At 39.3% G+C, this 57,671-nt stretch carries 57 protein-coding genes and 3 riboswitches (1 of these 60 running past the window's edge); of the genes, 50 read left to right on the plus strand and 7 right to left on the minus strand.

Annotation, left to right across the window (positions count from 1 at the left end; translation table 11 throughout):
- Positions 1 to 131 precede the first annotated feature (131 nt).
- The 13 genes from WMZ97_RS16560 to WMZ97_RS16620 all read left to right on the plus strand — a co-directional run bounded on the left by WMZ97_RS16560 (position 132) and on the right by WMZ97_RS16620 (position 12,533).
- Positions 132 to 332, plus strand: coding sequence for a hypothetical protein (locus WMZ97_RS16560; protein WP_343273206.1), 201 nt, complete (start codon positions 132 to 134; stop codon positions 330 to 332).
- Positions 333 to 1,340, plus strand: coding sequence for a DDE-type integrase/transposase/recombinase (locus WMZ97_RS16565; protein ID WP_343273207.1), 1,008 nt, complete (start codon positions 333 to 335; stop codon positions 1,338 to 1,340). It begins immediately after the preceding gene.
- A gap of 157 nt (positions 1,341 to 1,497) precedes the next feature.
- Positions 1,498 to 2,655 (plus strand): TniB family NTP-binding protein, encoded by a 1,158-nt coding sequence (locus WMZ97_RS16570; RefSeq protein WP_343273208.1) that lies wholly within the window; start codon positions 1,498 to 1,500, stop codon positions 2,653 to 2,655.
- A 104-nt stretch (positions 2,656 to 2,759) separates the two neighbouring features.
- A complete protein-coding gene (locus WMZ97_RS16575) occupies positions 2,760 to 4,280 on the plus strand; it encodes a TniQ family protein (protein WP_343273209.1) in 1,521 nt (506 codons plus the stop codon).
- A 433-nt stretch (positions 4,281 to 4,713) separates the two neighbouring features.
- Positions 4,714 to 4,875: a hypothetical protein gene (locus tag WMZ97_RS16580; RefSeq protein ID WP_343273210.1), complete on the plus strand. Its 162-nt coding sequence runs from the start codon at positions 4,714 to 4,716 to the stop codon at positions 4,873 to 4,875.
- A gap of 892 nt (positions 4,876 to 5,767) precedes the next feature.
- Entirely contained in the window at positions 5,768 to 6,427 is a 660-nt protein-coding gene (locus WMZ97_RS16585) for a carboxymuconolactone decarboxylase family protein (RefSeq protein WP_343273211.1), read from the plus strand.
- A gap of 179 nt (positions 6,428 to 6,606) precedes the next feature.
- On the plus strand, positions 6,607 to 7,200 hold the full coding sequence (locus WMZ97_RS16590) for a TetR/AcrR family transcriptional regulator (protein ID WP_343273212.1): 594 nt from the start codon (positions 6,607 to 6,609) through the stop codon (positions 7,198 to 7,200).
- 106 nt (positions 7,201 to 7,306) lie between these two features.
- Positions 7,307 to 7,438 (plus strand): anti-repressor SinI family protein, encoded by a 132-nt coding sequence (locus WMZ97_RS16595; protein ID WP_343273213.1) that lies wholly within the window; start codon positions 7,307 to 7,309, stop codon positions 7,436 to 7,438.
- A gap of 104 nt (positions 7,439 to 7,542) precedes the next feature.
- Positions 7,543 to 8,598, plus strand: a complete 1,056-nt coding sequence (locus WMZ97_RS16600) for a M42 family metallopeptidase (RefSeq protein WP_343273214.1) — start codon at positions 7,543 to 7,545, stop codon at positions 8,596 to 8,598.
- Positions 8,599 to 8,765: 167 nt separating this feature from the next.
- The gene (locus tag WMZ97_RS16605) at positions 8,766 to 9,110 is read left to right on the plus strand and encodes a nucleotidyltransferase family protein (RefSeq protein WP_343273215.1); all 345 of its coding nucleotides are present in this window, start codon (positions 8,766 to 8,768) and stop codon (positions 9,108 to 9,110) included.
- Entirely contained in the window at positions 9,065 to 9,481 is a 417-nt protein-coding gene (locus tag WMZ97_RS16610; RefSeq protein WP_343273216.1) for an HI0074 family nucleotidyltransferase substrate-binding subunit, read from the plus strand. The genes WMZ97_RS16605 and WMZ97_RS16610 overlap by 46 nt, the downstream gene beginning before the upstream one ends.
- Positions 9,482 to 9,785: 304 nt before the next feature.
- Positions 9,786 to 10,784 carry an LLM class flavin-dependent oxidoreductase gene (locus WMZ97_RS16615; RefSeq protein ID WP_343273217.1) on the plus strand — a complete coding sequence of 333 codons (999 nt, stop codon included), beginning with the start codon at positions 9,786 to 9,788 and terminating at the stop codon, positions 10,782 to 10,784.
- 492 nt (positions 10,785 to 11,276) lie between these two features.
- Positions 11,277 to 12,533, plus strand: coding sequence for a C40 family peptidase (locus WMZ97_RS16620; RefSeq protein WP_343273218.1), 1,257 nt, complete (start codon positions 11,277 to 11,279; stop codon positions 12,531 to 12,533).
- A gap of 124 nt (positions 12,534 to 12,657) precedes the next feature.
- Here the strand turns inward: WMZ97_RS16620 and WMZ97_RS16625 are convergent, their stop codons facing one another.
- Entirely contained in the window at positions 12,658 to 13,680 is a 1,023-nt protein-coding gene (locus WMZ97_RS16625; RefSeq protein ID WP_343273219.1) for an aromatic acid exporter family protein, read from the minus strand.
- A 387-nt stretch (positions 13,681 to 14,067) separates the two neighbouring features.
- On the opposite strand from WMZ97_RS16625, the gene WMZ97_RS16630 reads away from it, so the two are divergent.
- The 7 genes from WMZ97_RS16630 (at position 14,068) to WMZ97_RS16660 (ending at position 19,599) form a co-directional block, all read left to right on the plus strand.
- On the plus strand, positions 14,068 to 14,175 hold the full coding sequence (locus WMZ97_RS16630; RefSeq protein WP_343273220.1) for a YhfH family protein: 108 nt from the start codon (positions 14,068 to 14,070) through the stop codon (positions 14,173 to 14,175).
- Between the two features lie 188 nt (positions 14,176 to 14,363).
- On the plus strand, positions 14,364 to 15,641 hold the full coding sequence (gene aceA / locus WMZ97_RS16635; protein ID WP_343273221.1) for an isocitrate lyase: 1,278 nt from the start codon (positions 14,364 to 14,366) through the stop codon (positions 15,639 to 15,641).
- A 162-nt stretch (positions 15,642 to 15,803) separates the two neighbouring features.
- Positions 15,804 to 16,391 (plus strand): nitroreductase family protein, encoded by a 588-nt coding sequence (locus WMZ97_RS16640; RefSeq protein WP_343273222.1) that lies wholly within the window; start codon positions 15,804 to 15,806, stop codon positions 16,389 to 16,391.
- 129 nt (positions 16,392 to 16,520) lie between these two features.
- A complete protein-coding gene (locus WMZ97_RS16645; protein ID WP_343273280.1) occupies positions 16,521 to 17,807 on the plus strand; it encodes a hemolysin family protein in 1,287 nt (428 codons plus the stop codon).
- 72 nt (positions 17,808 to 17,879) lie between these two features.
- Positions 17,880 to 17,972: riboswitch (guanidine-I (ykkC/yxkD leader) on the plus strand.
- Positions 17,973 to 17,981: 9 nt separating this feature from the next.
- The gene (locus WMZ97_RS16650) at positions 17,982 to 18,413 is read left to right on the plus strand and encodes a DMT family transporter (protein WP_343273223.1); all 432 of its coding nucleotides are present in this window, start codon (positions 17,982 to 17,984) and stop codon (positions 18,411 to 18,413) included.
- On the plus strand, positions 18,413 to 18,727 hold the full coding sequence (locus WMZ97_RS16655; RefSeq protein WP_343273224.1) for a DMT family transporter: 315 nt from the start codon (positions 18,413 to 18,415) through the stop codon (positions 18,725 to 18,727). Before WMZ97_RS16650 ends, WMZ97_RS16655 begins: the two co-directional genes overlap by 1 nt.
- Before the next feature lie 68 nt (positions 18,728 to 18,795).
- Positions 18,796 to 19,599, plus strand: a complete 804-nt coding sequence (locus WMZ97_RS16660; RefSeq protein ID WP_343273225.1) for a VLRF1 family aeRF1-type release factor — start codon at positions 18,796 to 18,798, stop codon at positions 19,597 to 19,599.
- A 124-nt stretch (positions 19,600 to 19,723) separates the two neighbouring features.
- On the opposite strand, the gene WMZ97_RS16665 is transcribed toward WMZ97_RS16660, so the two are convergent.
- The 4 genes from WMZ97_RS16665 to WMZ97_RS16680 are packed head-to-tail and all read right to left on the minus strand — an operon-like array spanning position 19,724 to position 22,717.
- Positions 19,724 to 20,140, minus strand: a complete 417-nt coding sequence (locus tag WMZ97_RS16665; RefSeq protein ID WP_343273226.1) for a Fur family transcriptional regulator — start codon at positions 20,138 to 20,140, stop codon at positions 19,724 to 19,726.
- Positions 20,130 to 20,990, minus strand: a complete 861-nt coding sequence (locus WMZ97_RS16670; RefSeq protein ID WP_343273227.1) for a metal ABC transporter permease — start codon at positions 20,988 to 20,990, stop codon at positions 20,130 to 20,132. The genes WMZ97_RS16665 and WMZ97_RS16670 overlap by 11 nt, the downstream gene beginning before the upstream one ends.
- A 13-nt stretch (positions 20,991 to 21,003) precedes the next feature.
- Entirely contained in the window at positions 21,004 to 21,762 is a 759-nt protein-coding gene (locus WMZ97_RS16675) for a metal ABC transporter ATP-binding protein (RefSeq protein WP_343273228.1), read from the minus strand.
- Positions 21,763 to 21,778: 16 nt separating this feature from the next.
- Positions 21,779 to 22,717 carry a metal ABC transporter substrate-binding protein gene (locus WMZ97_RS16680; RefSeq protein ID WP_343273229.1) on the minus strand — a complete coding sequence of 313 codons (939 nt, stop codon included), beginning with the start codon at positions 22,715 to 22,717 and terminating at the stop codon, positions 21,779 to 21,781.
- Between the two features lie 539 nt (positions 22,718 to 23,256).
- Here WMZ97_RS16680 and WMZ97_RS16685 point away from each other — a divergent pair.
- The 11 genes from WMZ97_RS16685 to WMZ97_RS16735 all read left to right on the plus strand — a co-directional run bounded on the left by WMZ97_RS16685 (position 23,257) and on the right by WMZ97_RS16735 (position 36,997).
- Positions 23,257 to 24,465, plus strand: coding sequence for an N-acetylglucosaminidase (locus WMZ97_RS16685; RefSeq protein ID WP_343273230.1), 1,209 nt, complete (start codon positions 23,257 to 23,259; stop codon positions 24,463 to 24,465).
- 228 nt (positions 24,466 to 24,693) lie between these two features.
- Positions 24,694 to 25,413 carry a HoxN/HupN/NixA family nickel/cobalt transporter gene (locus tag WMZ97_RS16690; protein ID WP_343273231.1) on the plus strand — a complete coding sequence of 240 codons (720 nt, stop codon included), beginning with the start codon at positions 24,694 to 24,696 and terminating at the stop codon, positions 25,411 to 25,413.
- Positions 25,414 to 25,760: 347 nt separating this feature from the next.
- Positions 25,761 to 26,030 (plus strand): 30S ribosomal protein S14, encoded by a 270-nt coding sequence (gene rpsN / locus WMZ97_RS16695; protein ID WP_343273232.1) that lies wholly within the window; start codon positions 25,761 to 25,763, stop codon positions 26,028 to 26,030.
- Positions 26,031 to 26,200: 170 nt separating this feature from the next.
- Entirely contained in the window at positions 26,201 to 27,241 is a 1,041-nt protein-coding gene (locus tag WMZ97_RS16700; RefSeq protein ID WP_343273233.1) for a metal ABC transporter substrate-binding protein, read from the plus strand.
- Positions 27,242 to 27,325: 84 nt separating this feature from the next.
- Entirely contained in the window at positions 27,326 to 28,045 is a 720-nt protein-coding gene (locus WMZ97_RS16705; protein WP_343273234.1) for a metal ABC transporter ATP-binding protein, read from the plus strand.
- Positions 27,979 to 28,824, plus strand: coding sequence for a metal ABC transporter permease (locus WMZ97_RS16710; RefSeq protein WP_343273235.1), 846 nt, complete (start codon positions 27,979 to 27,981; stop codon positions 28,822 to 28,824). Before WMZ97_RS16705 ends, WMZ97_RS16710 begins: the two co-directional genes overlap by 67 nt.
- Before the next feature lie 334 nt (positions 28,825 to 29,158).
- The gene (locus tag WMZ97_RS16715) at positions 29,159 to 29,572 is read left to right on the plus strand and encodes a Fur family transcriptional regulator (RefSeq protein ID WP_343273236.1); all 414 of its coding nucleotides are present in this window, start codon (positions 29,159 to 29,161) and stop codon (positions 29,570 to 29,572) included.
- Positions 29,573 to 29,873: 301 nt separating this feature from the next.
- Positions 29,874 to 31,205, plus strand: coding sequence for an N-acetylmuramoyl-L-alanine amidase (locus WMZ97_RS16720; protein ID WP_343273237.1), 1,332 nt, complete (start codon positions 29,874 to 29,876; stop codon positions 31,203 to 31,205).
- A gap of 259 nt (positions 31,206 to 31,464) precedes the next feature.
- On the plus strand, positions 31,465 to 33,864 hold the full coding sequence (locus WMZ97_RS16725) for a 3-hydroxyacyl-CoA dehydrogenase/enoyl-CoA hydratase family protein (RefSeq protein WP_343273238.1): 2,400 nt from the start codon (positions 31,465 to 31,467) through the stop codon (positions 33,862 to 33,864).
- Positions 33,865 to 33,930: 66 nt separating this feature from the next.
- On the plus strand, positions 33,931 to 35,106 hold the full coding sequence (locus WMZ97_RS16730; protein ID WP_343273239.1) for an acetyl-CoA C-acetyltransferase: 1,176 nt from the start codon (positions 33,931 to 33,933) through the stop codon (positions 35,104 to 35,106).
- 106 nt (positions 35,107 to 35,212) lie between these two features.
- Entirely contained in the window at positions 35,213 to 36,997 is a 1,785-nt protein-coding gene (locus tag WMZ97_RS16735; protein ID WP_343273240.1) for an acyl-CoA dehydrogenase family protein, read from the plus strand.
- 192 nt (positions 36,998 to 37,189) lie between these two features.
- Here WMZ97_RS16735 and WMZ97_RS16740 read toward each other — a convergent pair whose 3' ends face one another.
- The gene (locus WMZ97_RS16740) at positions 37,190 to 37,360 is read right to left on the minus strand and encodes a hypothetical protein (RefSeq protein ID WP_343273241.1); all 171 of its coding nucleotides are present in this window, start codon (positions 37,358 to 37,360) and stop codon (positions 37,190 to 37,192) included.
- 44 nt (positions 37,361 to 37,404) lie between these two features.
- Positions 37,405 to 37,962, minus strand: a complete 558-nt coding sequence (locus WMZ97_RS16745) for a hypothetical protein (RefSeq protein ID WP_343273242.1) — start codon at positions 37,960 to 37,962, stop codon at positions 37,405 to 37,407.
- Between the two features lie 204 nt (positions 37,963 to 38,166).
- Here WMZ97_RS16745 and WMZ97_RS16750 point away from each other — a divergent pair, with 204 nt between their 5' ends.
- From WMZ97_RS16750 to WMZ97_RS16840, 19 genes are all read left to right on the plus strand, one after another.
- The gene (locus WMZ97_RS16750) at positions 38,167 to 38,523 is read left to right on the plus strand and encodes an arsenate reductase family protein (protein WP_343273243.1); all 357 of its coding nucleotides are present in this window, start codon (positions 38,167 to 38,169) and stop codon (positions 38,521 to 38,523) included.
- Between the two features lie 82 nt (positions 38,524 to 38,605).
- Positions 38,606 to 38,989, plus strand: a complete 384-nt coding sequence (gcvH, locus tag WMZ97_RS16755) for a glycine cleavage system protein GcvH (protein ID WP_343273244.1) — start codon at positions 38,606 to 38,608, stop codon at positions 38,987 to 38,989.
- Between the two features lie 136 nt (positions 38,990 to 39,125).
- Complete coding sequence (locus WMZ97_RS16760; RefSeq protein ID WP_343273245.1) at positions 39,126 to 39,479, plus strand: toprim domain-containing protein; 354 nt, start codon at positions 39,126 to 39,128, stop codon at positions 39,477 to 39,479.
- A gap of 8 nt (positions 39,480 to 39,487) precedes the next feature.
- Entirely contained in the window at positions 39,488 to 39,808 is a 321-nt protein-coding gene (locus WMZ97_RS16765; RefSeq protein ID WP_343273246.1) for a thioredoxin family protein, read from the plus strand.
- A 93-nt stretch (positions 39,809 to 39,901) separates the two neighbouring features.
- Positions 39,902 to 40,010, plus strand: a riboswitch (SAM riboswitch).
- A 149-nt stretch (positions 40,011 to 40,159) separates the two neighbouring features.
- On the plus strand, positions 40,160 to 41,188 hold the full coding sequence (locus WMZ97_RS16770; protein ID WP_343273247.1) for a methionine ABC transporter ATP-binding protein: 1,029 nt from the start codon (positions 40,160 to 40,162) through the stop codon (positions 41,186 to 41,188).
- Positions 41,178 to 41,846, plus strand: coding sequence for a methionine ABC transporter permease (locus tag WMZ97_RS16775; protein ID WP_343273281.1), 669 nt, complete (start codon positions 41,178 to 41,180; stop codon positions 41,844 to 41,846). The genes WMZ97_RS16770 and WMZ97_RS16775 overlap by 11 nt, the downstream gene beginning before the upstream one ends.
- A 284-nt stretch (positions 41,847 to 42,130) precedes the next feature.
- On the plus strand, positions 42,131 to 42,964 hold the full coding sequence (locus WMZ97_RS16780) for a MetQ/NlpA family ABC transporter substrate-binding protein (RefSeq protein ID WP_343273248.1): 834 nt from the start codon (positions 42,131 to 42,133) through the stop codon (positions 42,962 to 42,964).
- Between the two features lie 222 nt (positions 42,965 to 43,186).
- Entirely contained in the window at positions 43,187 to 43,357 is a 171-nt protein-coding gene (locus WMZ97_RS16785) for a hypothetical protein (RefSeq protein ID WP_343273249.1), read from the plus strand.
- A 399-nt stretch (positions 43,358 to 43,756) separates the two neighbouring features.
- Entirely contained in the window at positions 43,757 to 44,548 is a 792-nt protein-coding gene (gene sufC / locus WMZ97_RS16790) for a Fe-S cluster assembly ATPase SufC (RefSeq protein ID WP_343273250.1), read from the plus strand.
- Positions 44,549 to 44,565: 17 nt separating this feature from the next.
- Positions 44,566 to 45,873 (plus strand): Fe-S cluster assembly protein SufD, encoded by a 1,308-nt coding sequence (gene sufD / locus WMZ97_RS16795; RefSeq protein WP_343273251.1) that lies wholly within the window; start codon positions 44,566 to 44,568, stop codon positions 45,871 to 45,873.
- Complete coding sequence (locus tag WMZ97_RS16800; protein ID WP_343273252.1) at positions 45,873 to 47,093, plus strand: cysteine desulfurase; 1,221 nt, start codon at positions 45,873 to 45,875, stop codon at positions 47,091 to 47,093. The genes sufD and WMZ97_RS16800 overlap by 1 nt, the downstream gene beginning before the upstream one ends.
- Positions 47,083 to 47,523 (plus strand): Fe-S cluster assembly sulfur transfer protein SufU, encoded by a 441-nt coding sequence (sufU, locus tag WMZ97_RS16805; RefSeq protein ID WP_343273253.1) that lies wholly within the window; start codon positions 47,083 to 47,085, stop codon positions 47,521 to 47,523. The genes WMZ97_RS16800 and sufU overlap by 11 nt, the downstream gene beginning before the upstream one ends.
- 82 nt (positions 47,524 to 47,605) lie before the next feature.
- Positions 47,606 to 49,003 carry a Fe-S cluster assembly protein SufB gene (sufB, locus tag WMZ97_RS16810; protein ID WP_343273254.1) on the plus strand — a complete coding sequence of 466 codons (1,398 nt, stop codon included), beginning with the start codon at positions 47,606 to 47,608 and terminating at the stop codon, positions 49,001 to 49,003.
- Between the two features lie 318 nt (positions 49,004 to 49,321).
- Positions 49,322 to 50,503, plus strand: a complete 1,182-nt coding sequence (locus WMZ97_RS16815; protein ID WP_343273255.1) for a hypothetical protein — start codon at positions 49,322 to 49,324, stop codon at positions 50,501 to 50,503.
- 514 nt (positions 50,504 to 51,017) lie between these two features.
- The gene (locus WMZ97_RS16820) at positions 51,018 to 52,418 is read left to right on the plus strand and encodes a bifunctional metallophosphatase/5'-nucleotidase (RefSeq protein WP_343273256.1); all 1,401 of its coding nucleotides are present in this window, start codon (positions 51,018 to 51,020) and stop codon (positions 52,416 to 52,418) included.
- A gap of 96 nt (positions 52,419 to 52,514) precedes the next feature.
- Positions 52,515 to 52,817, plus strand: coding sequence for a YunC family protein (locus WMZ97_RS16825; protein ID WP_343273257.1), 303 nt, complete (start codon positions 52,515 to 52,517; stop codon positions 52,815 to 52,817).
- Between the two features lie 126 nt (positions 52,818 to 52,943).
- A complete protein-coding gene (gene yunB / locus WMZ97_RS16830) occupies positions 52,944 to 53,723 on the plus strand; it encodes a sporulation protein YunB (RefSeq protein ID WP_343273258.1) in 780 nt (259 codons plus the stop codon).
- Positions 53,724 to 53,781: 58 nt separating this feature from the next.
- Positions 53,782 to 53,961, plus strand: a riboswitch (Lysine riboswitch).
- A gap of 120 nt (positions 53,962 to 54,081) precedes the next feature.
- Positions 54,082 to 55,632, plus strand: coding sequence for a Na+/H+ antiporter NhaC family protein (locus WMZ97_RS16835; protein ID WP_343273259.1), 1,551 nt, complete (start codon positions 54,082 to 54,084; stop codon positions 55,630 to 55,632).
- A 652-nt stretch (positions 55,633 to 56,284) separates the two neighbouring features.
- On the plus strand, positions 56,285 to 57,671 hold the 5' portion of the coding sequence (locus WMZ97_RS16840) for a sodium-dependent transporter (protein ID WP_343273260.1). Its footprint extends 143 nt past the window's final position; the window shows 1,387 of its 1,530 coding nt (coding positions 1–1,387); its start codon is at positions 56,285 to 56,287; its stop codon lies beyond the right edge, outside the window.

Genomic DNA, 57,671 nt, shown 5'->3' on the forward strand with positions numbered 1-57,671 from the left:
TGAATATTGTTTTCTTTTCCCCATAAATCTACTTTAACATCTCCTTATTTCGTGTCTAGATTTATGGGTCCATTATAGAAATTAGGCAAAAGAATAAATTATATTCACAAAACAATACAGTGACAGCAAAAATGATTGCACAATATATTATCGAATCTGAATTAAAAGAAGAAGAATTAATAAACGAAAATTTATCTTCCACTAAACCAGATTTAGAGGTTTTTGATAGCAAAAATGGTTCAAATGATAAAAATATGGATGATGAAAATTCTAGTGAAACTGATGATATTTATGATGATGACGATCTTGAGATATTTGGGGAGTTGATATAGGTGACAAAAGGAAAAAGATTACTTGAACAATACCCTTCATCAAAATCTAAGAATAAACGAGAAGATTCATTAAATGGAATTACAAATGAGCAAGAGTATGGGCTTGGAAAGGAAAGAAGAACCTTATATAAATATGAGGGATTTTATAAAGAACTAGAATTTACTAATTCGAAACATGCTGAAGGTATTTTCGAATTAGTATACATTGACCATACTAAATTAGATATAGAAGTAGATATTGATGGTAGGCATTCTAAGCAACTTTGGTTAACACTAATGATTGATGATTATTCAAGAAGGGTTCTTGCTTTTTATCTAACCTTTGAAGAACCCTCTTACAATAGTTGTATGATGGTTATTAGGAAGTGTGTAAAAAAATATAACCGACTTCCAAAAACTTTAGTATTAGATGGTGGAAAGGAATTTAATAGTGTTGATTTTGAAGTTTTTCTTGAAACTTATGGAATTCATATGCAACAAAGACCACCTGCAAAGGCGGGGTCTAATAATGTGGTTGAAAGATTATTTGGATTAACAAATAAATTCCTTATCCATAACCTTATGGGAAACACAAGAAATGTACAGCAGGTTAATAAATCTGTGAACCCCAAAAACCATGTAGTATGGACACTCGATTCCTTAAATAAACGACTTGAAAATTGGATAAATAATGTATATGACAATTATATAAATCTATCACTTCAACAAAGTCCCAAAGAAGTATTTCTTAATTCCTTTGAGGTATCTGGACATCCGAATATCTATATTCCTTATGACGAAACGTTTATTTTGATGACACTACCTTATCCAAAAGGTAAAACCAGAAAAGTTCAGCCAAGACGGGGGATTAAATTAAACTATTTATATTATTGGTGCAAACAATTTAACGATCCAATGATTGAGTATACTAAGGTTGAGGTTAAATTTGATCCGCTAAATACTGGAATATTATATGCGTATGTTAATAATCAATGGATTCGATGCCAACTTAGTGTTACAAGTATTTAAATGGTAAGACGGAGAATGGATAAAATTATAAGTTGTAAGGGCTGACTTAAAGATAATTAATAATGAAGAAACCTGATTAAATAAAGTGAAACTATGGGGGATACAATTGTTCAGAGACCGTATATGATGATTGTGGGATTGTGAGGAGTTGGTTTAGGTGGCAAAAAAACAAAGGTTATTTGAAGAAGATCTTTTATCAAAGTCTAAAAAAGAGCGCGAAAAGTTTTTTAATGATTTTACTGTTAGTCATACAAAAATGAAACAAGTTTCAGACGAATTAAAAAATGAAATTTATAAAGGCTCACAAAACATCATTATGGTCGTTGGCCCATCAGGAGTTGGAAAATCCAGACTCTTTTCTGCAACAATGTTATCTGTTCTCAGAGATATGGAAGAAGAAACTGAGAAAGATAGAAGCATTATCCCTATCTCTGGTATTGAGCTTCCAAATCCAGATTTAGGGAAATTCAATTGGAAAGATTTTTATTATAGAGTACTTTCATCATTAAGGGATCCTTTAATTGATTATAAGATTGATGTTTCTGATATTGAAAAGAAAAATAAAAAAAATAAGAAAACTGACAGTAACAACCCCCTTAATGCAAATACTGCGCCAGAGCTACGTAGATCAATAGAGAGTGCATTTTTTAACAGGAAAACAAAAGCACTTCTAATTGATGAAGCACAGCACTTTTTTAAAATTAATTCAGAAAAAAGGGGTAGCAGTGAACAGAACCAGAGGCAATTTAATTCTATTAAATCATTAGCAAACATGAGTACCACAAAAATTGTTTTATTTGGAACTTATGATTTAAATGCTGTTTTCAATTTAGATGGTCAGTTATCTAGAAGGGTTAAGGAAATTCACTTTCCGAGGTATGATTATACTAATGCTGAAGATAGAAGGTACTTCCAAGCTTTATTATTCACCTTTCAGAAATTGTTACCTGTGGAGAAGGAACCTGATTTAAAGAAGTACTCGGAATATATATATGAGAATTCCATTGGGTGTGCTGGTATTCTGAAGAATTGGTTACAAAGATGCCTTTCAGATGCCTTAGAAAGAGAGGAAAAAACTATTACCTATCAAAATTTGAAAAGAAATGTTTTACAAACGAAAAAGCTTTTAACACTAGCAAATGAAGCAATTACTGGAGAATCCTATTTCAGTGATAATAAAAAAGACAAAAAAGAGCTTCAAACTTTGCTGGGAACTAAAAATGAGAAAGATAATGAAAAACCAAAAAGAAAAAATAATCCTAAGCCAGGAATAAGAAAACCAGAAAGGGATACTGTAGGGTTGGCCCAAGCTTAGGTCCTATAATATATTAGAAAAAATTGAGTGGGTACTTCCTACTCAATTTTTTATTTCTTAAATTTACTTGTTAACGTATTATCATACATCAGGGGGAATCAGTAATGAATTTACATTTAAGTAGTTTAGTAGATGAACAAAGGATAGTAGATAATTTTTTATCCACCAGAACAGAGTTATATAATATTGAACCGGTTGGTATTGGTACACCTTATGTAGAAAGTCTATTAAGTTATATTGCTAGATTAGCAGAAAAACATAATATTAGTGAAACAGTTATGCTAAAAGAGGTCTTTGCACCAGTTATGGAAAATGAAAATATCAAAATCGATGTATCTCAACGAGGTAATACCTATAGAGAACATCTTGCAAATGGTATATCTACCTTTAGCTTAGAGCTTATTAGTAGCATTGAGAAACTAACTGGGCGAAAGGATATACAATATACCACAATGATTAACTGGGGTGGTTTATTTAATGAAAATATAGTCAATAGAAACAGAAGGTGGTGTCCTTTATGTTTGGAAATGTTTCAACAGGAATTAGGTATAGTTTATGAGCCACTTCTTTGGGCGATTTCAGAAATTAAGGTGTGTGATAGGCATCAAATAAGTCTAAAGGAATTATGCCCTCACTGCGGAAAAAAAATGTCTTATATTCATAGAAATTTAATAGTTGGTCACTGTCAGTATTGTTTAAAGTGGTTGGGAGAAAGTAATTCAAATGAAAATAAGATACTTTCAGAAGATCAAAAAAATGTTTTGAAAAATTATAAGCAATTATTTGAAGTCTCTCCTAGTTTGAGGTCATTCCCAAATAAAAACTGTATTAGTAATGTTCTACAAAAACTAGAAAAGCAATTGGAGTTTGAAAGTTTGTTGCAGTTTTCGAAATTTCTAGGAGTTAATTATTCAGGAATGTTTTATTGGGTGAAGAATAAAAGGAATCCATCTCCAGAAAAGTTACTTCATATAGCAAATAAATTAAGTTGTACCATTTACGAAATGATTTCGGATGAAAATTTGTATTTAAAGGTGAAAGTAGATGACTTTGATAAGAGTAGAAAAGTCAGTAAGATTACAATAGTAGAAATGGAAAGCTATTTAAGAGATGCCGCTTATACAAAATCTACTCCTAAAAGTCTTGCTGAGGTTTGTAGAGTAGGAGGTTTTAGTAGAACGGCAGCTAAAAATAATTTCCCTCATTTAAGTCAATTGATTTTAGATAATTTCGCTTTACATCGTAAGAATTCCGTTATCCAGCGACAAAAAGATATTGAAATTATTTTAAAAGAAATATTGACCCATGAAAGACCAAAGAGCTTAAAGAAAAGTCTAAAGGATTATGGATTATCCATAAGAACAGCACAAAAATATCACCCTGAATTATGTAAAAAGATTATTGAAAGACATCAGCAGTTTATTAAAATTGGGAAAGAAAAAAGAATCAAAGTTATAGAAAAGGAAATAAAAACTATTATGTTAGGTTTGCATCAAAAAGGTATATATCCAAGTTTTAGTCAGATTAATAAAGTGATTTCAGATCCAAACATATTTATGGAAAGACATTTTAGAACCTTTAGAAATGAAATGTTAGAATCGTTAGGTATAAAATTTGAAGGCTAAAGCTAATTTATTTTGGAGTTATTATATTTATTCATAGTCGATTTAAAATGTATTATAAAAATAAAAAAGTTTGTTGAAAATAAATACTGAGAATGCGCAAGCAACATTCTCGGATAACATGATAAAGATGTTCAGACGGCGTTCCTTCTGAATAAAGAAAATGTATTTTGCTTTGTACAGTATCGAACCCTCACTCTTATTTTGATTTTAGCGGATTAAAGGGTGGGGGTTCACTTTTTTTAAACTAACCTTTAACAATTAATGTGTGAATAGTAATATAGACACTAAGAAAGTGTTAATCCCTAATGATGTACGGATTAAGAAAAGACTACTTATTAACTAATGTTTATAGCTTGGTATGAATTATCTGGTTCTATGGCCCTGTTAACTTAATTGTTTAAATTCTATATTATTAGATAGAGGTGATGTATATATGAATGGAAAAGAGGAGAAATATGAATATAGTGATGATGAAATCTTGGAAGAAGCAATTGAACTAGTTAAAAAAGGAAGCACATATGAAGAGGTACAAAGGAAGTTTAATCTGTCAGATGATGACATTAATTTGATCGATTTTGTTATTAACGAGTTCTAATTCTTGTACAAAATTAGGAACTTGGCTGTTAGGAATTAAGGCAATGAATTAAAGGACAGGTTAGATTAAAGTGGAGCTAAATCTAACAAGCTAAAGGCAGCAATTTTTCCCAGACTTTCAGTAATAGGATCGCAATTGTTTAAAATCATTTGTCTAATTCCTCGGTACGGATGTATTAAACTTTTTTATCTTTCAAGTTCCTCAAAGTTGCATTTCTTGTTTTCTTGAAAATACCCAATGGTAAATGTGTTGGCAACGAGTGGTACATACTTATAGCCATAATCAAATAACAATAAACCATAAAATTTCCTAAAATAAAAATGTAAAGCATAAAGCTTCCTAAAAATCTAAATATGTAGTAAAACACGACTTTATTCGAAAAGTAATTTAATTTATTGGAGATAAAACCTTAATGAAATGGTGAAAAGCCTTGTGGCTCTAGGGTTGGAAACTATATGCTTTATTGCTAGGAAATTATATGCTTTACGTCACATATTCAAAATTGGAAAACATTTAAATTGCAAAATAGACTTCGTTACAGTGCAAAAAACTTCTCTCCAAAGTTTTTTTATTTAATGATTCTTTATTATATTTCCCATTTCTCGGTGTTACTGAGTTGTATTTTGTTAAGATCCATTTTCGGCTCTTTTTTTCTTTACTGTGCACTCTAGTTAAAGTTATTGTTCTCTCTCCGTTAATTATTCCGGCTAAATAGGCGGCACCCCATTTTTTAATTCGTTAACACCTCTTTTCTCTTTGGAACTCATATTTTATTAATATTAAATCATTCTAATGTATTCAATAATATTTGTTGTTTTGAACTTGATTAAAAAGGGGAAAGTTTAAGATAGTTCCTATTAGGTAAAAAAAGATTATGAAAGGGATGTTTTACATGGCAATAAATCTCTATCAACGTGGAAATATGGAAAATTTAAATCAACTAAAGGATTTCGTACCGGATCAAATGCAAGCTTTTTCAACATTTAATGAAGCGGTGTTCAAAGAAGGAGCGTTGACGAATAAGCAAAAAGAAATCATTGCCGTATCCGTCGCCCATGTAACTGAGTGCCCATATTGTATTGATTCTCATACCCGAAAAGCAAAGGCGGCTGGGGCTTCGTTAAAAGAATTGGTTGAGGCGGTGTTTGTTGTTTCGGCAGTAGAAGCAGGCGGTGCAGTTACACATAGTACGAATATGCATAGTGCTAAGGATACGGAAGCGCCGGATACATTGTATCAACGATCTAATTTAAAAAAACTCGGTCAGCTGAGTAAGAGCGCTCCTAATGGCTTTAAAGGTTATTCCAACTTCAGTGCCACGGTAATGAAAGATGGAGAATTGAGTGCCGAATTCAAGGAAATTATTGCGGTCGCGGTCGCACATGCGACATTATGTCCGTATTGTATTGATGTTCACACGAAAAATGCCGATAAAGCGGGTGCGACCGAAGAAGAGCTTTCAGAGGCAGTACTGGTAGCATCGGCATTGCTTGCGGGTGGATCGTACGCCCATATGGCGAATATGATTCAAAGCTTTAACGACGAGGTATAAACCGATTTGTTTCAGAAAAAGGACTTCCTTTATGCAGGAGGTCTTTTTGTTTGCAACAAACATCATTGTTTTCAAGAATTTAAAAAATATTTTATATTTATACCTTGACTATAGGGAAAAAGTATCAGATAATACTCGTGAGTAATATAATGAATGTCAATAGTTGGAGTTGTCATAAAATGAGTAAACGAGGGAGAAAAAAAGGGGCAAGCGGGGAGCAAAGCCGGAAACGGTTACTGGAGATTGCCGCTGAAGAGTTTGCGGAGAATGGCTATTATGCAACAAAGATTAGCACGATTGTGGCGCGGGCAGGATTAAGCCAGCCAACCTTCTATCTATATTTTGAAGGAAAAGAGGAGGTATTTACGGAGTTGGTTCGTTGGTTTCGGACAGAATTGGAAAATTTAATTGCAAATAGCAGGCTGGAATCTGGATTGACGCACACGCTCTTTCCTGACCGTATAAAAGAGAAGTTAACCACTATTTTCTGGTTTTTTAGGGAAAATCCGCACTTAACCAAGATTGGATTATTTGTCACTGCAGAGGCAGATGAATTAAAGCAACAATTATCCAAGCAAATAGCCACCAATCTTATTGCTGAACAACAAGATGGTTATTTTCGTTCGGATATCGATATGGAGGTTGTTGCTGAAAGTATCATGGGAATTATGGAACGACTGACGATGACAAAATTGCTGCATGGGCTAAACACTCCTGAAGAGCTTACCGAGACAATCGTGAATCTTTTGGTTTATGGACTGCACTGTCATTAATCGAACCTTCAGGAGGGTTGTCTGTTGCATAATGACCGAATGAATGCCTGATGTTTGGCGGTTTTATGTGTTCTGGTGTAAAAAATCAGGGGAGATGATGGGGCTAATGAAAGTGATCGAGGGAACAAAAGAAGGGCGGGTTAGCGACGAGTGGGTTACATTGATCCTGCTAGCGAAAAAATTAGGATTCACGCCAGATGATATTAGAAAGTTCCTGCAAGCGAACACAAAAAAGTAGACAGGAAATGATTGGAGAAAGACGCTCCATCACATAATGCTTTTGTTTCCTTAAAATTAACGATACAATAATTGGTGGATAGTTGTTTTTGAAAGGAGATTACCATGTCTACATACCCAAACGTCAAGGAAACAAAAGACCAAATTAAGCAATTGGTTTCAATACCGAGTCCTTCAGGTAAGACGGAAAATGTCATTTCACATGTGGAAGATATTTTTAAAAATTTGCAGGTGGAAACAAGACGTAATCGAAAAGGTGGATTAATCGCCACATTGCCTGGTGCAAATGATCAGGAACACCGCATGCTAACAGCCCATGTCGATACACTTGGTGCGATGGTGAAGGAAATAAAGGACAATGGCCGGCTTCGTCTCGATCTCATTGGCGGGTTTAAATACAACGCCATTGAAGGAGAATATTGTGAAATCGAGACATCGAGTGGTAAGACGTATACAGGTACGATCCTGATGCATCAAACATCGGTCCATGTGTATAAAAATGCTGGGGAAGCCAAACGCAACCAGGAAAACATGGAAGTACGGATCGATGCGAAGGTGAAAAATGCAGAAGATATTCGCAACCTTGGCATTGAAGTGGGGGATTTTGTTTCGTTCGATCCACGTGTTCAGTTTACGGATAATGGATTCATTAAATCGCGTCATTTGGACGATAAAGCAAGTGTTGGTATTTTATTGCAGTTGATTAAACGCCTAAAAGAGGAGAACACAACCCTGCCATATACGACCCATTTCTTGATCTCTAATAATGAAGAAATTGGCTATGGAGGAAACTCGAATATCCCGCCTGAGACGGTTGAATATTTAGCGGTTGATATGGGTGCCATGGGTGACGGCCAATCAACGGATGAATATACCGTTTCGATTTGTGTAAAAGATGCTAGCGGACCATATCATTACGCATTGCGTAAACATTTGGTCGAATTAGCAAAAACAAATAACATCGAATATAAATTGGATATTTATCCATATTATGGTTCAGATGCCTCAGCAGCAATCAAAGCGGGTAATGATATTGTTCACGGTCTAATCGGCCCTGGCATTGATTCATCACATGCATACGAACGAACCCATGAGAGCTCGTTAGATTATACGGAGCAATTGTTGTATCATTATGTGCTTTCGGAGATGGTTACGTGTTAAATTGCTATAAATGTAGCGGACTTACTTGTATAGGTGGGTCTGCTTTTTTCTTTTCTACAAATTCCCTGAATATCACTTGAGTTGAATAAACATTCACATATAATGAAGAACTCAAGATGAATCGACTGAATATGTTATAATAATGAAAATGATGAAAGGTGATTCTCGTGAGCTATAATATGCAAAATAGAGACCAAGTATTGAACTATTTAAAAAATATTATTATTTCTACATTAAATGATACCCCAGCTAATATATATTTGTTTGGTTCATGGGCTCGTATGGAGGAAAAGAGAACCTCAGATATAGATATTGCACTACAATCTCCAGAAGAAATACCAAATCTTAAATGGGTGGAACTTCGGGAACGCATTGAGGAATCAACGCTGCCATATCGTGTTGATTTAGTCGATTTATCAAAAGCTGACCAAGAATTTGCAAAAAAGGTTGAAAGGGAGGGAATAAAATGGAAAGATTATTCGAACGCATTCAAGTCGCAAATCGAGCATTGAATACATTAGCCGAGTTGATCAATATAAAGGATCTGACAGATATTGAACGTGATGCAGCGATTCAGCGTTTCGAGTATAGTTTTGAAGCATGCTGGAAAGCAGGTAAAAACTATTTGTACGATGTAGAAGGTCTTGATATTGGTTCGCCTAAGGGTGTGATCCGTTCGTTTCGGGAAGTCGGAGTCTTTACGGAGGAGGAAACTGTTTTGGGCTTAAAGATGGTGGATCATCGCAATATGACAGTACATACATACAACGAATCGCTATCCACTGAAATAGCAAGCGTTCTTCCACAATATTATCAATTACTGCAACGTTGGATTGAACGGATCAAAAGCCGATGTGAAGAAGATAATCAGGAGGAGGATTAGGATTCTATTCTTTAATTTAATTGCTATTATATTAATTTTAATGGGAATCACAACATTGTATCGCTCGCTCAACTATCGTTTTCCACAAGCATATTTTACATTAGGGCAGTGTAAAGTCCCTTTTTGGCTTTGTAAATTCGCTGCTTCTATATTTGTTATTGTACTGGGGATTTACGTTTTGGCTATCAATGAACTGTAAATAAAAATGACTTAATCGTACGCAGCGGTTAAGTCATTTTACTTAAACCTAGCGAAAGACATATACTATGGACAGATGAATTCGTACAGAAAGCAGGGATACGTCGTGAAACTTAGTATTCTCGATCAAGCACCAATTCCAGCCGGAAAAACGGCACAGGAGACATTACAGGATTCGATCAGACTTGCACAGGTTGGTGATCGGCTTGGCTATACACGCTATTGGATTGCTGAACATCATGATTTGACCGGATTGGCGTGTCCTGTTCCGGATATGATGATTGGTATCATCGCCTCACAAACAAAAAACATTCGAATAGGTGCTGGTGCCGTGTTATTACCGCATTATAAACCGTTTCGGGTAGCGGAAATTTATAATATGTTAGCAACCTTATATCCAGATCGTATCGATTTGGGCATTGGCAGGGCACCGGGCGGCTCGGCGGAAGTTACGATGGCATTGTCGGATAATTTTTTGGAACAAGTACGAAAGGTACCGGAAAAGATTGATGACTTATTGCGCTTTTTACATCATGGTTTTCCGAAAGATCATATGTATGCCAAAATAAAGCCGACACCGGTACCATCCATTGCTCCGGAGACATGGATGCTCGGGACAAGCGGGAAAAGTGCGGTATTAGCCGCGGAAAAAGGGATGGCTTATACATTTGGTCATTTTATGAGTGATGCGGATGGTCCAGCAATTGTTGAAAACTATCAGCGGTTGATGGCAGAAAAACATCCGGAACAGCCGGCAAGCGTTATTGTGACGATTACCGTCGTTTGTGCGGAAACAACGGAAAAAGCGGAACAACTAGCTATGAGCAGTTTATTATGGAATGTATTACGTGCGAAAGGGGAGGGAGAAGAAGGAGTACCAACCGTGGATGAGGCACTTAGTTATCCCTTTTCGGAGGAAGAGCAGGAAATGGTACGTAAAGCCAAAGAGAAAATGGTGATTGGAAACCCGCAAGAAGTGGAGGAACAGCTTAGAATTTTGCAGCAAGCCTATCAGGTGGATGAGCTGATGATTGTGACAATTGTCCATGACCATGAGGCAAGAATCAAATCGTATGAATGGATTGCTAACGAACTTCTTCGGTAAGTCTGACCCCATTCTGAAGGAAAAACAGTAATAGCTGGCCCCATCGCTAGGTTGGTAGAGCAACTCGGCTATATTGGGCGAGCACATAAACAATCTCACGCTTTGTTGTATATTTCGAAAAGGACCAGGACGGATTCATCAAACGATGGGTTCGTCCTTTTTAAAACTTGTAACAAAAATTAGGTCAAAAGAAACATGTAAATATTGGAATGGAAAAATTAGCATAATCGATTGAAGTCCTATTATGACGGTTTTTTTGTAAAAAGAACGCGAAATTAACATCGAAAAAAGCAAGTTTACGTCAAAAATGAAATATAATTGTAATATTAGTATTACACGTTTGTCATTTTTAGATGATATACTACGAATTACCTAAGGAAATAAATACATACATAGATTTAAAAAACTAATAACATAACTGTAAAAAAGCTTATACGAGCTATCATACATAGAGAAACACGGTTATGTATAAGGGAAGCGGGGAAATTAAAGTTGAAAAAAACAATTGTTACACTATCCACTGTTGCTGTGGTTGGTTTTTCGAGTGCATTTTTTGCGGAGACAGCGCATGCGGAAAAATCCGTCTCCCAAATTCAAACGGAGCGTACAGAGGTTAAAGCCAATCTTTCAGATGCAGAGGCGAAAATTGCTGATGTTTTACTAGATTTAGAGGCTTTGAATAAAAAAGTTGCCAGGGTTGATCAAGCATTAGCCGATAATAAAAAACAAGTGAATAAAACAGAAGATAAGATTAAAAGCGAGAAGAAAAAAGTAGATAAGCTGGAAGATGAAATACAAGTATTGCAGGATAAAATTGAAGAACGTTTTGGAATTATGAAAGAACGAATTAAATCCTATCAAAAAAATGGTGGGGACGTTCAATATTTAGATGTCTTGTTTGGAGCAAAGAGCTTCGGTGATTTTATCAGCCGTGCTTCCGCAGTTTCGACCATTTCTGAAGCTGATTCCGATTTAATGAAGCAACAGGAAGCAGATAAAAAAGAAGTGGAAAAGAAACAAGATGCAGTAAAGGACAAGCTTAGCGATTTAAAAGATATGAAAGCAGAACAAGAAGCAATGCAAGAGACAATATTGGAACAAAAGAAGCAAAATGATAAAGCAAAACAAAAATTACAGGATAAAGAAGCAAAACTAAAAGATATGAAAGCAAATTTGGAAACTAAAGACAGTGATCTTGCTGACCTGGAAGCAGAAGTCCGCCAAAACATGGCAGAAGTAAATAATGACTCTCCTGCACAAAGTGCTCAAAGCAGTACAACATCACAAGCGACGGCAAGTACAATAGCAAGTTCAGCAAGCAAGCCAAAAGCAAAGACTGCTTCAAAACCTGTATCGAGCAGTAGTACGGGATCAGCGATAACGGCAGGTAATAAATATATCGGAAACTCTGTTTATGTATGGGGCGGCGGCCGTAATTCCTATGATGTGGAACATGGCAGATTTGATTGTTCTGGTTTTGTTTCCTGGGCCTATTCACAAGAAGGAATCTCCCTTCCTGCTACTACATCAGCATTAGTGAACAGTGGAGCCAAAGTCTCATCCGGCAACATGCAACCTGGTGATCTACTATTTTTTGATACGGATGGAAGAAAAAATGGTCATGTTGGAATTTATGTAGGCGGTAATAAATTTATTGGATCACAAAGTTCTACTGGAGTGGCAATTGTTAGTTTGTCTAATCCTTACTGGTCAAAAGCATTTAATGGTAATGTACGACGCGTTAAATAAATAGAAATAATAAAAGAGGATGATCTCATGTGGGAGATCATCCTCTTTTATTTATCTTAACTTTTAACAGGAGTAAACTCCCACTTCAAGATTTTAGGATAGCATAAAAAATCATAAGTGGGAGTTAATTGCTTGTTAAGGTGGGATAAAATTGGGCCACAAGGCTATAGATCGTAACAAATTCATACATGATAATTAATTTGGGAGGAAAATTGGCTGGGTGTGCTTGTTCATTGATGATTTCCTCATTGTTTACCCAGTAAATTTCCATTAACTGCTCCAACTGTTTCTGGTGTCGGACTGGATCATAATATCTCTGATCCTCCAAGCTCTGTGTTAATTCATTGGCGGCTTGTAACATAATAGCGCGGTCTCTTTCCCTCCATGTTTTCGTGGTGGGTGGCGTATTCATTAAATTATTCAAGTGATAATGCATTAGTTTTAATTGGTTTATTTGCTTAATGCCATGATGAAACAGCTCTTTTTCATTTCCTACTAATGGATGGTACTTTGATTCATCCTGTTGAAATTTAATTAATAATTCGGTATGATGCAGTTTTTTAGCTAGTTCATTCAGCTTAGAAGCTGTATCGGATCCTATCTGATTACGTTGCTCGACTATCTGTGTTAACGATTGATGAATGACACGACCCGTTTGTTTGCTGATTTGTTGAATATTCTTCGTGATTTCCTTTGTATAATCTGGCGGGAGAACAAACATATTAACGAGCGTTGATACAAGTAGCCCTGTTGTCGTTGTTCCAAGCCGTATTAAAAATGCAATAAAGTAATTACTATGAATTACCTCAACCATGGCAACTGCAGTTAATGTCGCAACCAGCAGTCCGGCATGTAACCGTAATTTAAAGCAGGTAGCTATGGTAAACACAGCAGCAAGCGTATATGTAAGTGGTGAATTGCCAAATAAAGAGATGAATAACACCGCATATGCCGAACCGATAGCGGAGGCCGGAAAACGTACAATTCCTTTTCGAATGGAATCAGCCACGGTTGGTTCAATTGTAACGATTGCCGTTATGACAGCAAAAACAGGTGGCCAATCCAAGAGGACACATACCCAAGCTGTTATGAAAATGGCTATACCGGTTTTGACTGTGCGTGTTCCCGCAAGTCGAAAGTATCTCAAATCCCTCTCCTCCTCAGGCTATAGATAACGTTAGCATTATATCATATTTGGCTAACTTAATTACAAAAAATGGCGGGATAATGAATCTGTTCCATAAAACTAAAAAACAAATGAATAGCAACAAATTCAAAAGACGATATTTCCATATTCAGTTCAGTTAATAAGGTATGTTTTTGGTAAACCTAACTTGTTCTGTCATCCTCCCATAAAAAACAACGACCACCATTTTTGTTATGTAGACTGTGGCCTTCCATATTTCGCAGTATGTCTCGGATAATTTAAATTTTTTTGAAAAAAGGGTTGCATTTTTAAAATGGAATCTATATACTGTGTTATAACAAAGGAACAATAAACAAATCTGTTATATAAAAAGGGAGGGCTTAAAGGATGAAAAATACCACACATGTTCATTGTCAGCAATGTGGAAAGCCAATGAAAGCGAAAGGTTATTTGTTGGAATGTGATTATTGTTTATCCAAGAAAAGAGAAGACTAAATTTTTTTGCATATTATGTTATATAACAATTAGATTGTATGAACATTGTATTACAACAAAAGGATTGGGAAACGCGAATAAGGTCTCGATGAAATGCTTTATGCAGTTGATCAGTCACCAACGTGGCGTAATGAATTTTAACGATACCTGTATATAACTAATTAATTAATGGAGAGGGGAAATGTTAAATGCGACAAAAACGAGTGGAAACATTGCAAAATGAGTGGGAAACAGATTTACGCTGGGTAGGGGTGGAACGACCTTATTCAGCAGAAGATGTGGTTCGTTTAAGAGGATCAATCGATATTGAGCACACCTTAGCAATGACAGGGGCAAAGAAATTGTGGAATCTTATTCATGAAAAAGATTACATTCATGCCCTGGGAGCATTAACTGGAAACCAAGCAGTACAGCAGGTTAAGGCGGGTTTGAAAGCTATTTACTTAAGTGGCTGGCAGGTTGCAGCAGATGCTAATTTATCCGGGAACATGTATCCGGACCAAAGTTTGTACCCGGCAAACAGTGTACCGAATGTTGTCAAGAAGATTAACCAGGCATTACAGCGTGCCGATCAGATCTACTATTCAGAAGGAAATGAAGAGATCGACTGGTTTGCACCAATTGTTGCTGATGCTGAGGCAGGATTTGGCGGGCAGCTAAATGTCTTTGAACTGATGAAGCAAATGATTGAAGCAGGGGCATCTGGGGTCCATTTTGAGGATCAATTATCGTCAGAGAAAAAATGCGGTCATTTAGGTGGAAAAGTATTACTGCCAACACAAAATGCGATCCGCAATTTAATTGCTGCCCGGTTTGCAGCAGATGTCATGGGTACACCAACCGTGATTATAGCTCGAACGGATGCCAATGCGTCAAGTTTAATTACCGATAATATTGACGAATATGATGCACCGTTTATGACCGGAGAACGTACGGCAGAAGGATTTTACAAGACACATGCAGGCATTGATCAGGCAATAAATCGGGGAATTGCTTATGCACCATATGCCGATTTAATCTGGTGTGAAACATCTGAACCGAATTTGCAGGAAGCGCAAAAGTTTGCCGATGCGATCCATACGAAATATCCGAATAAGTTGTTGGCATATAACTGCTCTCCATCGTTTAACTGGAAACGGAAACTGTCAGAGGAAGAAATCGCGCATTTCCAACAAAAACTTGCGGAAATGGGATACAAATTCCAGTTTGTAACTTTGGCTGGTTTCCATGCATTAAATCACAGTATGTTTGAATTGGCAAAAGGATACAAAGACCATGGAATGGCAGCTTATTCTCAATTACAGCAAGCCGAATTTGCAAGTGAGGAGGATGGCTATAGTGCAACCCGCCACCAGCGTGAAGTTGGTACTGGTTATTTCGATGAAGTAGCACAAGTGATATCAGGTGGAACTTCTTCTACTACGGCCATCAAAGGCTCAACCGAGGAAGAACAGTTTTCGAACTAGCAGTTTATATGGATGGGAAACGAACCAGTTATGTTGGCTGGTTCGTTTTTTGCTGACTGGAAGTAGTTTAGATATAGTTATAAAAAGTAAAAGGGTTTCAAAAAGTAAGCAAAACGTGTATAATAGTCATGAAACTTTAGTAAAAGTAGGAGGCAGTCAGTAATGTTGGAAGTAGAAGAATTTCGCAAGGCGTCATACGATATTGATCCGATTTATGTAAACCGTTGGTCACCGAGGTCATTTTTGGATAAAGATGTATCGGATGACATTTTATATAGTATATTTGAAGCGGCACGCTGGGCACCATCGGCAGCAAATAAACAACCATGGCGCTTTATCATTGCCCGTAATCAAGCAGATCGTGAGAAGTTTCTTACGTTTATTAATGAAGGGAATGTGGCTTGGTGTAAGAAAGCTCCTGTACTAGTTGCGTTACTATCCAAAACGGATAACGAAGATGGGGGAGCGAATCCAACCCATGCTTTTGATACTGGAACCGCTTGGGGCTTTTTGGCGTTGGAAGCATTCCGCAAAGGGCTGATCACACATGCAATGGGTGGCTTTGACCGGGAGAAGGCAAAACAAGTATTAAACATTCCTGAGAACTACACCGTTCAGGCAATTGTTGCGTTAGGGTATAAAGGGGAGAAGGATGCATTGGCAGATCCGTATCGTGATCGGGAAAAACCTTCGACCCGTAAAGATTTGCAAGAATTATTGTTTGAGGGCTCATTTAAAGGGAATAAATAATAACAAAGGATAACCTTTCCAAACCTGGAGAGGTTTTTTGTTTTGCAACTGCGGTCATGTATTGTATGCAGACAGAATAATTGGCGAAAATAAGTGTTGCGTGTTCATGAAGGAGTTGGCGGCTGCGTGATGGATTTCATTTATTTAATCGTAATTGTGATATTGATTTTATTGACGGCATTTTTTGTTGCAACAGAATTTTCCATGGTAAAAGTGCGCCCAACCAGAATTGACCAATTAATTGCTGAGGGAAATAAACAAGCGGTACACGCAAAGAAAATCATTGATAACCTTGATACGTATTTATCGGCAAGTCAATTAGGGATTACGGTGGCGGCTTTGGGATTAGGCTGGCTTGGCGAGCCAACGATAAAAGTTCTAATCGATCCGCTTTTCACTAAACTGGGACTCAACTCAGGTTTGGCTTCCTTGTTCGCTTTTATTATTGCGTTTTTGATCATTACTTTTTTAAATGTTGTTGTAGGGGAATTGGCTCCGAAGTCAATCGCTATTCAAAAAGCGGAAAAAGTCACGTTACTGTTTGCTAAACCGTTAATTTTATTTTATAAGTTGATGTTTCCGTTTATTTGGCTATTAAATGGTTCTTCCCGGCTAATCATTCGTTTAGTAGGTTTCAAACCAATCAATGAAAATGAAGCAGCTCTAACGGAGGAAGAATTACGCTTAATCTTATCTGAAAGCTATAAAAGTGGGGAAATTAATCAAGCAGAAATGACGTATGTCAATAACATCTTTGAGTTTGATGAACGGGTAGCGAAAGAAATTATGGTTCCCCGGACGGAAATGGTTTGTTTTTTTAAGGACAGTGATGCACAAGCAAATGCAGATATCGTTCAGGAAAAACAGTTTACACGCTATCCGGTAGCAGAAGGGGATAAGGATCATATTGTTGGACTAGTAAATATTAAAGAACTGTTTACGAATCGCCTTCAAAATGGAACAGCATCCATTATCCCGTTAATAAGGCCGATTCTGTATTTTTCTGAATCGACACCGATAAAGCAAGCGTTAATTATGATGCAAAAGCAACGTATTCATATGGGGATCGTCATTGATGAATACGGGGGAACAGCTGGACTTGTAACGGTAGAAGATATTTTGGAAGAAATTGTCGGGGAGATTCGTGATGAATTCGATGTCAATGAAAAGCCAATGCTGGAGCAAGTGGATGATGATACAACGATTGTTTCCGGGAAAGTATTGCTTGAGGAAATAAATGAATTATTTGGGATCGAATTGGAAGCTGATGAAGTGGATACGATCGGTGGCTGGATGATCACAAATAATTTGGATGCCAAACGAGGAACGTCAATTACATATGATGGTTATCAGTTTATCGTTACGGAAATTGATGGACATCAGGTAAAGAAGGTAAAGATTATGAAGCTTCGTTAAAAGACACACGTCATATGAAATTGACGCGCTGAACACATTGACCAGGAGTGAAATTAAAGTTATACTCTTGGTATGAAAGTTTTCTAGGGTTCCGCAATAATTGATTGGTCTGGTCCGAGAGAAAACGCACGAACGTGTACACGGAGGGACAAAAGCCCGGGAGGATATCTAAAGATGGATATCGTCCCGGGCTTTTTTGTTTGGAAAATCAGGGGCGGATATCTGGAGCCAATCATAGTAAGAAATAAAGCTGAGGTGTTGACGATGAAACGAGATTGGAATTTGGTGTTTATTGCAGGGATCTTTGAAATTGGCTGGGTTGTTGGGCTGAAGCATGCCTATAATGCAGGAACGTGGATTTTAACAGCGATTGCAATTTATGCAAGTATGCACTTTTTAATTGTGGCTTCCAAAAGGCTTCCCGTGGGAACGACGTATGCCGTATTTACCGGAATGGGAACTGCTGGGACAGTCATTCTTGAATTTACAGTTTTTGGTGAGCCGTTTCGTATTGTTAAAGTACTACTGATTCTATTATTGCTTGTCGGGGTTATTGGCTTGAAAATGGTAACCGATAGTCCTGAAGCTAAAGGAGAGCAAGGATAATGGCATGGATAGTATTAATCATTGCCGGTGCAGGGGAAGTGATCGGCGTAGCTGGCATTAATATGGTGAATAAGAAAAAAAGTGTGCGGGCATTTGCCATTCTGCTAGGTGGTTTTGTTATGAGTTATATTTTCTTGTCGATGGCGATGACGTCCTTACCGATGGGGACCGCTTATGCTGTATGGACCGGTATGGGTACGATTGGCAGTGCATTGGTTGGCATGTTCGTTTATGGTGAATCAAAGGATTGGCGACGCCTCTTGTTTATTAGCATGATTCTGTGTGCTGCCGTGGGACTTAAAGTCATTTCATAGTGCAGGTTTATTATGCCCCATTTTCGGCTACAGATAATTAAGTCATGGATAAAGGAGTGCGATCATCGATGGATATACACGAAGAAATAAAGAAATTGAAAAATGTTAGTAAAGAGAGGACAAATAAGGTTTTTACCATGTATCTGAACACGGACCCATCCGATCCGGAGCAGCAAGGGGGTGAATGGAAGCTTCATTTAAAAAATGGACTGCGGAATTTTGAACAATACTTAAGTGAAGATGATAATAAAGAAGAATGGAAAAACTTTCAACAAATTAAACAAAAAGTCAAAAAATATGTACGTGGCAATGAGCAAAACTTTCGAAAAGGGATTATCCTATTTGCGACAGCAGACGAGGATGTCTGGTTTGCAACGCGTGTCCAAATGCGCTTGAAAACAGAATTCTTCTGGGAAAACACACCAGTAACGGAGCAGCTCGAGCGATTATATGAAATATTTCCGAAAGCCGGTTTGATCCTTGTACAACAAGATCAGGTTAAGGTGATTGAGGCAGAGATTGGCGAAATAACGGACACGGCATATTACGAGCTTGATATTGAAACCGATCATTGGAGGCAATTTACGGGTCCTCATAAAGCCGATGCATCGATGGGTAAAGGTGGTAAAAGTCTCAAACAGGAAGATTTCCGGAATCGCTATGAAGCCAACAAACAACGGTGGTATAAAAGCATCGCGCCGAAATTGGACAAGCGCGCAAAGGAAGACGCTTGGGAAAAAATATATATTATTGGTGAATCGGACGCTTCACAGGAAATAAAAGCGCAAATGAACAAAGTCGTTGATGCGGTTATCCAGAAAAACATGCTGGAGCATGAAGAATCCAATGTGTTGGAGGAAGTGTTTGGTTAATTGATGAGGGGGGATAGGACAGTTGAATGAATTTGACAGTTCTATCCCCGTTTGTATTTCTTCTTAGTTAAGCACCATTTTTTCCTTCCGCTAATAAAATAAAGGGGAGACGGGAGAGATAGCCTTATGCACTTTGACACGCTGGACACAATCCATAGATTTCAAATTTATGTCCTTCGATACGATAATTAGCCAATGCCTTCGTAACAACATCTTCCATCGGGCAGACATTAATTTCTTTCGTTTTCCCGCAATCCTTACAAATAAAATGGTGATGGTGATGTGTCGTGCAGCTGATGCGAAAAAGCTTTTCATTATTCAGCTCCGTTGTTTCTAAAATGCCAATCTTATTAAATAAATGGAGGTTACGATAAACGGTATCAAAACTAATGCCAGGATATGTTGGCTCCATGTACCGAATTAAATCCTTAGCTGTGCGATAGCCATCAGCATTGGTGAAAAAGCCTAATATATCTTTTCGCTGTTTTGTCATTTTATAGCCTTGTTCTTTTAAATTCTGAATTGCTTCGTTAAGTTTCATTTGAATTCCTTCTTCCTTTAAAAGTAAACGAAAACCGTTTCATCCCAATTGAAATGAGTAAAATGATAATCGAAATAACAACAATCGTACCGCCGGGTGGAATACTGAAATAATAACCCGAGATTAATCCCAGAATTACCGCTAGCTCTCCAAAGGCGATTGCCAAAAATAAGCTCTGTTTAAAGCCTTTTGCTAATCGCATGCTGGCTGCCACTGGAAGAGTCATCAAAGCAGAAACGAGCAGCACTCCGACAATACGAATAGAAGCGGCAATAACAAGTGCTGTTAGTACAATAAAGAGCAAGTGAATCCACTTGGCATGAATCCCGGAAACCGTTGCATGTTCCTCATCAAACGATAATGTAATCAACTCTTTATAGAATAAAATAATGATCAGCAAGACAAAAATCGAAATTCCCAAAATCGTATACAAATCCTTCTGACTAACGGCTGATACCGAACCAAATAAATAATTGAACAGCTCGGTGTTGAAACCATTTGCCAGGGAAATAAAGATCACACTTAGTCCAACACCGCCCGATAAAATAATCGGTATTGCTAACTCTTGATATGCTTTATAAACCCCCCGTAGCTTTTCGATAAAGATGGAGCCAAGTACCGAAAAGACCATGCCACCATAAAAAGGGGTAATGAATGTCATGGCAAGTTTTTTTTCCAATAATAATCCAAAGGCAATTCCGGCAAGCGTTACATGAGAAAGGGCATCGGCAATCAGGGATAAGCGCCGTACAACAATAAATGTTCCCAGCAATGGCGCAATGACGCCGATAAGCAGCCCGGTTAAAAACGTATTCCGTAAAAAATCAAATTGTAAAATATCTGAAAGCATTCTGTATCCTCCGTTACGCGTGATTATGGGTTACGATATTTACCGGGTACCCATAAAATTGGGACAAATCCCGTTCTGTCATGGAAGCATATTGGTTTGGACTGCCATGAAAATGCAATGTTTTATTTAGGCACACAATATCGGTCGCATATTCAGTCATCATTCCGGTATCGTGTGTTACCAGTAGCAGCGTGATCCCGTGTTCCTGGTGTAATTGATGAAGTATTTCATAGAAACGTTTTACATTTTCCGCGTCAACACCAACAGTGGGTTCGTCCAGAATAAGTAAATCCGGATCATTGACAAGAGAACGAGCGATGAAAACACGCTGTTGCTGTCCACCGGAAAGGTTCCCAATGTTTTGATGGGTATAGTCACTCATCCCAACTTGATTAATGGCCTGTAAAACTTTCTCTTTATGTTGTTTTTTAAAAAACTTAAAATAGCCGATTTTTGCGGTAAGCCCCATGGATACAACTTCATAAACAGTCGCTGGAAATCCCTTATTAAATGAATTCGCCTTTTGCGAAACAAATCCAATTCGATCCCAGGCATGAAATTTTTCAATCGGTTGACCAAACAGTTCAATCGCACCCGTATCTGGCTTTAGCAGGCCGAGCACTAATTTGATAAATGTGGTCTTTCCACCGCCATTAGGCCCCACGAGTCCCATAAATGCCCCCTGTGGCAAGGTGAAATTGATGTGATCCAAGACATCCTGCTTATCATATTTATAATGGATATTTTTCATAGTAATGATGGATTGATTCATTGTATATCACCTGCTTTCATTTTGTCACTTTATCAAGCACATGTAAATTATGCTCCATTAAGGATAAATAATTTTCATGTTGGTTGATGTCATCTTCAGTCAAGACTTCCAGGTTATGAATATATTCCACATTGGCGTTAAGCTGTTCCTGCATGATGTTCGAAATTCGATCCGAACTGTTTTGTTCAAATAGAATGTAATGGACATCATTTTCTTTCGCTTGCTTAATAATAGATGTTAATTCTTTTTGGGATGGTTCGTCACTTGAGGTGATTCCCCGGATCGCAATTTGCTCAATCCCGTATCGTTCCTCCCAATACCCGTATGCAGCATGAGAGACAAGTATTTTTTTATTTTGCTTTGGTTGCATTGTTTTTTTGAAGCTGCTGTCCAATGCTGACAAATCTTTCTTCAACGCTTCAAAGTTATCTGTATATAATTCTTTTTTATCTGGATTTAAATCAATTAACGCTTGTTTCACTAAATCAGCCATACTTATCATCCGTTGAGGATCGAGCCAAATATGCGGGTTATGGTCTCCGTGATGATGGCCGTCATCCTTATGGTCTTCTTCGTTGTGCTCTTCATTTTCTGAATCAAACAGTTCTTTGTGCTTACCAAGTTCAACTAAATTGACATTCTGTGATTTTAGAGCGTCAGCAGCTGTCTCAGCAAAGCCTTCCATGCCAGCACCCATATAGATAAATGCATCACTAGAGGCAATCGATGTCATCTTTTTGGTGGTTGGTTCGTAGCTATGTGCATCAACCCCTGGCGGATAAACAGATTCAGCATGTACTGTATCCCCGCCAATTCGTTCTACGGCATACTGAATCGGGTAAATCGATGTATAAATCGTTAAATCTGCTTGAGCTTCATCCTTTGTAGTAGAGCCACAACCAGCAATAATAAGTGAAACTAGTATAATTGTCATAATTACAATGATTCTTTTCAATACAAAATCCTCCTTAACACTCATTCTTGAATATATTAACGTAATGATTCCGATTTGTAAATAGTAATGATTACGACTCTATTCAATAGTATTGAAGTAGCTCACCAAAAGTGGGTGGTAATTTAGTCTATTAATAGATGATTAGTTTAATGAGAAAGACGAATAGGGTTTGTTAAAATCTATTATCAAAAAAAGGAATAATATTATTTTATATATAATATGATGTAGTAATTAGTAATCATTACGAATTATAGATCTTATAAATCCATCGGTAATTATGTAAAAACAGAAGGAAATAAAAAATTAAACGAAACAATAAGTGCAGGAGGAGATAGGGGAAATACTTTCTCGTCAAGTTTATCACTATAGAAGCAATTTTGTTCTTTGGCTGATGATAAATATACTATAGCGCTATCCTCAATTACCGATTTTGGCTAACCATCGTCTAAATCAATTCATTAATAGTAATAATTACAGTTTAGGTTCATAGAATTAGAATAGCGAAACCAGAAAATAGGAATCTGTGAAAGGAGAAAAACATGAATCATAGATCTTCATCAAATATATATAATGTAAGAGGTAAATTCATATATATCGTCGTTATTGCAACTGTTGAGATTGCGTTGCTACTATTGATAATTCATGCATATAGCGATACAGAAGATGGAGGATCTTTTTATGCAAATATGCCGGTAGAATCATCTCCGCCAATAGAGGTACAATCCACACCTGAAAAACCACAGCAAAAGGCAAAAGAACCAAGCTTTGATCCGGATATTATAAAGAGCCCCACTTATTATACCGTTCAAGATGGCATGTTGAGCCATCACGTCACGGAGACAAGCTCATTTGTTTATGGCCCGGCAGCAGACTTTATGTCAGAAGGCCAAAAATATTATAGCCGAAATGGACACACGTTTTTTAATTCCGATGGAAAAGAAGTGGGAACGGCATATCAATATTTTGAAATTTTGCCATTAAATACGGATACATCGTATACAGCAAATCAACTGAACCAGTTCATTAAGGATAATATTCCAGAAGGTTACCGAAACCAGATGGGCGGACCTGGACCTCTTGCTACACTTGGAGAAGCATTTATTTCGGCACAGAATCAATTTGGCGTCAATGCGCTCTATTTACTAGCGCATGCTATTCACGAGAGTGCGTGGGGGAGCAGTGCTATTGCACAAACAAAACATAATCTATATGGATTTGGGGCAATTGATAGTGATCCTTATAATGGTGCAAAAAAGTTTAACACGTTTCAGGATGGCATCGACTATGTTAGCCAATTTGTCGCTAATCAGTATCAAGATCCAAAAGGAGCTTATTATAATGGATCGATGCTTGGAAATAAGGAAATGGGTATGAATGTGAAATATGCTTCTGATCCGTTCTGGGGGCAGGAGATTGCTGGTTATATGTACCGAATTGATCAGGCGCTTGGCGGGAAAGACTTTGGCAGGTTTAATTCCGAGCCTTATCGTCTTGCAGTATCGACAGTAAGCGCACCATTAAATGTGAGAACGCAGCCATCTACGTCAACTAGCAATGATATCGCATACCATTTACCAAGTAGCGGAACCGCTATGATTGTCATGGATCAGATCGACAATGATGATGGTACCTGGTTCAAAATTTTTTCAGATGAGTCTAATTTTCTTAGCCAGGAAACAGCTTATATTTACCACAAAGGGCCACATGGGTCGCTTTCAGAGACAGTAACTATCGCGGGAGGCCAATAAACAGTTTATCCCAATCTTAACGAGCAGCTAGACTTCCACTTCGAGATTTTGAGTCGTAAACACAAAAGAAAAGTGGGAGCCAGCCAACTCCTTGAGGAAAATCCGATGTTGTCTCCAGCCTGCACGATGCGAGTCATAAGGGTGTTGTAACTCAGAAGGCCGAGAACTTAGTCTTTGTTCTTTAATTCAGTGGGGTAAAAGGTAGGGCCAATTATAAGGAGGAAAAACATGGGAATCATTTATGTTATTTTGGTAGCTATGGGCCTTGGCGCCTTGCATTCATTAGAACCAGGGCATGGAAAAGGGGTAATTACGGCGTATCTTATTTCTTCACGAGCGACAATAAAAGATGCCGTCTTTTTAGGCGTATCTACTGCAATTGCCCATACGTTATCCATCATTATTCTGGCCTTTGTGGCTACATCTGCAGTTCAATCGTTTCTTCCCGGGGGAATCGTCTATTGGATCCAACTAATCTCTGGGATTGTCATTACATATTTAGGTGTAAAGATCCTTTATCGACGGATACGACCGCAAATTGTGGTTATGGAAAAGGTTGGATATGGTTATGGATATGCTGAACCATGCGAGCATCATCATGGGCTTCATCATAACATTCATATACATGAAAGTCCATCCTCCCCATCGCGTTTATTAGCACTTGGTTTTTTTATCGGACTCATTCCTTGTCCGAGCGCTTTAGCTGTTCTCTTAGCCGCCATTGGAGCGCAACATATTTCTGTTGGTCTTAGTTTTGTCGCTGCTTTTTCTGTCGGAGGTGCCATTACGATGAGTATGATTGGTTTGCTTGTGGTTCGGTTAGGAGACTCCATCAAATGGATGGAAAACTGGCGGGTGATGGGTACATTGGCGCTATTATCTTCGGTTTTAATTCTTGGTCTTGGCATTTTCGTTGTCCTTCAAGGGTTAAAGGGATTGGTCTTTTAGATGCGCGGGAGATAATTATCTATTGCAATTTGCCATCGAACGTTTATCCCACTCTTAACGGGCAGTAAGACTCCTACTTCAAGATTTTGAGGGGAAACCAAAAAAGAAAAGTGGGAGTCAACGGTTCGTAAAGGTACGATTCTGTTCAACTAACATTCAGCCGGGAAAAGCCCCCGCTGAATGAAGGTTACTTTTTTAAATAATACACTCGCTCTTGTCAAATCGAAAAAAGAATGGTAAGGTAATAATCGTAAATAGTAACGATTACGTTTTACCTTAATTCATAAAGTGTAATGGTTACAGTTATATTGTTTGAATCTAGTGAAGCGAAGGGAGGAATGTTTGAAATGGCTAAAAAATCCAAGATTGCTAAGGAAAAAAAGAGGCAGGAAACAGTGATAAAGTATGCAGCGCTTCGTAAACAGTTATTAGAAAAAGGAGACTATGAAGCGTTAAGAAAGTTGCCGAGAGATTCATCACCAACACGATTACATAATCGTTGTGAATTAACCGGAAGACCAAGAGGCTATATAAGAAAATTTAAGATGTCCCGGATTGCTTTTCGTGAACTGGCCCATAAAGGACAAATTCCTGGTGTGAAAAAGTCAAGCTGGTAAAAAAGAAGAATTTATTTTTAGATTTAAAGTGTAATCATTACACTTATAAAATTGTTAGAAAGTTTAACTATTAAAAGGATGACAGGTTAAGGTATTTTAGATGGAAAAGTAGACCTGCATCAAACGTAATTGTTACGGATTTAGATTATTATGAAATGGGGGAAACAAATATGAAACGTGTAAAGTTAATTATCGCACTTCTATCAACTTGCATTTTGATATTGGCAGGCTGCGGAAATGCAACAAGCCAATCAAAAGAAGACAATAAATCAAATAATTCTTCATCCGATTCAGAGAAGTTGCATATTGTTACGACCTTTTATCCGATGTATGAATTTACAAAGAATATTGTCAAGGACCAAGCCCAAGTTGATCTTTTAATTCCAGCTACGACAGAACCACATGATTGGGATCCTTCACCAAAAGATGTGGCAACTATCCAACAGGCAGATATGTTTGTATATAACAGTCCTTCCATGGAAACATGGGTGCCCTCCGTTGAAAAGAGTATGGATAATGAGCATTCGCAAATGGTAGAGGCAAGTCAGGATATTGATTTAATGGAAGGAGAAGAACATCATCACCACGGGGAGCATGACCATGATGGAGATGACCATGAAGACGGAGATGACCATGCACATGAAGACGAACACGAACATGAAGATGCACACGAACATGATCACGGTGGTTTGGACCCGCACGTTTGGTTGAGTCCGGTACTTGCGCAAAAAGAGGTAGAGAATATTACGAATGCGATAATTGAGCAAGATCCAGAAAACGAAGATGTTTATAAAAAAAATAGCCAAGCGTATATAGATCAGTTAAAGGAGCTTGATCAGCAATACCGGACAGTGCTTAAAGATGTTTCAAAGAAGGAAGTGATCACACAGCATGCCGCTTTCGGGTATTTAGCAAAAGAATATGGACTGAAACAAGTTCCGATTGCCGGGTTATCACCGGACCAGGAACCAAGTCCAGCGAAACTTGCTGAATTAAAAGATTTTGCGAAACAACATGATGTGAACGTCATTTTCTTCGAAGAATTGGCTTCACCTAAAGTTGCCAAAACACTCGCAGACGAAGTTGGAGCTAAAACCGAAATATTACACACGCTTGAAGGCTTAAGTAAAGAAGAACAGGAAAAAGGACTGGATTATATAACGGTAATGGAGGATAATCTCGATATGCTCAAGAATGCATTACAGAACTAATGAATTAATGAGGATAGGGGTGTGCACATGTAGCAATAAAAAGTACGCCCTTTCCTCATGTATGTTTAAAAGGAGGAGTACGTTATGAATCTTATTACGTTGGAGAACACTGTGTTTGGTTATTCTCATGTTCCAGTTATTAACGGTGTATCACTTGAAATAAAAAGCGGACAATTTGTCGGAATAACGGGACAAAACGGGGCATCAAAATCGACATTACTAAGACTCATGCTCGGTCTGTTAAAGCCTTGGCAAGGAAAAGTGACGGTTAGTAAAAAAAATGATCAAGGACAGCGAATGAAAGTTGCCTATGTTCCGCAACAGATTGCTTCTTTTAATGTTGGTTTTCCAAGTACGGTGATGGAGCTTGTTAAGTCAGGGAGATATCAGAAAGGAAAATGGTTTAAACGACTGGATCGAACGGATGTGGAACTGGTGGAAAACGCCTTGAAAATGGTTGGCATGTGGGAATATCGTCGTCATAAAATTGGTTCGTTATCAGGCGGACAGAAACAAAAAATATGTATTGCCCGTGCTTTAGCATCTGAACCGGATGCATTTGTATTAGATGAGCCCACAACCGGAATGGATGTGGAAAGCCGGACGGAATTCTATCAGTTTATGTACCACCAGGTAAAAGCGCATAACAGAACAGTTATCATGGTGACACATGATCTGGATGAGGCGCAAAACTATTTGGATAAACACATTCGTTTGGAAAGAGAGGAACACGGAGAATGGAAATGTTTGATCTCGGATTCATGCAACGGGCATTCTGGGTTGGTGGATTCATCGGCGTTATAGCACCAATCTTAGGTGTTTTTCTTGTCTTGCGAAGACAGGCATTAATGGCGGATACGTTATCGCATATTTCTTTAGCGGGAGTAGCTATCGGTTTTTTCTTTCATGCAGAAGTGACCATCTCCAGTATTCTGGTCGTTATCATTGGTGCGATGGGGATAGAATATATGCGAAGGGCGTACCAAAGCTACTCAGAGGTGTCGATTGCCATCTTAATGGCGGCTGGTTTATCGCTTGCCATGTTTTTGATCAGTTTAAGCGAAGGTGGCATGACAACAACGATTGATCAATATTTGTTTGGGTCGCTTGTAACGATCAGTCCGAAACAAGTTTATATCATTTCCATTATAACCGTATTTATTTTACTTTATTTCTTTATCTTAAGAAAACCGTTATATTTATTAACGTTTGATGAAGATACAGCCTTTGCTAGTGGGGTGAATACACATCTTTTATCCCTTTCTTTTAGTATGACAGCCGGACTGGCCATTTCCATCATTATTCCGACTGTTGGCGCCCTATTGGTGTCCGCCCTTTTGGTATTGCCTGCTGCACTAGCGATACGAATTGCAAAAGGGTTTATCATGGTTCTTATTACAGCTGTGATTGTTTCGTTAATCGGTATTTTCACAGGTTTAATTTCTTCTTATCAGTTAGGAACTCCACCTGGGCCAACCATCACGTTATTTCTCGTCATTCTCTTGCTGGTTGCGTTTCTTATTCAGAAAGTAATTGTGATGACACTGCAACATCGCATACGGAAAAATTTACCCCACTCTTAATGGACGGTAGGACTCCCGCTTCAAATGTTGAGGAGACATCAAAAAAGGTAAGAGGGAGGTCCTTAATTAAGGTGTGGGAGGAAAGGCAGGGTAAGAACGTCACGTCTTTATGTCTTCGCCTGTATTAGAACGTCTGAGTTCGTTGGAAATCTCCAATGAATGAAGTTTCACTTTATAATTCTATCATTATATACTAAATCGTATGATGCCGCGTTTATCTGACCTCTATTATAACGTTCGCCGGTACCTCTTCATGTCGTCGATGACTTATTTTTTTTGACGCACTCTGCTACAATGAAGAGGAAGCTTTTTTGAAAGGAGTGCGGTGATATATATGATGATAGATGAAGCCTTTCAGAAATTAAAATTAAATGGATATAAAATCACCAGGAAAAGGGAAAAGATACTTTTTTATTTGGACCGGAATCCAAAATATGTGTCGGGAAAAGAAATTATTGATTACTTAAAAAAGGATTATCCAGGTTTAAGTTACGCTACCGCTTACCAGAACTTAGCGCTGTTTGGCGAGTTGGGAATCATTGAAGAAACGGAACTGAATGGAGAAAAAAAATATCAATTAAGCTGCTCGACCCATGATCACCATCATCACTTCATCTGTTTAAAATGCGGGAAGACCCGTGTTATAGAAAATTGTCCGATGGATGCTTTACCGAAATTAGATGATTTTGACATCGTAGGGCACAAGTTTGAGGTTTATGGCTATTGCAGGGAATGTCAATCATCTTAATCTTGTGTACGTCTATCTAAATCAGGACAGATTTGTTGAGTTGTGGTTTGTCAACAATGGTACTTGAACCCCTTTAGATACTGCTTGTGATATGGAGTAAAAACCCGGGATTTCTCTTGGGTTTTTATTTTTAAGTAAGCTTTCTGCTCCTAATGTTTCGCTAATTTTCTTCCTTATTAAAGTACGTTGGAATCACCTCCTGCTAAAACTAACAATCTAATTATTTCAATTGGAATGTATATTAGTAGAATTTATTGGCAAACCTGTCAATATAGCAATCTACTAATTGGAGGAGACCATTATGAAAAATAACATTATTATAGGCATCGGCTTATTTGTTTGCCTATTTTTATATCTGCCAACAGTTCATGCAGACAGTGGGCAACTGTACCAAGTCGATTCTGCAACATTAGCATTACGGGATGCACCAGACCAAAATGCAACTGTTCTCGCTGAACTAAAACAGGGGGAAAAGGTTACGATTTTTCAAGAATCATTTGGTTGGGGAAAAACATTTTACAATGGAGAAGAAGCATGGGCTGCATTACATCAACTGGCAGCAGTGAATGATACACAAACGGATCAGGTAGGTGCCGGACAACCGGACGTAAATGAACAGCAAGCACAAACTACCACTTCTTCAGAAATAAATACGAAGTCCGATAAATCAATAGAAAATGGGAAACTGTATACAGTGAAAGCACCAGCAGTAAGATTACGCAATGCCCCTGATAGCAAGGCACCAATTATTACAAAATTGAAACAGGGTGAAAAGGTTACGATTTTTCAAGAATCATTTGGTTGGGGAAAAACATTTTACAACGGAAATGAAGTATGGGTGGCTTTATATTTGCTTGATGAAGAAAATGAAACAACAGATAGCGTGATGTCAGATACAAATGAAGAAGCTGATTCGCAACAAAAAATAGAAGAGACCAAAAAAGTAGAGTCAGTGGAAAAACCGAAGCAAAAAGATGACGATAAAGAATCAGAAGCAAAACCTGGTGAAAATGATGTCGAAAAAGCGGAGAAGGCTGTCGAAACCAAAAATAAGGAAGAAAAGCAGGATCTTCCAACGAAGGACAAGGCTGAAAAACCACTGTACGGTTATCATTTCGTTATTGATCCGGGTCATGGTGGAAAAGACACCGGTGCGATTGGATCAAAGGTATATGAAAAAACATTAACACTATCTACTGCTAAAAAAGTTGAAGATCAATTACGTGATAAAGGGGCTTCGGTTACATTAACCCGGACGGATGACATATTTATTTCCTTAGAAGAACGGACGCAAATTAGTAACTCTACTGATACAGATGCGTTTATTAGTCTGCACTATAATGCATCGGAAAATCAATCAGTTCATGGGATCCATACCTTTTTCTATGATGGTAGTGAGAATCAAGAGCTTGCGAATTCTATCCAGAAGGCACTGATCAAGCAGGTAAACCTCACTGATCGTGGGGCGCAACAAGCAGATTTTCAAGTGTTACGAGATAATATGCAACTAGCTGTACTAATTGAGCTTGGTTTTATTAGTAATTCAAAGGAACAGAAGCTTCTCAAAACGGCTAGCTATCAGGAAAAGGCAGCTAAGGGTATTGTTGCTGGATTGGAAGATTATTTTAAATAAGGATTTGCTTTCCTCATACCTGGATAAAATCGAAAAGCAGATTCCTTTGTTCAGTGGGGGTGGAAAGGACAGGCTAAAACCGTCACGCCCTGTGCGTCGGCCCCTACTGCATAAAGTTTCACTGTATATAACGCATTGTTTTTATTGCAAAGTATCTGAAAATGATTTATACTAAATTACAGATGGATAGGGAACTATCTTTTATTTTTCACAGTAAAATGAATGAGTATTCATTCAAGTGAAGATAGGGGGAGAAATCATGTCACGAACAATCAAGCGTGCTGCAGTATTAGGGTCTGGTGTAATGGGATCCGGAATTGCTGCTCATTTGGCTAATGTTGGGATACCAACAATTATGCTCGATATTGTGCCAAAGGAACTGACCAAAGACGAAGTGAAAAAAGGTTTGACGTTGGATGATCGTGCGGTAAGAAACCGTATGGCTGCCCAAAGTAAAAAAGCCTTGTTAAAACAAAAACCATCACCGATTACGACCAAGGATAGTCTCGATTTAATTGAGGTTGGTAATATGGATGATGATATGGAGAAATTGGCTGATGTCGATTGGATTGTTGAAGTTGTTGTAGAACGATTGGATATTAAAAAACAAGTATTTGCAAATGTCGACAAGGTTCGCAAGCAAGGGACAATTGTCAGCTCCAATACCTCAGGGATTTCGATTGAAGCAATGGCAGCTGATTGCTCAGAAGATTTTCGAAAACATTTTCTTGGAACTCACTTTTTCAATCCACCGCGCTACTTAAAACTATTAGAAGTTACGCCTACAAAAGGTACAGATCCGGAAGTTTTGGCGTTCATGAAGACATTTGGGGAAAATGTACTTGGAAAAGGTGTAGTGGAAGCAAAGGATACACCAAACTTTATCGCAAACCGAATCGGAACTTATGGACTTCTCGTTACGGTACAAAAGATGCTTGCGGAAGGATATAGTGTCGGAGAAGTTGATTCTGTTACTGGACCGATGATTGGCCGTCCAAAAAGTGCTACTTTCCGTACGCTGGATGTAGTCGGACTGGATACGTTTATTCACGTAGCAAAAAATGTTTACGATCAAGTGGATGGAGAAGAGAAAAACATATTTGATGTACCAGACTTCCTATTAACAATGCAGGAAAAAGGCTGGTTAGGTGCAAAGAGTGGTCAAGGATTTTTCCTGAAAAAGAAAGATAAATCGGGCAGTACAATTTATGAATTAAATCCGAAAACAATGGAATACGAGGACCGTAAGAAATTAAAAACAGCGGCAACAGAAGCGGCTAAACAGCAAAAGGGTCCCCGCCGCAAATTGAAAGCGCTTGTTTCTGCTAAAGGAGACCGGGCCGGTGATTTGGTTTGGTCGGTGATGAAGCCAGCCCTTATTTATTCCGCCGAGCTTGTCGGTGAAATTGCCGATGATATCGTTTCCATTGATCAGGCGATGAAATGGGGATTCGGCTGGGAACTTGGCCCATTTGAATCATGGGATGCCATCGGTGTACGTGAGTCAGTAGAACGAATGCAACAAGAAGGCGACGCGGTTCCGGGATGGGTGCTTACGTTTTTGGAAGAAGGCAATGAATCGTTCTATAAAGAATCTAATGGAAACAAGTATTACTATGACCATGGTGATTATAAACAACAGCATTTTAATAAGAAAGAAATTAATCTAAAACGATTAAAAGATGTCAACGGGGTTATTAAAAAGAATACAGGAGCTAGTTTAATAGATTTAGGAGATGGGGTTGCTGCACTGGAATTCACTTCGAAAAGCAATGCCATTGGTCTTGATGTAATCCAAATGATCAACTTTGCTATTGAAGAAGTTGGGAAAAATTACGAAGGACTTGTTATCGGTAACCAGGGGAAAAACTTCTGTGTTGGGGCAAACCTAGCCTTGATGCTGATGGAAGCACAAGATGATAATTTCTTTGAATTGGATATGGTGATCCGTCAATTCCAAAATGTTGGGTTAACCATTAAGTATTCGAATAAGCCGGTTGTATCGGCACCATTTAATATGGCACTTGGCGGCGGAGCAGAAGTTTGCTTGCCAGCTGCAGCAATTCAGGCATCCCCTGAAACATATATGGGATTAGTAGAAGCAGGAGTTGGCCTCATCCCAGGCGGCGGTGGTATGAAAGAGCTTTATTTAAAAGAACTGCGTAATCTGCCAAAAGGAATTGATTTTGATCTGACGAAGGTAACAAATGATGTGTTTGAAAAAGTTGCTACTGCCAAAGTGTCAACATCGGCTGCAGAAGCACGGGAGAACGGTTTCTTAAATAATAACGATGCCATTAGTACGAATCCGGATCATCTATTGCATGATGCGAAAGAAAAAGTACTAGCTTTAGCGAATGCCGGTTATCAAGCACCAAAACGCGAAAAGGTTCCAGTAGTTGGTGATGCAGGGTATGCGGCAATGTTGATGGGCGCTAAATCACTGCAATTAAGTGGTTATGCATCAGACCATGATGTGAAAATCGCCGAAAAAATGGCCTATGTACTTTCTGGTGGCCGGGTAAAAGAAGGCACGGTCATTGACGAACAAGTCATGTTAGATCTAGAGCGCGAAGCATTCTTAAGCCTAATTGGGGAACCAAAAACGCAAGCAAGAATGCAACACATGCTACTCAAAGGAAAACCATTACGTAACTAGAAAAGCCGGGGCGCCCATCAATGTCGAGCGCTCCAACACAGAACAAATAGAAGAGGGGGATGAAAGGTGAAGGAAGCAGTAATTGTTGCAGGTGCAAGGACCCCTGTTGGAAAAGCCAAAAAGGGATCACTGGCACATTCCAGACCTGATGATTTAGCGGCTTTAACGATAAAGGAAACACTAAAACGAGCAGGGAATTATGATGGAAATATTGATGATGTCATTATTGGTTGTGCCATGCCTGAAGCGGAACAAGGGGCGAATATGGCACGAAACATCGCGGGATTAGCAGGGCTTAGGAATGATGTTCCCGGGATTACAATTAACCGCTTTTGTTCGTCCGGTTTGCAAAGCATCGCCTTTGCTGCCGAGCGAATTATGGTGGGAGCAAGCGATACGATGATTGCTGGTGGAGCAGAATCGATGAGTCTTATACCAATGGGTGGTCATGTGATTAAGCCAAATTCGAAGCTTGTTCAAGATGCGCCAGGTTACTATATGGGAATGGGACATACCGCAGAAGAAGTGGCTAACCGTTTTGACATTTCCCGGGCGGATCAGGACGCGTTTGCAGTACAAAGTCATGAACGCGCAGCAAAAGCAATCCAGGAAGGCAAGTTCAAGGATGAAATTATTCCGGTTGAAGTAACCGAACGTGTGGTAGGGAAAAATAACAAAATTGAAGAAAAAAGTTCTATGTTTGAGATGGATGAAGGAGTCCGCCCTGGAACGACGATCGATGTATTGGCAAAGCTTCGTCCAGCCTTTAATATCAAAGGGTCGGTTACAGCCGGTAACTCCTCGCAAATGAGTGATGGAGCCGCATCTGTATTACTAATGGATAAAGAAAAAGCCAAAGCGGAAGGACTGACACCGCTTGTGAAATTCCGTTCCTTTGCTGTAGCTGGGGTGGAACCGGAAATTATGGGTGTTGGACCGATTGAAGCTGTACCTAAGGCACTAAAAATTGCTGGGCTAGAACTATCAGATATTGGATTGTTTGAGTTGAATGAAGCATTTGCCTCGCAATCTGTCCGGGTTATTCGGGCATTGGATTTGGATCCGAATATTGTCAATGTCAACGGGGGAGCGATTGCCCTTGGTCATCCACTTGGTATGACCGGTACGAAATTAACGTTAAGTCTGATGCATGAAATGAAACGTCGCAACGTTCAATATGGTGTTGTGACAATGTGTATCGGTGGCGGAATGGGCGCTGCCGGCGTGTTTGAACTCTTGTAATCTAATAGAAAGTACGAATGGGCGAATAGAGATGGATTAATCTCCACCTTCTTTCTTGCCTGCATTTCCACATAAAATGAATTCACAATGGAAAGGGACGGTAACAATGAGTGAAACAACAGAAAAATTATTTAAAGGTGGCGCATTTTTGGTAGAAGATTTAACTGGCGATGATGTTATCACACCAGAGGATTTTACTGAAGAACACAAAATGATTGCCAAAACAACCGAAGAATTCATTACAGGTGAAGTTTTACCTGTGAAAGATAAACTGGAACATCATGAATTTGACTATTCAGTTGATTTGCTTAAAAAGGCAGGGGAGCTCGGATTATTAGGAGCGGATGTTCCGGAAGAATATGATGGTCTCGCATTAGATAAAATCAGTTCATCGTTGATCACGGAAAAAATGGCTCGTGCGGGCGGATTTGGAATTACACATGGGGCTCACGTTGGTATTGGCTCCCTTCCGATTGTATTTTTTGGAAACGAGGAACAAAAGAAAAAATATTTGTCGAAGCTGGCAACAGGTGAACTTTTAGCAGCGTATGCACTAACCGAACCTTCTTCAGGCTCTGATGCGCTAGGTGCAAAAACAACCGCTAAATTAAATGGGGCTGGTACCCATTATATTCTAAATGGGGAAAAACAATGGATCACTAACTCTGCGTTTGCAGATGTATTTGTAGTCTATGCAAAAATAGATGGGGAGCATTTCTCCGCATTTATCGTGGAACGTGCATTCCCGGGTGTCTCCACAGGGAACGAAGAAGACAAAATGGGAATCAAGAGTTCATCGACACGGACATTGATTTTGGAAGATGCGGAAGTTCCCGTGGAAAATTTATTAGGTGAAAAAGGTAAAGGACATAAAATTGCTTTCAATATCCTGAATGTGGGACGTTATAAATTAGCCATTGGCGCTGTTGGCAGTTCAAAACGCGGTCTTGAAGTAGCTACGAAATATGTAAACGAGCGTAAACAATTTAATACGCCGATTTCACATTTTTCGTTAACACAGGAAAAGTTAGCTACAATGGCAGCGGAAATATATGCAAATGAAAGCGCCGTTTATCGTACAGTGGGTCTGTTTGAACAACGCATGGGTGCCCTATCGGATGAACAATTAAAAGATGGGAAAGAAGTAGCCAAAGCAATTGCGGAATACCAAATTGAATGTTCCCTAAACAAATTTTCTGCTTCGGAAGTTCTTGATTATGTCGTTGACGAAGCCGTCCAGCTACACGGCGGTTATGGCTTCATGGAAGAATATGAAGTTGCCGGTATGTACCGAGATTCTAGGATCAACCGAATTTTTGAAGGAACGAACGAGATCAATCGCCTTATTGTGCCAGGGACATTGCTGAAAAAAGCAATGAAGGGTGAATTGCCACTACTGCAAAAAGCACAAGGCTTGCAGGAAGAGCTCATGATGATGATGCCGGAAGAAGTTGGCGATGAAGCACTGGAACAGGAAAAATATCTCCTGAAAAATGCGAAGAAAATGGTCTTGCTTGGCGCTGGTCTAGCTGCACAAAAATATATGCAAAAGCTGGAAGATGAGCAAGAAATTTTAGTAAACCTTGCTGATATGGTGAACGATGTATACAATATGGAAGCGGCCATCCTTCGTACGGAAAAAGCAATTACTCAATCGGGTGAAGAGAAAAATAAACAAAAACTGCTTTACACACAAGTATATGTTCAAGAAGCGTTCAACCGGGTTGAGGCAAATGCCAAGGAAACATTAATTGCCGTTGAGGAAGGCGACACATTACGGATGATGTTATCGTCATTACGTAAATTAACCCGTCATACGCCAACTAATGTAATTGGAAAAAAACGTGAGATCGCTAAAGGCATTATTGAAGAAGAGAAATATTACGTGTAATGAATGTAAAGACCCTGTATACATTGGTGTGCAGGGTTTTGTTAGTTTTTGATTTCAGGGATGTTATCCATGATCTGTGCCATCGTAAAGGAAATCCAAGGAATGGTTGGAGAGGTTACTGTCATATCACCTTGGAAGACATCAAAGATCGTGTACTGGTCCCCTTGGAGTGTGTATTGTTCTAGGAAACCGCTAACAGGTTCCATAATCCAGTGCAGGGCTCATCAATTCTAATTGCCCCTTCACCAATTCGTAACGATTGCCATCATCGATTGCGGCATAGTCATCATAGGTTAAGTGCTGTTCTTTCACGATATCTTTATGGTCGTCCTCGTTACGAGTATATTTTTCTCCATACCACATACATCCTTTCTTTACGATGTTTGTTTTCCTATAGTATAGCACGTTTATCCTGAGGCTGCGGCTTTAATTTGAATGCCCTGATCCTGCAATTTATGACGTAATCGGATTTTGATATTTTCAAAATATCCATTGTCACGGATGGTTAGTTTGTTACCATCTTTAAATTGGAACACGTACTTGGAGGTACTTCCATCGATGTTTGCGTGATGAACGACTCTTTTTAAGTTGTCCCATGAATAGGTGTATTCAGTTTGTGAAAATAAAGGCTGATAAGAGATGGCATTATCTGACAATACTTGATGATGCTGTGATGCTGCATAGAAAACAAATAAGCTTAAAACAACACTCATGATACTAAGTGAAACAGGAATTTTTTTGACATAAAAAATAGCAGGAAGAAGGGCTGCAACCAGTAACAGGAAAAATCCTGCGCCATATAACCAATATACGCTTGGTGAAAGAAATACAAACCAGTTTTCTTTCGTATAGTGGACATTGTTAGCAATCGCTATAGGCACAAACAACAAAAATATAGGAGCTGCAACTGCTACGACGATGCTGATGGAGATAAAAATATGCCGGGCTTCGTAATACTTTTTCATCCAAGAGCCTCTTTTCTTATATGTTCAAAAGTTAGCGCTTTGTTGTTAACCTGTGCTCAAGTATACTATAAAAAATAGCAAGCTACTATTTTTTTATTTGAATATTATAAAATTTTTCTTTCTGCTTGCAGTTCCTTCGACTGTTCCCGCCTACTTCTGCTATAATAAATGCAATCTAAACAAACAAGCAAAGGAGGGTCCCTTATGACGTTATCATTTTATTGGTACCCAAACTGTGGTACATGCAAAAAGGCAAAGAAGTGGCTGGATGACCACAACGTTGATTATACAAGCATACATATCGTGGACAGCCCGCCATCAAAAGATGAACTGTTGGAGTTGATCAAAAAAAGTGGGCAGCCCGCAAAGAAGTTTTTTAATACGAGCGGGAAAAAGTATCGTGAGGGGAATTTTAAGGAAAAAATTAAAAATGCAAGTATTGGGGAAATGGCAGAAATGCTCGCATCAGACGGGATGTTAATTAAACGGCCGATTGTAACGGATGGCCAGAAGGTAACGGTTGGATTTAAGGAAGAACTATTCCAGGAAAACTGGTTATAAATGAAGATGAAACACTAGAAATAAACAGGAATACCTAGTATAGTTATAGTATTATTTTAATGAATTAACGGAGGGGATTTCAATGAGTTTACCGGAAGACTTATTATATTCAGAAGAACACGAATGGGTAAAAAAGGAAGATAACAACGTACGAATCGGGATTACTGATTTCGCGCAAGATGAGTTGGGTGACATTGTATTTGTTGAATTACCAGAAGTTGGTGACGATATTGAAGCAGACGAGCCTTTTGGAAGTGTCGAATCTGTAAAGACAGTCTCGGAGTTATATGCACCAATCAGCGGTAAAGTCGTTGAAGTGAATGAAGAATTGGATGACAGTCCCGAATTCGTGAATGAATCACCATATGAAAAAGCATGGATGGTCGTTGTTGAACCTTCTGATGAATCAGAATTAGATGAATTGTTATCTGCAAAACAATATGCGGAAGTTATTCAGGAAGGCTAATTTTCCCATGAATGCACGTATCGTACCAGAAGGCTGGCTTGCACCTTGAAAATGGTGTAAAGTCAGCCTTGTTCACATCATAGGCTAATGTTGCAAGGACTTTTTTGCTTGATTTATGAAGGAGTGCTGTGGGATCATGATACATGAATCGGATAAAGTGATTATTGTTGAGGGGCTAACCGATAAAAAGCAAATTAACAAGGTGATCACAGAAGACTTGGAAATTGTCTGTACGAATGGAACGCTTGGTGTGGAACGGTTTGACGAGCTTTTATACACGTATGATTTAGATAATAAAGACGTCTTTATTTTAGTTGATGAGGATGAATCGGGGATCAAGCTGCGTAAACAATTGGCCCGGGAATTGCCGCATGCCAAACATTTGTATGTCAGTAGTGAATTTCGGGAAGTAGCAACAACTCCTGAACAGGTACTCGCAACAATCTTGGCAGGCAAACGCATTGACGTTAATCCGATATTTTTAATGTAGGGTGATTCATGTTGCAACAGTTTACAGAGGAAGTAATGACAAAAGAGAATTATTTCGTATATATTTTTACCCCATTGTGTGGCACATGCAAACTGGCTAGAACAATGCTGGATAAAATTGAATCGGTTCATGGCACAGACGTTTTCTATGCGATGAATGCTTCACTAAATCCGGAGTTTATGCAGAATTACAAGATTGAAAGTGTCCCATGCTTGTTAATCAAACAGGGTGGGGAGATTAAGGAACGGGTGTATGCATTCCGCTCGATTGGCCATATCTATCATTATCTACTGGAATATAAACCGGAACTGTTTGCGAATAATGCTTAAATTAGGAATTAGCGGACTATTTATTGCCGTATTGACACTTCAGAATTTAAGTGCTAATATCAATTTCATCATTAGCAATTTAATATGCATTATCTCTTATCTTGAGCGGTGGAGGGACTGGCCCTATGAACCCGCGGCAACCTTCAAATAATTCGTTTGAAAGGTGCCAATTCCTGCAAAGTTTTTCTTTGACAGATGAGGGAACGTGAAAGTATAATGACGTCTTTCTGTTCTCTTAACAGATGGGCGTTTTTCTGTTTTGGCGGGGTATAATAAGTGATAATCAATCGTCTTACAATGACACCGACTCAACCTTACTGGAATGATAACAACGGAAAAGGAGGACTACACTTGATTTCAATTGATGGGTTAAGCAAAGTTTATACATCTAATAATAAGAATATTACTGCTGTTGATGATTTAACGCTAGACATCAAGGAAGGTGAAATATTCGGCGTGATTGGTTATAGCGGAGCCGGTAAAAGTACCTTTGTTCGGCTGCTGAACCGATTGGAGGAGCCGACAAGCGGGCGAATTGTCATTCATGGGAGGGAAATCACGAACATGAATGCGAAACAGCTCCGTCTGGCACGGCAAGAGATTGGGATGATTTTTCAGCACTTTAATCTGCTTTGGTCACGTACGGTAAAAGATAACATTGCTTTTCCTTTAGAAATTGCCGGTGTGCCAAAGGTGAGACGGGACAAGCGGGTGCAAGAATTAATTGACCTGGTAGGGCTTTCTGAACGGGAGAATGCCTACCCGTCCCAGTTAAGTGGTGGACAGAAACAACGGGTTGGCATCGCTAGGGCGCTGGCAAACGATCCAAGAGTATTATTGTGTGATGAGGCAACATCGGCGCTTGATCCGGAAACAACCAATTCCATTTTGAGTTTATTGGTTGATATTAATAAACAGCTTGGATTAACCATTATTTTAATCACTCATGAAATGCACGTTATTCGTAAAATTTGTAACCAGGTGGCAGTAATGGAAAATGGCAAAATTGTCGAGCAAGGAGATGTGCTGGATGTGTTTTCACGGCCGAAACAACAAGTGACGAAACGGTTTGTAGAACAAGTAATGGGTGCAGCAGATGATCATGAGGATATAACTGAGTTGATAAATATTCATGATCGCGGAAAAATTGTTCGCTTGCATTTTATTGGAGAAACCACGAATCAGGCACTCATTAGTAAGGTGGTAAAGGAATTTGCGATTGATATCAATATTTTGCAGGGGAAAATTACCCAGACACAAGCTGGAGCTTATGGGACATTATTTGTCCAATTACTGGGTGAAGCAGCTGATTTGGACAAGGCAATTGATTTTATCCGAACTACCTCAGTAGAAGTGGAGGTGGTGCATGATGCTAGCTGATTTATTTCCGAACCTGAAAATGGAAGATTTTTGGGAGGCCACCTATGAGACGTTTTATATGACCATCTTGGCATTGATTGGCACGTTTATCCTTGGCATTTTGCTCGGACTGCTGCTATATCTGACGACCAAGGGTGGTATTTGGCAGAATAAGTTAATTAATTTTATTGTTGCTGCGGTGGTTAATATTTTCCGAGCAATCCCGTTTATTATTTTAATTTTGCTGCTATTTCCATTCACTAACTTTTTAATGGGAACGATACGGGGACCGAATGCAGCTCTTCCGGCATTAATTATTGGAGCTGCCCCATTTTATGGACGATTGGTGGAAATTGCCTTAAAGGAGGTGGATAAAGGGGTTGTAGAGGCAGCTAAATCCATGGGGGCAAAAACAAAAACCATTATTTTTCGTGTCTTGCTCCCAGAATCCATGCCAGCATTAGCTTCCGGTTTAACCGTCACAGCGATTGCTTTGATCGGTTATACCGCAATGGCAGGTGTTATCGGTGCCGGTGGTTTAGGGAATTACGCTTATTATTTCGGATTCCAGCGGCGTGAGTTCGACATTGTGTTTGTTTGTACTGTTGTTATTGTACTAATTGTATTTATTTTTCAGTTCATTGGAGACTTTATTTCCAATAAATTAGATAAGCGATAGAAAGGCGTAAGTGCCCATTTAGCGGCGTATGGACTGCGACCTGACAAGAAGGGTGGTTCGGTGTTGCTGCGCAAAGCAGCGGTCTTAACCAAACATTCCTACCGCAGGAGATAAAGGAAACATGCCACTAAAACAGGGGTATGCCGACGCCCGAGCGACAGCCCGTTCTTAGTCGGCCTTCCTTTGTCCGCTGAAACGATGTTGATTTATCGTACGGAGGTGAAGGAAGTCCACTAGCCGCCGGGCACTGAAGCCAGACAATTTGGAAAAGGGGAAAAATTATTATGAAAAAGATCTTAGCAATTGTTTCTGTATTTGTTTTACTAGTTTTAGCAGCATGTGGTAATTCCGATGAAGGTAAAAAAAGCGATGACGGCAGCACAACCATTAAAGTTGGAGCAACCAGCGTTCCGCATGCCGAGATACTAGAGAAAGCAAAGCCAATCCTTAAAGAAAAAGGGATTAACTTGAAAATTGAAGAATACCAGGATTATGTGTTGCCAAATGATGCCCTTGCAGACGGTGATTTAGATGCAAACTACTTCCAGCATATACCTTATTTAGAAAATGCGATAAAAGATACTGGATATGATTTGGATTATATTGATGGCATTCATATTGAGCCAATGGGTGTTTACTCGAAGGATTTTGACAGTATTGATGATGTGAAAGATGGTACGGAAGTTATTTTGAGTAATTCCGTGGCAGATCATGGACGTGTATTATCCTTATTTGAAAAAGCTGGGCTTATTAAATTGGATAAGAGTAGCAATATGGAAGAAGCAACTCTGGATGACATTGTTGAAAACCCAAAACACTTGAAGTTCTCACCAGATTATAATGCAGAAATATTACCGGAACTGTACAATTCCGAGGACAATGTTCTTGTTGCCATTAATACAAACTTTGCAGTCGGAGCTGGATTGAAACCTAAGGATGATGCACTTATTTTGGAAGGTGAGGAATCACCGTATGTAAATGTTGTAGCAGTACGTTCGGAGGATAAAGATAATAAAGCATTGAATACGTTAGTTGATGTGTTACATTCAAAGGAAATTCAAGATTTTATTTTGGATAAGTATGATGGCGCGATTGTTCCCGTCGGTGGCGAAGAGTAAAATTGTTATGCTTCATTAGTGAACGTGGAGTAATTGACAGTATAAGGATGTAATTAAGGGCATTTCATGAAAAAGAATGATTATCTTTTTAATAGCAGGTTATTTCACTTACTATGAATCATTTGACGTTTATACGCGTTTTGTAATGGGAATTGTCCTTGTGTTACGCTTATATTTGTAAATAAAATGAAAGGATGATTCACTATTCATAGTGGAATACGGATGAATTACACTCCCGAAATGGAGAAGGCGATGCAGCAGTCTCATGGAATTGGTTATGCCGAGTACGGGAGGAAGCTTGACAAACGACTCATTGTTGAGAAACGAAGACAGCGAGAGTATGAACAATGTAAGCATGTGGTAGCAGAGATCGATAGTCATTTGCATAGATAAAGATAATCAGTGCTGGTAACTCTTTAATGAGGCGCCAGCACTTTTGTTTGTCGTGAACATTTATTTAGAGATACAATAGTATATGACGGTTGAATACATAACGTGCTCGTAAATGTCCGATTCTGTTCTTCGTTTGCAGGACGCAGTTTACAAAGGTGATACAACTGAGCCGAACAAAGGGGTTGGCCTTTTTTCTTATTATCAGTGAGTAAAAGGCATCTCCACTGAATGAAGTTTCACTTTATGTTAGACTAGAGATACAATATAAATCTTCGTGTTATTATCATCTGAAAGAGTTGAATATACATTCGAAATGATATAAGATTGTAATGAGAATAAATTGAGAATGGATATTTATCCATTTGATAAATACACACATTAGCAATTGGAGGTATCGATATGGCAGGATCAACACTAGAAATTAAAGATCTTCATGTATCAATCGAAGGGAAAGAGATTTTAAAAGGTGTGAACCTTACAATAAAGGGTGGCGAATTTCACGCAGTAATGGGACCGAACGGAACAGGTAAATCAACCCTTGCATCCGCAATCATGGGTCATCCAAAATATGAGGTAACTCAAGGAAGTGTTTTACTGGATGGAGAAGATGTATTGGAAATGGAAGTTGATGAACGTGCGCGTGCCGGTCTATTCCTTGGTATGCAATATCCAAGCGAAATTAGTGGGGTAACAACTTCTGACTTTTTACGTTCTTCCATTAATGCACGCCGGGAAGAAGGCGATGAAATCCCATTAATGAAATTTATTAAAGAAATGGATAACACTTTAGATTTTCTGGAAATTGATAAAAACATGGCACAACGCTATTTGAACGAAGGATTCTCTGGTGGAGAGAAAAAGCGGAACGAAATTCTCCAATTAATGATGATCAAGCCAGAAATTGCTATTCTGGATGAGATCGACTCCGGATTGGATATTGATGCGTTAAAGGTCGTTTCAAAAGGTATAAATAAATTGCGTGACGAAAATTTTGGATGCCTGATCATTACACACTATCAACGTCTATTGAACTATATCACACCAGATGTCGTGCATGTTATGATGCAAGGCCGTGTTGTTAAATCAGGTGGACCAGAGCTTGCCCAGCGTCTGGAAGCTGAAGGCTATGACTGGATCAAAGAAGAATTGGGCATTGAAGATGAAGCCGCTGCTGAAGGGCAAAACGCGTAAACGTTAGGAGGGGTATTATGACGGTTGAAACAAAGTTGCCATACGATCAAGCTTATATCAAACAATTTTCACAAGATAGAAATGAACCAGACTGGATGCGGGATTTACGTACACACGCTATAGAACAGGCGGATGTACTTGAAATGCCGAAACCGGATAAAACAAGAATCGGTAAATGGAATTTCAGCCAGTTCAAACATACAGCTGAAGGTGACAAAATCACTTCACTGGACGATCTGCCGGCGGAAATTCAGGAATTTCTGGATAAGGAAAACAAACCGGAAAACCTGTTAATCCAACGAAATAATACAGTTGCCTATGCATCATTAACAGATGAATTAAAAGAAAAAGGTGTTATTTTCACCGATATATTTACGGCTTTAACAGAGCATGAGGAGTTAGTGCAACGGTACTATATGAAGGATGCCGTATCCATTGATGAACATCGTCTGACCGCCTTGCACGCTGCGCTAATGAACGGTGGTGTATTTGTTTATGTGCCGAAAAACGTTCAATTAGATAAACCGCTTCAATCGATCTTTTGGCAAGAAGATCCAGAAGTAGCGCTGTTTAATCATGTTCTTGTGGTTGCCGATGATAATAGCTCATTAACGTATGTAGAAAATTACATTTCCAGTAATCATGAGGAGCAAACAGTCGCAAATATTGTGACAGAAGTTATTGCCCAGAACAATGCGAAGATTGCCTATGGTGCGGTTGATAACTTTGCAGAAGGAACAACCACCTACATGAATCGCCGTGGGGTCGCCTATCGTGATGCGTCCATTGATTGGGCGTTGGGACAAATGAATGACGGGAATACTGTTTCCGAAAATGTTACCCATTTAGTCGGCGATAACGCTAATTCGAATGCAAAGGCTGTAACAGTAGGCCGTGGAAAGCAAACACAGAATTTCACATCGAAAATTGTACACTTTGGAAAACAAACAGAAGGCTATATCCTGCAGCATGGCGTGATGAAGGATAATGCAACAAACATTTTTAACGGGATTGGCAAAATTGAACATGGCGCATCGAAATCAAACGCCGAGCAAGAGTCACGTGTACTGATGTTAAGTGAGAAAGCCCGTGGTGATGCGAACCCAATTTTATTAATTGAAGAGGATGACGTCATGGCCGGGCATGCTGCATCAGTTGGACGTGTTGATCCGTTGCAGATGTATTACTTGATGAGCCGCGGGATAACAAAACTGGAAGCTGAACGTTTAATTATTCACGGTTTCTTAGAGCCTGTGGTTGGGCAGTTACCAATTGAATCGGTTAAAAAACAGCTGTCAGAGGTTATCGAAAGGAAGGTTTACTAATGGATGTAAACGCGATACGGCAACAGTTTCCGATATTGCATCAGGAAGTGAACGGACATCCTTTAGTATATCTTGATTCGTCAGCAACGTCCCAAAAACCGATACAAGTGATCGAAGCACTTGAAACGTATTATCGTGAGGATAATTCAAACGTGCATCGCGGTGTGCACACGCTGGGTTCCCGAGCAACCGAGAAGTATGAAGGTGCCAGGGAAAAAGTACGCCGCTTTATTAATGCAAAGAGTGCCGCGGAGATTATTTTTACACGCGGTACAACTACCTCCATTAATACGGTTGCCTATAGTTATGCCCGGAGTAATTTACAAGCTGGTGATGAGATTTTAATTACACCAATGGAACACCATAGCAATATTATTCCGTGGCAGCAAGCGGCGAAAGCTACTGGGGCTACGTTAAAATATTTACCGTTGCAAGCAGACGGTACTATCGCAATGGCTGATGTGCGTGAAGCCGTTACCGATCATACAAAAATCGTTGCGATCGCCCACGTATCCAATGTATTAGGTACCATCAACCCGGTTAAAGAGATTACGCGGATTGCCCATCAGCATGGTGCAGTAATGCTTGTTGATGGTGCACAAGGTGCTCCGCATATACAGGTAGATGTGCAGGATATGGATTGTGATTTTTACGCATTTTCCGGGCACAAAATGTGTGGTCCAACGGGCATTGGGGTATTGTATGGCAAACGCGAGCTTTTGGAGGCAATGGAACCAGTTGAATTTGGCGGTGAAATGATTGATTTCGTTGATTTGTACGATTCGACCTGGAAAGAGCTCCCGTGGAAATTTGAAGGTGGCACGCCAATTATTGCTGGAGCAATTGGACTCGCTGCAGCAATCGATTTCTTGAATGAAGTTGGTATGGAAAACATTACAGCACATGAATATCAATTAGCCGACTATGCGCTAGAGCAAATGCGCAATATCGATGGTATTACCGTTTATGGACCAGAAAAACGTGCCGCACTGGTCACCTTTAATTTACATGATGTCCATCCGCATGATGCATCGACAGCGCTTGATGCAGAAGGAATTGCGGTTCGTGCCGGACATCATTGTGCACAGCCGCTAATGAAATGGTTAGACGTAACAGCCACGGCCAGAGCCAGTTTTTATTTATATAACACGAGGGAAGATATTGATCGTCTTGTGGATGGACTCTTGAAAACAAAGGAGTATTTTGGTGATGTCTTTTAACAACCTCGATACATTATACCGAAAAGTAATCATGGATCATTATAAAAACCCACGCAATAAGGGTGCGGTAGCGGGTGATGCACTCACGGTTGATATGAATAACCCAACTTGTGGAGATCGTATTCAGCTTCAACTACAAGTAGAAGATGGGATTGTTACGGATGCGAAGTTTAACGGGGAAGGCTGTTCCATCAGTATGGCTTCCGCATCCATGATGACCCAGGCGATCAAGGGCAAGCATATTCAAGATGCTTTGCAAATGTCAAAAACATTTTCCGATATGATGCTTGGCGAAGATGTTGACATGGACGAAGCGGGTTTTGATGATGTGGCAGCGTTGCAGGGTGTTTCGCAATTCCCTGCACGGATTAAATGCGCAACCCTTGCCTGGAAAGCGATGGAAAAAGGGGTTCATGGGGAAGATAAATAAGCAGGAGTGGCTGCCATTTGCGTTAGAGTCTTGAAGCTATCAGCTACAGGATTAGAGATCATACCTAAAAGGAGGATTTTTCATGGCTAAGAACATGCCAGAAATGGAAGAGTATCAATATGGATTTCATGATAAAGATGTCTCTATTTTTCGTACCGAACGTGGCCTAACACCTAAAGTTGTCGAAGAAATTTCAAAAATAAAAGAAGAGCCGCAATGGATGCTGGATTATCGGCTGAAGGCATTGGAGCATTTCTATAAGCGCCCGATGCCACAGTGGGGCGGCGATCTTTCCGAATTGGATTTTGATGAAATTGTTTACTATGTGAAGCCGTCCGAACGACAAGGAAAAACATGGGATGAAGTACCGGATGAAATTAAGCAGACATTTGATAAATTAGGGATTCCAGAAGCGGAACAAAAGTATTTGGCTGGTGTTTCCGCACAATATGAATCAGAAGTTGTTTATTCCAGCCTGAAAAAGGATTTAGAAGAGATGGGTATCATATTTAAGGATACCGACACAGCACTTCAAGAACATGAAGAATTATTCAAGGAATATTTCGGTAAAGTTATTCCAGCCACAGATAATAAATTTGCTGCCCTTAACTCAGCAGTATGGTCTGGTGGATCATTCATTTATGTACCAAAAGGTGTGAAAACAACTACACCGCTACAGGCATATTTCCGAATTAACTCGGAAAATATGGGACAATTTGAGCGGACGTTGATCATTGTTGATGAAGGGGCATCTGTTCATTATGTGGAAGGCTGTACAGCACCTGTTTATACAACAAACTCGTTGCACAGTGCGGTTGTTGAAATTTTCGTTAAAAAAGATGCTTACTGCCGCTACACGACCATTCAAAACTGGGCCAATAACGTTTATAACCTGGTAACGAAACGTGCTACATGCGATGCTAATGCAACGATGGAATGGATTGACGGCAATATCGGATCAAAATTAACGATGAAATACCCTGCTGTTCTCTTAAAAGGCGAAGGGGCACGCGGGAATACCCTTTCCATTGCGATTGCCGGACGTGGTCAGGTACAAGATGCCGGATCAAAAATGCATCATTTGGCACCAAACACATCATCGACGATTGTATCCAAATCGGTTTCCAAGCATGGTGGAAAGGTAAACTACCGCGGACTTGTTCACTTTGGACGTAAAGCTGAGAATGCCCGTGCAAACATCGAGTGTGACACACTCATTATGGATAACGAATCGACATCGGATACCATTCCGTACAACGAAGTATACAATAATAATATTTCGCTGGAACACGAGGCGAAGGTATCTAAGGTTTCTGAAGAACAACTCTTCTATTTGATGAGTCGAGGACTTACCGAAGAAGAAGCAACTGAAATGATTGTAATGGGCTTTATCGAGCCATTTACCAAGGAACTTCCAATGGAATATGCGGTTGAAATGAATCGACTGATAAAGATGGAAATGGAAGGTTCTATCGGTTAAGATTGAAAAAGACGCTTGCATTATATTGTGCCGGCGTCTTTTTTTGTATCCATTTTGTGGTTTGCCCATTCGGCAAGGTCTCCAATGTTAAGGTCTGTACATACCTGTTCCCATTCTTAAAAAGCCACTAGGTAAAATTCTATCCTTATTCCAGTTCACCTCTAATCATTTACGGCAACGTTTGTCTGAATTTAAAAAGGGAAAGTAAAAAAGCAAGGATTACTTTTAAAAAATTACTGTTTTGGAACAAAATCTTTGTACATGCTTTGGACAGTCTGTTCTTAAACAACCTTTCAAACTAATTATGGAGGCTTCTCGATGGAAAAAATGACAATTGGTATCATTGCAGCACCCGACTTGCCTGCCTCCACTGCAGAAGTAATTAAGGATGATTTACCTGACGCTATTTCCACAATTACTTGGAATCAGATGGAATGGAATGTGGAAACCCAAATAAGTCCGCTAGCAGGAGCAGCAGAGAAGATAAGTGACATTTTGGCGGAAGCAAAAAAGTTACGGGAGAAATACCGTTGGGACTACGCGATTTGTTTAACTGACTTACCCGTTTTTTCAGGGAAAAATGTTGTGTTAGCTGACGTAAGTGTAAACGACGGTGTTGCCCACATTTCTTTACCTGCCTTTGGTGCATTACCAACACCAAAGCGCATTAAGAATACTGTTGTGAAATTGGTAAAAGAATTATATATACAGTGTACAGTTGGAGCAGAAAAACATGAGATGCGAACAAATGGAATAGGTCCGATTAATAAAGAAAAGAATAAGGGAGCTTTTAAAAAGCTAAAAGAAGTATTACGATTTCACCCATTTTTTCGGGTTTCTTCACCAACTGTTGAAGGGGTTGGTGTACGTTTTATCATTAGGTCCAAACTGAATGGATGGGCATTTGTTTTATTAGGAATGGCTATCGCAAATCGACCATGGACCATTATGCCTTCATTTAAAGGGGTTGTAGCACTTGCCTTTGCTTCAGGAGCATATGGATTGATTTTTCCTACATTATGGCAATTAAGTATGTCGTATAATCTTCCACGTTTTTTTGGTTTAATGTTTGCATCGATCTTGGCGATGCTTGTCTGGATTGTGTTTGCGCATAATTTGTGGGAACGTCCAAGTCAAAATACAACCAGTCATTTGCGCATGTTGTATAATACGGCAACGATTATCACATTGTTATTTTCTATCTTATTATATTATCTCGTATTGTTTGCGCTATTTCTCCTTGCAGTGTCTATATTTGTGCCGCCAGATCTTTTTGGTTTTCAATCCGATCAAAACGTTGGAGTGCATGACTATCTAAAACTTGCCTGGCTAGTTACGTCGGTTGCTACAGTTGCTGGTTCGATTGGGTCTGGGTTAGAGAAAACAGAGGTAGTTGGAAAGGTCACTTATGGCTATCGGCAATACCTCCGTTATGAACAGGCAAAACAAGATGAAAAGGAAGAAGAGTCAGATAAATATGGAAAAGCAGAGGATAATTAAAATGAAATTTCATTCCGTGGGGGATCCGATGTACAGGATGTGCTAGTGCTGGCTTTGTTACAGGACGTGACGGTTTTAGCCTGCCCTTTCTCCCCACTTCAAACAGAGGAACAAAGGCTAAGTTCTCAGGTATCTGAGTTGCAACGCCTTTGTGACCTGCGTCTTGCAGGCTGAGAACTGAATCGGACCTTTGTCATGCAGTTGACCCCCACTTGTCTTTTTTGATTTCGCCTCAAAATTTTGAAGTGGGGGTTTTACTACCTGTTAAGGTAGGATATAAAAAAACAAAAGGATCGGGTAACGTAATGAATTAACGAATAAATCGTATCTTTTGTGAACATCAATGTATTTGGATAGGAATCGGGACTAATCAATGCTAGTATGAAGGTAGACATCGTATCTTTTGTAGCAAGAGAGAAGGATGCAACGGTGAAATGGAAAACATGATAATGGATATTGCGCATTTTACTTGTTATCATAGGAGTTCGACTAATTGTAGAAGGTGTATCACAACATGCAGGAGAAAATCTATTTTTATTATACAAATGATTTACATAGTAATTTTTCCCAATGGTCAAGAGTAGCTGGATATATCAAGGATAAAAAGGCTAGCGCATTACTTGAACAGGCTTCCTGCTATGTGCTGGATGTCGGGGACCATGTCGATCGTGTCCATCCTATTACAGAGGCGTTTATGGGAAAAGCAAATGTCGCATTAATGAATGATGCGGGCTATGATATCGCAACCATTGGAAATAATGAAGGGATCACTCTTGGTAAAGGGGATTTGTATCATCTTTATGACGAAGCAAATTTTCAAGTGGTATGCGCAAATTTACACCATATGACAGAACCAGCACCGGCCTGGCTCAAATCCCATGTGTATGTGCAGTCAATGCATGGGGTCAAAGTTGGCATCATTGGGCTTACAGCACCGTTTAATGATTACTATGAGCTGCTAGATTGGCATGTCAATGATCCCTTTACCGTCTTAGAGCGTGAAATAAATAAACTAAAGCCGACTGCTGATATTATTGTTTTGCTATCGCATCTTGGTCTCAGTGAAGATCAGGCGATAGCAAGACGATTTCCGGAGATAGATGTGATTATTGGTGGTCATACTCATCATTTATTACGAACCGGTGAGACGATTAATCAAACACTTCTAACCGCTGCCGGAAAACATGCCTACTTTATTGGAGAGGTTCTATTGACATGGGATCATGATCAACAACAACTTGTTCATAAAGAAGCATATGCGACGGATATTACGCATGTGGCCGAAGACGAACAAACAGAAAACAAACTTCTGGAATTAACGAAACAGGCAGAAGATCGATTGGGCAAGACAGTTGTTTATTTGCAGGAACCGATTAAAGTGAAGTGGTTTGAGGATACAAAAATTATGGAGAAATTGACGGAAACGATGAAGCACTGGACAAAAGCTGATTGCGCAATGTTAAATTCCGGCGTGCTGCTTGATGAATTAATGGAAGGGGATGTCACGTATCAGGATATTCATCGAATTTGTCCGCATCCGATTAATCCGTGTGTTGTTGAACTAAATGGTAACGAATTGCTCGAGGTTGTTCGCGCATCATTTACCAAGGAATTAATGGAATTGCCGTTGAAAGGGTTTGGATTTCGCGGTGAGTTGATTGGCCGTATGGTATTTTCTGGATTGACCGTTCGTACCAAGCTTTATCCAGATGGCTATGAAACCGTCAAAGAGGTTTTATTCCATCAGGAAGCCCTTGATCCTAATCGGACCTATACGGTAGCTGTTGCCGATACGTTTACTTTTGGTCGACTGCTTCCAGAAGTTGCCCGATCAGAAACGAAAAGGTATTTTCTACCGGAACTTTTGCGTGATTTGCTTGCTTATACATTAAAAAAAGACTTCGCAAAACGGTGATTCGACGTCCAACCTCTTACTTTCGGCACCTGTCAAGTGACATTGCCCAAGCTTCATGAATACACATGTAGTGTTAGCTTAGAAGGGGGCATATTCATGATCACGGTGAATCCGCTGGAAGTTGAAGGAATGTTTTTTACTGCTATTACGGTAGAGTTGCCTAAGACCAATTTATTAATGATTACGAATGAAATTGGCTATATTATGTGTGGTGCGCTAGATGTGGACGTATTAAACAATGTGTTGGCTGACCGTAACGTTATCGCCGGGCGAGCGGTTGGAGTCAAGACGATTGATGATTTACTTAACGCACCACTCGAAAAGATTACTGATGCATCTAAGGCCTATGGCTGGGAGTCCGGCATGATCGGCCGTGATGCGTTAATCCATATATCATAATTAATTATGTCTTCCTTTAATGGGAGGCTTTTTTATTTGCAGGGGCAAAGATGCTGGAATTAATCCGGAATTGCAAATTCTAACTCCCGTGAAACAAGCATAAATTGTTTTTAAGGGGGGGTCATATTGATAAGACGCAAAGCTTTTCGGAAAAGAAGAACACCACCTCCAGCGAAATATATACTTGTTATCACTATGCTATTGTTCGTGTTAATGATTGGATTGACGTTTGTTATCGTAAACGCGGGGATAAAACCGACATTAATGGATGTTGCTGAGAGTAAAACAACTGAATTCGCCACACGCGGTATCAACGCTGCGGTGCAGTTTGCGGGGGATTATAATTTTGAAGATATGACGGAATTCACACAGGATAATGATGGAAATATTACCTCTTGGAAATTTGATTCAGGTGCTGTCAATGAAATAAATCGCTATGCCACAGATAAGGTTGAGGAATTCTTTTTGCGGATGAACAGTGGTAAGGTACCGGATGAAGAAACGTCAGATCTTGATTTGGAATATGGAGATACGGTTGAGGGAAAGCGCACGGAAGATCCGACACTGGTAGAGATTCCCCTTGGACAGGTGACAGGTAACACGGTGCTTGCCAACCTTGGACCTAAAATTCCGGTGAATTTGGAGTTTACAGGGAATGTGAAAACGGATGTTGTGCACGAGGTAGAGGATTTTGGAATTAATAGCGCGATGGTTAAAATTTACATCCACGTAGAGGGTCAAGTCCAAACTATTATCCCGTTTTCCTCCAGTGTGAAGGATGTCAGTACGGACGTCTATATTACATCCGGGGTTGTAATCGGGAAGGTTCCTGATTATTATGGTGGAGGAGGCAATAACAATCCGCCAATCTCAATACCCAAAAATGAGTTGCAAAAAGATAAATAGGCTAGTATAGTAATAGATGTTGAACTACCTCATAATTTCATAATAAACCTTATCAGATCGGTGAGGTAGAGGTGCAATCAGTATCAGTAACCAATCAGAGGATGACAACAATGAGGATTGGCGAAAGGGCTGATTGCCGAAGCATCATAAGGGTCAAGCTTATGGAATGCTGGTATTTCCCTCAATAAGGGATATACTGTCATACATGATGGCAAATGTATGGAGAACTACTGATCGAAATGGAGGATAACGTATACTTATAAACAATGGTAGGTTATTTTCTATCGTTGTTTTTTTGTGTTTTCTACGATTTTTTCCGGGTTCTTCAGGCGTTTGCATAGAAAATGGAGGTTTTATCATGGTGGGAACGATTTATTCATTACTCCCCCCAGTACTCATGCTGGTACTTGTCTTATTTACGAGGAGGGTACTGCTTTCACTTGGGGTGGGGATTATTGTTGGGGCATTATTTATTCATCATTTTAATATCCTAGAATCATTAAAAGAAATTTGGCGAACATTTTATACCATTTTTGTAACCGATGGGGCAGTTGACAGTGGAAATCTGTTACTGCTGGGATTTTTATTGCTGCTCGGGATAATGACTGCATTTATCACAGCCTCTGGGGGCAGTCGCGCATTTGGTGACTGGATGATAAGACGGGTTAAGACAAGAGTGGGTGCCCAGGTAATGACTGCTGTGTTAGGTATTATTATTTTTATTGATGATTATTTTAATGCGCTTGCTGTTGGACAGATTGCACGGCCTTTAACGGACAGACACCATATCTCACGTGCGAAATTATCTTATTATATTGATTCTACGTCTGCACCTGTCACTGTTATTTCACCCATATCCAGCTGGGGTGCGTACATTATTGGTCTGTTAGGGAGTTTATTTGCGGCAAATAGAATAACCGAATTTCAGCCATTTGAAGCTTTTATCAAAATGATTCCCTATAACTTTTACGCACTTGGTGCACTTATTTTGGTGTTTCTCGTTGCCTATATGAAAATTGATATTGGACCAATGCGAAAACATGAACAAAATGCGGAATCTACGGGTGAAGTTGTCATTTCGAATGAAAACATACCGGGTGATTTAACGGAAGCCTTTAAGCCACATGAAAATGGCCGTGTCTACCATCTGCTTGTGCCTATTCTGGCCCTTGTTGTAGGAACGGTCTTAATGATGGTTATTACAGGAATACAGGCTAGTGATGAAGCTGGCGTTTTAGCTGTGTTTGCAAACATCAAAGTAGAAGTTTCGCTGTTTACAGGGGGCTTATTAGCTGTTGTTATTGCACTCATCTTGCATCTTCGTGAAAGTCGTCCAAAGGCAGCTGTTTCCAGAATGTTGACCAAGGGGATCAACGCAATGCTTCCGGCCATTTATATTTTGCTTTTGGCATGGATGATTGGTTCCATAATTGGTACGTTAGAAACGGGAAGTTATTTGGCACAGCTTGTTGATAATGCATCGATAAGTCCCGGTTATTTACCTTTTTTGTTTTTTATAATTGCTGGTTTTATGGCACTTGCGACTGGAACATCATGGGGAACGTTTGGTATTATGCTGCCAATTGCGGCGGAGGTGGCGATGTTAGCTGACCCTTCGATGCTGATTCCTTCTTTATCTGCCGTACTTGCTGGAGCGGTGTTCGGTGATCACTGTTCTCCGATCTCAGATACAACAATTCTGTCGTCAACAGGGGCAGGAGTAAGCCATATCGATCACGTAATGACACAAATTCCGTATGCACTTTTGGTCGCATTGGTGTCAGCGATTGGCTACTTAATTGTTGGTTGGACTAATCATGTATTATTGGCATTAGCCGCAACCATTGTCATGCTTATTGTGATCGGTTTTCTATTCCGATTTATCGAAAAAACAAAAGTAACCAATTAACGAAAAGAGTCCGGGAAAAAGTGTTTTAGTTATAGAGAAATCCGAATAGATTCAAGTTTCTTCGATTGGAACTTGCATTCGTTCGGATTTTTCTTTTTATGGATAGAATGGATAAACTTTATAAAGGAGGTATCTTGATATAGCTAAAGATTTTTTAATAATACGAATAGGGAAACCTTGATACTGATTAGATGTAAAATGCGATGTAACCATGGATGGTGAATATCTTACCTTTACCGCTACGGGAGAAACTACGCTTTCCACGGGCTCGCGATAAGCCTCCTGGTCGCAAAGAATGCTCACTGCAGGGGCTCATTGTCTTCGCTTTCCCGTTGAAGTCTCCGTGTTTTTCCTCCGCTAGTATAGTGTTTGCTATTATCTATAAACAGCTATACCAGTCTGGGTGAGTGAAGGGTGGGGACTCTCGAAAAATTAATATTCTAATCTTTTCGTCTTTAGTGTACAAAATTTCCGTTATCTCCTAGCCTCTTTCCATTTAGTACTTCAAATCAGATAAGTCCAAAATTTCCTTTTGACATAGGTAAAAAGTAGCGCTATAATACAAGCATAGATATCAGAAAAGAGTAAAGATTTTCATTTCCCTTAATATATATTAAGGGAAGGGGAAATTAGGAGACGAGGAGGTTACAAAATGGAGAATCGTTCGCAATGGGGAACAAGGGCTGGGTTTATTATGGCTGCAGTAGGATCCGCCATCGGACTTGGGAATATTTGGCGTTTTCCATCGGAAGCTTATGCGAATGGTGGGGGGGCATTTTTTATCCCGTATCTAGTTGCGTTACTCACCGCAGGGATCCCAATTTTAATTCTGGAATTCACGATGGGACATAAGTATCGTGGATCTGCACCATTAACCTACAAGCGGATGAATAAGAAATCCGAATTTGTTGGCTGGTGGGCTGTAGCTGTCGCATTTGTCATTTCGACGTATTATTCTGTGATTATTGCCTGGGCAATATCATTTTCCATCTTTTCCTTTAAGCAAAGCTGGGGAGAGGATACGGAAAGTTTTATGTTTAATGATTATCTGCATTTGGCCAACCCAGGAGAATTTGGCGGCTTGGTGCCTGGAGTATTAATTCCATTGATTATTGTATGGATTGTCGTGTTGGGGATATTGTTTAAAGGGGTTAAAAAAGGTATTGAAACAGCAAACCGTATTTTTATTCCTGCTTTAGTTATCATTTTTTTGATTATTGTTATTCGTGCCATTACATTGCCCGGTGCAATGGAAGGATTAAATGCATTTTTTGAACCCGATTTCTCATCGATTACGAAAGGCAGTGTCTGGGTGGCAGCCTATGGTCAAATCTTCTTTAGCTTATCCATTGCCTTTGCCATTATGATTACGTATTCCAGTTATTTACCAAAGAAGTCAGATATTACGAACAACGCGTTTATTACCGGGTTTGCCAATTCTGGTTTTGAATTGCTTGCTGGGATTGGTGTCTTTTCTGTACTCGGTTTTATGGCTTCACAACAGGGTGTACCGGTAGATGAAGTTGTTTCCGGTGGTGTGGGATTGGCGTTTATTACATTTCCTGAAATTATTAATCAGTTTCCAGCACTTAACGGATTGTTTGGATTTTTGTTCTTTGCCTCACTCGTTTTGGCAGGGTTAACCTCGCTCATGTCGATTACCGAAACGTATGTAGCCGGCTTAGTGGATAAATTTAAGATTTCCAGAGGAAAGGCGGTCCTGTTTGGTGGTGGACTTGCAGCAATTATTTCCTTTGTCTATGCAACAAGAGGTGGGCTGAACTTCCTGGATGCTACCGACTACTTTATTAATCAGTTTGGTGTTGCTTTGCTGGGCTTGGTTGAAGTTATTTTGGTTGCTTGGGGCTTACGCAAGATTGGCGAATTTAAAACGCATGCCAATGAAATTTCGGATATACGTTTAGGCTGGTGGTGGAATGTCAGCCTTGGATTGATCACACCACTCATTTTAGGTTATATGATGGTTGATTTATTTAGAGAAAATTTACTTAGGAAGTTTCCAGGCGATACAGGTAACT

Source organism: Lentibacillus songyuanensis (genome assembly GCF_039548255.1).
Classification (GTDB): domain Bacteria; phylum Bacillota; class Bacilli; order Bacillales; family Amphibacillaceae; genus Lentibacillus_C; species Lentibacillus_C songyuanensis.

What these genes read in the sequence shown, in the direction of transcription:
- WMZ97_RS16560 (WP_343273206.1), top strand. Translation starts at nt 132, where the DNA reads ATGATTGCACAATATATTATCGAATCTGAATTAAAAGAAGAAGAATTA.
- WMZ97_RS16575 (WP_343273209.1), top strand. Translation starts at nt 2,760, where the DNA reads ATGAATTTACATTTAAGTAGTTTAGTAGATGAACAAAGGATAGTAGAT.
- WMZ97_RS16580 (WP_343273210.1), top strand. Translation starts at nt 4,714, where the DNA reads ATGAATGGAAAAGAGGAGAAATATGAATATAGTGATGATGAAATCTTG.
- WMZ97_RS16585 (WP_343273211.1), top strand. Translation starts at nt 5,768, where the DNA reads ATGGCAATAAATCTCTATCAACGTGGAAATATGGAAAATTTAAATCAA.
- WMZ97_RS16590 (WP_343273212.1), top strand. Translation starts at nt 6,607, where the DNA reads ATGAGTAAACGAGGGAGAAAAAAAGGGGCAAGCGGGGAGCAAAGCCGG.
- WMZ97_RS16595 (WP_343273213.1), top strand. Translation starts at nt 7,307, where the DNA reads ATGAAAGTGATCGAGGGAACAAAAGAAGGGCGGGTTAGCGACGAGTGG.
- WMZ97_RS16600 (WP_343273214.1), top strand. Translation starts at nt 7,543, where the DNA reads ATGTCTACATACCCAAACGTCAAGGAAACAAAAGACCAAATTAAGCAA.
- WMZ97_RS16610 (WP_343273216.1), top strand. Translation starts at nt 9,065, where the DNA reads ATGGAAAGATTATTCGAACGCATTCAAGTCGCAAATCGAGCATTGAAT.
- WMZ97_RS16630 (WP_343273220.1), top strand. Translation starts at nt 14,068, where the DNA reads ATGAAAAATACCACACATGTTCATTGTCAGCAATGTGGAAAGCCAATG.
- aceA (WP_343273221.1), top strand. Translation starts at nt 14,364, where the DNA reads ATGCGACAAAAACGAGTGGAAACATTGCAAAATGAGTGGGAAACAGAT.
- WMZ97_RS16640 (WP_343273222.1), top strand. Translation starts at nt 15,804, where the DNA reads ATGTTGGAAGTAGAAGAATTTCGCAAGGCGTCATACGATATTGATCCG.
- WMZ97_RS16645 (WP_343273280.1), top strand. Translation starts at nt 16,521, where the DNA reads ATGGATTTCATTTATTTAATCGTAATTGTGATATTGATTTTATTGACG.
- WMZ97_RS16650 (WP_343273223.1), top strand. Translation starts at nt 17,982, where the DNA reads ATGGATATCGTCCCGGGCTTTTTTGTTTGGAAAATCAGGGGCGGATAT.
- WMZ97_RS16655 (WP_343273224.1), top strand. Translation starts at nt 18,413, where the DNA reads ATGGCATGGATAGTATTAATCATTGCCGGTGCAGGGGAAGTGATCGGC.
- WMZ97_RS16660 (WP_343273225.1), top strand. Translation starts at nt 18,796, where the DNA reads ATGGATATACACGAAGAAATAAAGAAATTGAAAAATGTTAGTAAAGAG.
- WMZ97_RS16665 (WP_343273226.1), bottom strand. Translation starts at nt 20,140, where the DNA reads ATGAAACTTAACGAAGCAATTCAGAATTTAAAAGAACAAGGCTATAAA.
- WMZ97_RS16670 (WP_343273227.1), bottom strand. Translation starts at nt 20,990, where the DNA reads ATGCTTTCAGATATTTTACAATTTGATTTTTTACGGAATACGTTTTTA.
- WMZ97_RS16675 (WP_343273228.1), bottom strand. Translation starts at nt 21,762, where the DNA reads ATGAATCAATCCATCATTACTATGAAAAATATCCATTATAAATATGAT.
- WMZ97_RS16685 (WP_343273230.1), top strand. Translation starts at nt 23,257, where the DNA reads ATGAATCATAGATCTTCATCAAATATATATAATGTAAGAGGTAAATTC.
- WMZ97_RS16690 (WP_343273231.1), top strand. Translation starts at nt 24,694, where the DNA reads ATGGGAATCATTTATGTTATTTTGGTAGCTATGGGCCTTGGCGCCTTG.
- rpsN (WP_343273232.1), top strand. Translation starts at nt 25,761, where the DNA reads ATGGCTAAAAAATCCAAGATTGCTAAGGAAAAAAAGAGGCAGGAAACA.
- WMZ97_RS16700 (WP_343273233.1), top strand. Translation starts at nt 26,201, where the DNA reads ATGAAACGTGTAAAGTTAATTATCGCACTTCTATCAACTTGCATTTTG.
- WMZ97_RS16705 (WP_343273234.1), top strand. Translation starts at nt 27,326, where the DNA reads ATGAATCTTATTACGTTGGAGAACACTGTGTTTGGTTATTCTCATGTT.
- WMZ97_RS16710 (WP_343273235.1), top strand. Translation starts at nt 27,979, where the DNA reads ATGGAAATGTTTGATCTCGGATTCATGCAACGGGCATTCTGGGTTGGT.
- WMZ97_RS16715 (WP_343273236.1), top strand. Translation starts at nt 29,159, where the DNA reads ATGATGATAGATGAAGCCTTTCAGAAATTAAAATTAAATGGATATAAA.
- WMZ97_RS16720 (WP_343273237.1), top strand. Translation starts at nt 29,874, where the DNA reads ATGAAAAATAACATTATTATAGGCATCGGCTTATTTGTTTGCCTATTT.
- WMZ97_RS16725 (WP_343273238.1), top strand. Translation starts at nt 31,465, where the DNA reads ATGTCACGAACAATCAAGCGTGCTGCAGTATTAGGGTCTGGTGTAATG.
- WMZ97_RS16735 (WP_343273240.1), top strand. Translation starts at nt 35,213, where the DNA reads ATGAGTGAAACAACAGAAAAATTATTTAAAGGTGGCGCATTTTTGGTA.
- WMZ97_RS16740 (WP_343273241.1), bottom strand. Translation starts at nt 37,360, where the DNA reads ATGTGGTATGGAGAAAAATATACTCGTAACGAGGACGACCATAAAGAT.
- WMZ97_RS16745 (WP_343273242.1), bottom strand. Translation starts at nt 37,962, where the DNA reads ATGAAAAAGTATTACGAAGCCCGGCATATTTTTATCTCCATCAGCATC.
- WMZ97_RS16750 (WP_343273243.1), top strand. Translation starts at nt 38,167, where the DNA reads ATGACGTTATCATTTTATTGGTACCCAAACTGTGGTACATGCAAAAAG.
- gcvH (WP_343273244.1), top strand. Translation starts at nt 38,606, where the DNA reads ATGAGTTTACCGGAAGACTTATTATATTCAGAAGAACACGAATGGGTA.
- WMZ97_RS16760 (WP_343273245.1), top strand. Translation starts at nt 39,126, where the DNA reads ATGATACATGAATCGGATAAAGTGATTATTGTTGAGGGGCTAACCGAT.
- WMZ97_RS16765 (WP_343273246.1), top strand. Translation starts at nt 39,488, where the DNA reads ATGTTGCAACAGTTTACAGAGGAAGTAATGACAAAAGAGAATTATTTC.
- WMZ97_RS16775 (WP_343273281.1), top strand. Translation starts at nt 41,178, where the DNA reads ATGCTAGCTGATTTATTTCCGAACCTGAAAATGGAAGATTTTTGGGAG.
- WMZ97_RS16780 (WP_343273248.1), top strand. Translation starts at nt 42,131, where the DNA reads ATGAAAAAGATCTTAGCAATTGTTTCTGTATTTGTTTTACTAGTTTTA.
- WMZ97_RS16785 (WP_343273249.1), top strand. Translation starts at nt 43,187, where the DNA reads ATGAATTACACTCCCGAAATGGAGAAGGCGATGCAGCAGTCTCATGGA.
- sufC (WP_343273250.1), top strand. Translation starts at nt 43,757, where the DNA reads ATGGCAGGATCAACACTAGAAATTAAAGATCTTCATGTATCAATCGAA.
- sufD (WP_343273251.1), top strand. Translation starts at nt 44,566, where the DNA reads ATGACGGTTGAAACAAAGTTGCCATACGATCAAGCTTATATCAAACAA.
- WMZ97_RS16800 (WP_343273252.1), top strand. Translation starts at nt 45,873, where the DNA reads ATGGATGTAAACGCGATACGGCAACAGTTTCCGATATTGCATCAGGAA.
- sufU (WP_343273253.1), top strand. Translation starts at nt 47,083, where the DNA reads ATGTCTTTTAACAACCTCGATACATTATACCGAAAAGTAATCATGGAT.
- sufB (WP_343273254.1), top strand. Translation starts at nt 47,606, where the DNA reads ATGGCTAAGAACATGCCAGAAATGGAAGAGTATCAATATGGATTTCAT.
- WMZ97_RS16815 (WP_343273255.1), top strand. Translation starts at nt 49,322, where the DNA reads ATGGAAAAAATGACAATTGGTATCATTGCAGCACCCGACTTGCCTGCC.
- WMZ97_RS16820 (WP_343273256.1), top strand. Translation starts at nt 51,018, where the DNA reads ATGCAGGAGAAAATCTATTTTTATTATACAAATGATTTACATAGTAAT.
- WMZ97_RS16825 (WP_343273257.1), top strand. Translation starts at nt 52,515, where the DNA reads ATGATCACGGTGAATCCGCTGGAAGTTGAAGGAATGTTTTTTACTGCT.
- WMZ97_RS16835 (WP_343273259.1), top strand. Translation starts at nt 54,082, where the DNA reads ATGGTGGGAACGATTTATTCATTACTCCCCCCAGTACTCATGCTGGTA.